Below are 57671 nucleotides of genomic sequence, written 5' to 3'. Positions count from 1 at the left end.
GGGTACGGTTGGCGAAAACAAGGGCATCCTCTGGTTCATCAGCGAGGGCCAGGACTCAATCAAGGGCGTTGAAAACAAACCCAACAACTTTCACTACCGATCGGGAAAAAAACAGCTGACCGGGGGTGAGAAAGACGACCGCTTCGTGTTCGAGGGTGCAGGGGATCTGCTTGTACAGGATGTCGAGGTTTCCGAGTATTCAACACTGAAAGGCGGCGCAGGCAACGACACGCTTGTTCTGGCTGGAAGCAATTACACCCGCCGCACCGATAGAAAAGGCTATGACGTCGATCTGCTGGCCCAAACCCTGCAGGTAATCGCAACCGATCCTTCTGCCGAAGAGGGTGAAAAATGTACTCTCCACAGCCTTCTGGAAAGTATCGAGAATGTTGAAACGGTCAGCGGGGCCATCAGTGTTGTGACCGGTTCGGCTCAACGCAACATCATTAATTCGCGCGGCCAGGACACCATCAATGCGGGGCCCGGAAATGATCAAATCCATCTGACGTATCCCGGAGCAACAGCCTCGGGTGAGGCTGGTATTGACGAATACATCATTGACCACAAACCAGGCCGTATTGCCATCATCGAAGACGGCACAGAAGAAAGTATTGTTTTGCTCAACTGGAAATACGAACTGATCGAAAGCTGGGCAATCGAGAATGGCGCGCTGATCATCAGTTCCCGGTTCGCATTCGCGGACGACCCGAAAAGTGTCGTGATCATTCAAGGCCTGTATAAGAAAGACGCAAACAACTTCGTATTGCAGAATAATAAATTCACGTTCATGACCGGCGACGGCTACTCGTTAAAACTGCCTGACGCCCCCGACCTGCCTGACAGCATCGAAAATGGCCACAACCTCGAAATCGAAGTCGTCGTTGTAAAAAAAGGAACACCCGAAAGACCCCTTATCCTCCACACTCCCGAGTGCGTGATCGATCATCAGCGTGATGCGAGTTACTACCTGCCAAGGTCCAGGAAAAACACGACACTCCGGTTGGTGAAACGTGCTGAAGCGGTGGTTCGTCTGCATCTTGATTACGACATCAGCGAACTGACAAAGGTTGAAGCGCACTTTACCTCGGGAGAGAAGAAGTCAAATGGAGAACTTTTTGCGGGATGCGACCTGATTTATCACTTCGGCCAAAACACACTGAAATTTGGCTTGTTCGCCTATGCGGAAGGTGGATCTGACCCCAGAAACATGATCAGGATCTTGCGAACCATGGCCGCACGTCCCAACTACCGGGTCGTGCTCATTTTTAAAGGTGGCGTCACGGTCAATTTGCAACTGACACCGGAAACCGATGTTTGCCCCCTTGAAAGCCATAATCCGAATGATGTTGATACTTGGACGACGCAGCTCTCACTACCACTGCCACGGCGCACAGATCAGATTCCTTTTGAGTTACCTGAAACCAAACCCTTCAAATTCGACAGGGCGGGATGCGGTTCGCTTTTTTCCTATCCAGAGCAAACCTCGATCCAGAATCTTGAAGGTACTGGTTCCACCTACCTGATTCACCTGGTTGCCGATATAGCGATCAGATTGTCTACCCCGGGAGCACTCGCAAACGCCCCTGCCAGACTGCCTTACTCTTCCACCTGGGACCTCGACGCGACGAAACTCGGCAAGGTCGAGATCAGGCTGGAAAATAACCAGCTGCACATCGGCACCTGCATTATTCATTTGCCCGAGTACGAAAGCGAAGACCTGATCGATCAGGTCCGTGTCATTACCGAGAAAGGGGTTGTCCATACCGTCGATCTTTCTTTCGACAGGGTTTACCTGGATGGTCTGGATGCCCGCTTCTTTGAAGACCCCGACTCGGCAAAAGACTTGCCCGAGGCCCTTGCAGCAATGGCCAATCAAGAGATCAAAGTGAGAAACATCGTGCTCGCCGACAATCGTCCCGAGGCGCTGAGTTACAACTTTCCCACGCATGGCTGGATCCTGCGCAGAGACAAATCTCGCGTTGAATACTCAGCACTGCAAGTGGTCAATCGGTGCAGCCATCAAGACCTCACCCTCCTTGCACAGCCGCCGTTGATGACTGTTCCCTCTGCTTGACGCGCCACACACCCGTCAAAAACCGATAACCACGTGCGCACTCCGAAGTGCAGTAACCGAACATCTCCACTGGGATGCGGACGAGTGCGCCTGAAAAATGCGCTGAGGCACTTACGTGCCCGCGCATCATCACTCAACGAGTAACTTCACATGGCCAAACCACCCAAAAAAGTTCCTGTGACAGTGGCAGCAGATACCCCTGTTACAACCAGACCTGCACAGCCAGGCTCGGGTACTCGCGTCACTGCAAACCTGCCTGACCCAGCGCTGCCTGGCGTCGACTCGACCACGGGACCTCCCGGTATCGCCACCACTCGCCCGCCCGCCGTCATCGTCAGTGATATGCCCGATACCTACCGTGCCGCCCGCAGTGCAATCGCCTGGCCACAGGATCGATTGCACGAGCTGATACCAAGCGGAGAAAACACGGGTCTGTTCACCGGCCCGGATCAACGAACCTACGCGCAAATCGGCAACGAAGGCCGGTTTGTCGTCGAACGGGATCTGCAAGGCAACTATTACGTTCCGCTGACCTTTGCACCGGGTCTTCCCGGCCCGGTACTGACCAGGATTGAGGGCCAGGCCAGCTGGCACATCCAGCGCCCCGGCTGGAAATCAACACGGTCTCGCCCCGACACCCCTGCCACGCCACCGTCCCTCTCCTACCTTGCGCCCGATGACGCAAAAACACTGACCAGAGCAGAACTCTCAACGGGGGGACTTCGATACAACAAACTCAAACATACCTTCGTCGATACCGCAGACGGCACAGTCATGGTTCGGAAAAACCAGCAAGGTGAATATCAACTGACCTCGGCAACAAGCAGAGACTTGCCCGATGTATTTTTTCAACAGATTCCCGGAACGGTGCTCTGGCGCCGCAAGCATCCGCACTTGCCAACCCCCAACCATCCCGCTGCAGGCAGGTCGCGGCCAATGGCCGAAGCAGACGAACCGCAACCCGGCCCAAGCAAACGCGCGCGGGTCAACGTCCCCGAACAACCACTAGCACCAATAACCTTCGACGCCAGCACTCCAGCCGAGCAAACACCGTTTTTCTGGCTACCCTGGGGCCATCTGAACAAACCAGCGCAGGTGGAGTCGGTGCAGCTCGGCTGGTTTCACTATCCGGTGGTGCCGAAGGGTTCCACCCCTAACCCCAAAATCTACTTTGTGCAACATCCTGACTTTGTGCCAACACACTTCGATGCGTTTGAACAAATGCTCCGTACGGCGCCCTCGATGCAGCCTGTTGCAACATTTCGCATCGGTAACGATCCGGGAGAAATACACCCTGGAAAACGTTTCTTCGATGAACCGATCTCGCAGTCGGTAGCCAGGACATTCCCTGATTTCTCTGATGACACGGCACGGGCCGTCGCCAGAAGGCTGTTCGAACTCGCGGACAACACACCGATGATTACCGGCACCGGGCTGGTCAACATTCAGGCAGTCCTGCATCAGTGGAAACAACGGCCATTTCCCACCGCACCTGCGTATGCCGACCCGCTGAACATGCTGGCAGTGGCACCCGCCATCGATTTCAACGGAAAAAAACTCATCCGCATACCCTCCCAGGTCGACGGCGAACTGCAACGACTCAGCTTCGATCCCAAGCATTTTCCCGTCGAGTGGAACCACTACAAAACCTACCCGACCGACCTGAACCTCAGACGCCTGCTTGGCGCTCTGTTGGTTCGCAGCGGCTATGACATATTTCCCCTGACATACGAACACCGCATGCCAACGCTGGTATTCAGGCGCGGAACCAGTGACCGGATTTATTTTATGAAACTGGGTGTGGTGGATCATGTCGGCCTGTCCCACACCCCGGGCAATGAACTGGCAGAACCCAGCCTGCCGGCCAGGATAGGCAACGAGGCGTTTCACGCCCTGGCCACCGCGAACATGGAAAACAAAGTGGTCTGGCTCATCGGGGGCGTATTGAAGGTTGAGTCGACTCCGGATTCGGTGTTCGTGCTCAGGGAGCGCTGAGATCCCGCTACGACTCGCACCGGCCCTGCCGGCGCGAGTCGGCATGACTTTCGAACGCCTCGAAACACCCTGCAGCACTTACCCTCATCGCCATACATATATACCGCACGCCGTGGCGAGTTTTTGCCGAACATCACGCCTTTGAAGCCAATGGGTCGGGCAAACACGATGCCGCGCAATTGCACATCGAATCCGCTTCCCGAATATCCGGCCGCATCACTGATCAGCGATTCATCGGAGCAAGTCCATGGCAAAACCAACCAGGAAAATTCCTCGCACGGCGTCACCGGAGGCGTCCAGCCGAGCAACCAATCCTTTACCTGTTCTACTGGCAGCACTTCCCGGTGAACCGGGTCATTCCACTCCCCACACTGAAGCCACTTCATCACACGCGTTGCCAGAAGCGCCCGCCGACCGCCCCAGCGTCATCGTCGGTCGTCCGTTCACCCGGCATCGCCAATTGAGCGAAGCGCGAACCTCCGACTGGGTGAGGCAGCAATCCATCGAAACCGGACCGTCTGCGCTGGCCGGTGCTTCCAGCAGCGAAAGACCAGCACATCCGGTCTATATCAACCCCGAGTCGGCAACCCGACTGAAGCTGCAACCAGGCTCTGAAGAGGGGTTTCGCTACGACAAACGCAAGAAACCCTACGTCGAAATGCTCGGCGGCATGGTCATGGTGAGCAAAACTGCGGAAGGCTGGCGACAGACACATGCCGGGGAATCAACCCCGACGGGACAAAGAGTGGAACAGATTCCGGGGACAAAACTCTGGCGTGAAATCGACACGCCGCAGCAAGGCGACCCAGCCGTAATCAATCCACTGTCCACCGAAATGCCCGATGCAGCACCCGGCCCGAGCAAGCGCCAACGCCTGGACGAACAGAGCCATGTTGCGGCCGGTACCAGCACGCTGGTCGAACATCTGTTAGCCCAGCCGGGCGTCGCCCTGGATCTTTCCGCCGGTCAGTGGAGAAACTGGGGCAAGTCCACAAAACCCGATTCAGGCGAGTCGATAGAGATCGACGGTCAACACTTTCGGATCGTCACGCAAGGTGTCAGTGCCGATACCGAACTGGTCTATTTGCAACACCCGGGATTTGCACCGGACCGCTATGACGCGTTCGAAAACATGCTGCGTCATGAGCCGTCGCGCCAACCGAAATGGGCACTGAAACGCGAAGGCCAATGGAAGGTTCTGGACAACGCTCCACCGTTCGAAATGTCCGCCACCCAATATGTTTCCGCCGCCTGCAACTATTTGTCCGAGCAGTCGAACAGCAACCTCGCGCGGGCGGTATTCGATCGGCTTTCACTGCCTCAGGGCATCAACGCCCATGGACTTTCGGTGATGGCACTGACCTTCCGCCACTGGCTGGACAGGGTGAATCACGAGCCCCCGCTACACGGACTGGCGGACCCTTTGATGATGCTGCCAAAACTGCCGACATCGCCCGGCCATCTGGCAGGCGGCCGCTTGCTCACACTGCCTGCGCACAACTCAGCCGTATTACAGCGCCTGGATTTCGACCCACAACGGTTTCCTCAGGAGTGGGCCCGCTATGCAGCAGCGCCGACGCCAGGAAACCTGCGCGGATTGATGGCGACCATCCTGCAACACAATGGCTACAGCATTAATCCGACCACGCACCGACTCAGTGAAGGTGCATTGCTTTTTTACCGCCCAGGCGTTTCCGCTCTATTCGTGTTGAAGCTGCCACCCATCGCTGGCAATCAGGTTACTCGCACCACACCCGCAGGCACCGAACTCCTCAACCCCGCCCACCTGACGAGGCTCAGCGTGTCGCAAAAACAGATGCTGGAGAGCCAGTTGGCTCATACCGAAGTCATCCATCTTTTGGGGGGGATACAACCCATATCCGCTGAGCACCCGACGCTGTTCATTGTGAGAGAGGGCTGAGCCGCTGCTGAACGCCTGAACGGTACGTCCGCAAGTCCGGACACCTGCACACCCACAATCCAAATCAAGAGATTCAGTTAATGGTCAAACCACCAAAGCGTGTGGCCGGTGTTATTGCGCCTGACACACGTCCAAATGCCGCTGGCATTGTCCCCAGAATCCCCGGCGAAACCACGCAATCCTCTGCAGACCTGCCGAGCAATTCCGGGCGTCAACCGCCGGTGCGGGTCCACGAGGCATCCGCCGACTACCCCGTTTCGGTAGCGGCCGCTCTGCGCGCCATCAGCTGGCCTGCCGATCAAGTGCACCTGCTACAACGGCTGGATCCCGACAGCGGATTGCTCACCAGCCCGGAAGGAAAGCTGTACGCCCATGTTGAAAATGCAGGGCATCTGCTGGTCGAAATCCATCACGATGGCCGCTACCGGATTCCCTTCAACTTCACTCCGCATCTGGCGGGTCCTTTCCTGATCAAAACCGAGCGCCAGCCAGTCTGGAACTTCGAACGACCCAGTTGGCTGGCGCACAACCCAGACAATGACGGGCCAACTGCAGCCGCTGAACATATCCCCGGGGAACAGCCGATCTACCTCGCCCCCGATGCCGCCGCCCTGCTCTCCCCCCGCCTGCAAACACCGGACGGCGTTCGCTACGACAAGCATCGAAAAACCTATGTCGATATCGCCGAAGGAACCGTCCTGGTTCGCAGAAACGAACAAGGCGAATACAAACTGGCTTCAGCAACAACGATCAATGTGCCGGATATAGCGTTCGAGCAGATTCCCGGGCAATTCGTCTGGCGCCGTAAATTGCAGACGACTACAGATACACAACAAGCTCCACAAGCAGGCAGTTCCCGTGCCCTGCCCCGGTCAGAAAAGCCCGGCCCGAGCCAAAGTAAACGCCCTCGACTGCCAGAAGACAGTGATCCTCTCAATCCCTTCGTACTCATGGGCATCAGTGAATTATGGAAAGGCTGGGGAACCACGATAAAACCGTCAGCCGGCGACTCCATCGAAATCGGCGGCAAGCACTTTGCGATACTTGACCAGCCGAGCCACGCCATTGACGCCTTTGCCTTCATCAAGCCGCCACAGTTTTCTGCTACTCGTTTCGATGCTTTCGAACAGTTGCTGCTGACCAATCCTGAGTTGCAACCCAGGGCGGCGGTGAAGAGGGAGGGCGATACGGGGCATGGCAGTCAGGCATGGAGAATCGTGGAGAGTCGGCCATTTGAGAAAAGCCTGACTCAATATGTCAGCGATCAGTTCCCCTATCTTTCCGATCACTCTGCAAGTAAAGCTGCACGGGAGATGTTCAATCGAGCCAGTCACTCCGAGAAAATAACAGGGTCCGGGATCAGTGCATTGTTCGAGACGTTCAAGTACTGGGAAAATCGCTCTATTTTCACGGGCGATAACAGAGTCGCTCGTCAAGACTTGAGCGACCCGCTGATGCTCCTCTCGCCGCTTGCGACTGACGTAAATGGCAACATGCGTATGCCGCTACCTTCCGCTGAAGGTCTGCGAAGAATCGACTTCAACCCGAAACTGTTCTCCGGCTCGCAACACCAAAGGGGTCGCCGAACAACGCGAACACTTTTCAAAGATCTTCTTAGCGCACACGGCTACTCCATTGCCCATGATTTCGGCGCCAACCAGGGGAATGCCTTATTGATCAAGCGAACGGGGGTTGATCCTGTTTTCATCCTGTTCATGGACAGGATTCAAAACAACACTGTTTTTCTCCCTGATCCAGTTGCCTGGCTCAAGAAAAGAGTCTTTGTCGACAACTTGGACGTGCAGGTCAAAGACGAGTTGATGGGGCATTTGCACACCAACAGAATCGTTTTTTTGCTGGGCACCAACGAGCCTCTCCCCACTCACGAACATAACCTTATTGTCACCCGACACAGCTGAATGAGCTCCGGAGTTCTCTGCAGCGCAGGCGGGCAGATTACTCAGGCATAAAAAAGCCCGCAGTGTGAGCGGGCGAAAGACCAAAGAAGCTATATGCGCAGTCGCTTCCCGGTGGGGGGCAGCTGCTTGGGGGTCAGCTGCCCCGGTACGTGGAATAGCTGTAAGGCGAAATCAGCAATGGCACGTGGTAGTGATCCTGTTCGGCAGAGATGCCGAAGCGCAGCACAACCACGTCCAGAAATGCCGGCTCCGGCAACTGAACGCCGCGGGCGCGGTAGTAATCGCCAGCGTGGAACTGAACCTGATAAACCCCGGTACGATAATCATCGCCTTGCAGCAGCGGCGCATCGACCCGGCCATCGCTGTTGGTGAGCGCACTGGCGACCAATTCCAGGTGCGAACCTTCAACGCGGTACAGCTCGACCTTGATCGAACTGCCCGGGCAACCGTGTGCAGCGTCCAAAACGTGTGTTGTCAAACGTCCCATTGATTCTGCGCGCCTGCCTGCGTGGAAGCAGTCAGACCTCGCGCCTCCCGAAGTCAGATAAAAAGGAGACCGCACCGATTCGGAGCACGAAAAGCTGCGGCGAGCGACTGATTAAGACACTTTTCAAAAAAATTGTACACAATAAAAACGACATTTTTCACACCACCCCCGCCAATCGGGGCTTTCCCCGCATTCTGCCAGCAACACGCCTATACATTGCACCTCCTATCCATTAACTGACTGGTCAGGCAGGTTTCTTGCAGGCTCACGCCAATACCAGCAAAAGATGACAGTCGGCGAAAAATGCGAAAATTCAGGCTTACAAATTGCGAATAAAGTTGTATACAATCAGCCCATCGCTGTGACGCCAGCCTGCCAGGCCGCCACACCCATCTGTCAACGAATAAGAAGGAAGACTGCAGTGAGCGCTGACTACCCACGCGACCTGATCGGTTACGGCAGTAACCCTCCTCACCCACACTGGCCGGGCAATGCCCGCATCGCTCTGTCGTTCGTACTCAATTACGAAGAAGGCGGCGAGCGCAATATCCTGCACGGCGACAAAGAATCCGAAGCCTTCCTCTCCGAAATGGTTGCCGCTCAGCCGCTGCAAGGCGCGCGTAACATGAGCATGGAATCGCTTTACGAGTATGGCAGCCGCGCCGGCGTCTGGCGGATTCTGAAATTGTTCAAGGAATTCGACATTCCGTTGACCATCTTCGCCGTGGCCATGGCCGCTCAGCGCCACCCGGATGTGATCCGTGCGATGGTCGAGGCCCGTCACGAGATCTGCAGCCACGGCTACCGCTGGATCGACTATCAGTACATGGACGAAGCGCAGGAACGCGAGCACATGCTCGAAGCGATCCGCGTCCTCACCGAAATCACCGGCGAGCGCCCACTGGGCTGGTACACCGGCCGCACTGGCCCGAACACCCGTCGCCTGGTCATGGAAGAAGGTGGTTTCCTCTACGACTGCGACACCTACGACGATGACCTGCCGTATTGGGAACCGAACAACCCGACCGGCAAGCCGCATCTGGTAATCCCGTACACCCTCGACACCAACGACATGCGCTTCACCCAGGTGCAAGGTTTCAACAAGGGTGACGACTTCTTCGAATACCTCAAAGACGCGTTCGACGTGCTTTACGCCGAAGGTGCCGAAGCGCCGAAGATGCTCTCGATCGGTCTGCACTGCCGCCTGATCGGTCGTCCGGGTCGCATCGCTTCGCTCAAACGCTTTATCGAATACGCCAAAAGTCATGAACAGGTGTGGTTCAGCCGTCGCGTCGACATCGCGCGTCACTGGCACGAAACCCACCCGTACCAAGAGGCCGCGAAATGAGCCGCTTTCAAACCCTGCAACCGTCGACCCTGAGCCGTGACGCTTTCGTCAAAGCCTTTGCCGACATCTATGAACATTCGCCATGGGTGGCCGAGAAGGCCTACGACCTGGGTGCGGACGCTTCGATCGACGAGATCGAAACCCTGCACCAGCGCATGAGCGACATCCTGTTGAGCGCCGATCACGCAAGCCAGCTTGCGCTGATCAACGCTCACCCGGACCTGGCTGGCAAAGCTGCCGTCCAGGGCCAACTGACCGAAGCCAGCACCAATGAACAGGCTGGCGCCGGTATTCACCAATGCACGGCCGAAGAGTTCCAGCGCTTCACCGAGCTGAACGACGCCTACAAAGCCAAGTTCAAGTTTCCCTTCATCATGGCGGTAAAAGGCAGCAACCGGCATCAGATCCTCGCGGCGTTCGAAACGCGTATTCACAACTCGCAAGACACCGAGTTCAAATGCGCGCTGGCGGAGATCAACAAGATCGCCCTGTTCCGTTTACTGACTCTTTAGCAAGCCTGACCCGAGTACATCAAACGCGGAGAGTACCCAGGGTCTTGCAAGCATCCCCAGCCACTTTTTTAAAGGCAGACAAGAAGAATGAAAGCTTACGCCGTACCTTTCGAAAAATTCGTCAACCTGGCCGATGCCCGTCTGGGCACCAAGATCATTTCGGTCACCGATGACTGGTTCGCAGACGCCAATCGTCTGTTCCAACCGACCCCGGCCGTATGGAAGGAGGGCGTGTTCGATGACAACGGCAAGTGGATGGATGGCTGGGAATCGCGCCGCAAGCGCTTCGAAGGCTTCGACAGCGCTGTGATCCGTCTGGGCGTACCGGGCTCGATCAAAGGCGTGGACATCGACACTTCATTCTTCACCGGCAACTTCCCGCCATCGGCCTCTCTGGAAGCGTGCTTCCTGGCGTCGGGCGAGCCTGATGAAAACACCCAGTGGACTGAAGTGCTGTCGGCCGTCGAGCTGCAGGGCAACAGCCACCACTACCACGAAATCAGCAACGACCAAGCGTTCAGCCACCTGCGCTTCAACATCTACCCGGACGGCGGTGTTGCCCGTCTGCGCGTGTACGGCATCCCGTTCCGCGACTGGTCCGCTGTGGGTGACAACGAGCAAGTCGATCTGGCAGCAGCCCTGAATGGTGGCCGCGCCCTCGCCTGCTCCGACGAACACTTCGGCCGCATGAGCAACATCCTCAACCCGGGCCGTGGCATCAACATGGGCGACGGCTGGGAAACTGCACGCCGTCGCACGCCAGGCAATGACTGGGTCATCGTCGCGCTGGGTCACCCGGGCGAGATCGAGAAGATCGTCGTCGACACCCTGCACTTCAAAGGCAACTACCCGGACACTTGCTCGATCCAGGGCGCGTTCGTGAAAGGTGGTACTGACAGCCAGATAGAAACCCAGTCGCTGTTCTGGCGTGAACTGCTGCCAAGCCAGAAGCTGGAAATGCACGCCGAACACACCTTCGTCGAGCAGATCAAGGCGCTGGGCCCGATCACCCACATCCGCCTGAACGTGTTCCCGGATGGTGGTGTGAGCCGCCTGCGCGTTCTCGGCAAGGTCGCGAAGTAATGTTGAGCCTGTAGGAGCTGCCGCAGGCTGCGATCTTTTGATCTTAAAAACCAAGTCAAAAGATCGCAGGCTTCGCCAGCTCCTACAGGGAAATGCAGTAAATCGATAACGAATTCGGATAAGAAGAACAGCATGCGCACACTACAGATTGAACCGCTGAGCAAAGAAGCCTTCGCCCCTTTCGGTGACGTGATCGAAACCGACGGCAGCGATCACTTCATGATCAACAACGGTTCGACCATGCGCTTCCATAAACTGGCGACGGTCGAAACCGCTCAGCCTGAGGACAACGCGATCATCAGCATCTTCCGCGCCGACGCGCAGGACATGCCGCTGACCGTTTGCATGCTGGAACGCCATCCGCTGGGCAGCCAGGCTTTCATTCCGCTGCTCGGCAACCCCTTTCTGATCGTGGTCGCGCCAGTTGGCGATGAACCTGTATCAGGCTTGGTCCGCGCCTTCGTCACCAACGGCAGGCAGGGCATTAATTACCATCGCGGCGTTTGGCACCATCCGGTGCTGACGATCGAAAAGCGGGATGACTTCCTGGTGGTTGATCGCAGTGGCACAGGCAATAACTGCGATGAGCATTTTTTCAAAGAGGATGAGCGTTTGATCCTCGCCCCCCACCAATAAGAGAAGGTCTGATCACTCGACAACAAGAGTGACAGGCGAGAGGTAAAGACTGTGGAAGCACATCTGTTGGAATGGCTGAACCTGAGCGTGCGCTGGGTTCACATGATTACTGGCGTGGCCTGGATCGGCGCGTCGTTCTACTTTGTCTGGCTGGAGAACAACCTCAACCGCGTCAACCCGAAAACCGGTCTGGCCGGTGACCTGTGGGCGATCCACGGTGGCGGTATCTATCACCTGGAAAAATACAAACTGGCCCCGCCGGCGATGCCGGAGAACCTGCACTGGTTCAAATGGGAAGCCTACTTCACCTGGATGTCGGGTATCGCGCTGCTGTGCGTGGTGTTCTACTCCAATCCAACGCTCTACCTGCTGGCTCCGGGCAGCACACTGAGCGGCCCTGAAGGCGTGGCCATCGGTATCGGCTCGCTGTTCCTCGGCTGGTTCATCTACTCCTTCCTGTGCGACTCGGCACTGGGCAAACGCCCTGCTCTGCTCGGCTTCATTCTGTTCGTGCTGATCATCGGCGCAGCGTATGGCTTCAGCAAAGTGTTCAGCGGTCGTGGTGCGTACCTGCACGTCGGCGCGATCATCGGCACCATCATGGTCGGTAACGTGTTCCGCATCATCATGCCGGCACAGCGTGCACTGGTTGCCGCAATTGCCGAGAACCGCACGCCGGATCCGGCGCTGCCAGCCAAAGGCTTGCTGCGTTCGCGTCACAACAACTACTTCACCCTGCCGGTGCTGTTCATCATGATCAGCAACCACTTCCCGAGCACCTATGGCAGCCAGTACAACTGGTTGATCCTGGCCGGGATCGCGGTGTTGGCGGTGTTGGTGCGTCACTACTTCAACACCCGTCACGACAGCCACAAGTTTGCCTGGACTCTGCCGGTTGCAGCGGTGGGCATGATCACCCTGGCCTACGTCACCGGCCCAACGCCGATGTCGACCGCACCGGAAGTGGCCAAGGCACCCGCGAAAATCGAGTACCAACCGCTGCCGGAAACGGCACTGGGCGGTGGCGCGAAACCGGCTGAAGCGGCGGCGCCTGCTGCACCCGCAGCCCCTGCAGCAGCACCGGCGCAAGCCTCCAACGCAGGTCCGGCCTTCGACAAAGTGCACAACGTGATTCAGGAACGTTGCGCGGTTTGCCATTCGGCCAAACCAACCAGCCCGCTGTTCAGTGCGGCGCCTGCCGGTGTGATGTTCGACACCCCAGAGCAGATCCGTCAGAACGCGGCACGCATCCAGGCGCAAGCCATCACCACGCAGATCATGCCACTGGGCAACATCACGCAGATGACCCAGCAGGAACGTGACCTGATCGGTGCATGGATCGCCCAGGGAGCACAGACCAACTAAGCAACAAAGCTTCGCGAGCAAGCTCGCTCCCACAGAGATCGCGCATTTCCTGTGGGAGCGAGCCTGCTCGCGAATCGCCTTAACGCGGTTTTACCTGATGCAAAGAAACAGCTGTGAGCAACCCGGCAGCTGTTCAATCACAAGAATAAAAAGATCCGAGGTGTTGCATGTCCGAGCTGTCCAAAGCGCGCATCCCCGACGCACCCGCCATTCAGCGATTGCCCCTTTTGCAACTGATCCTGGTCGGTTTGCAACATGTTCTGCTGATGTACGGTGGTGCCATCGCGGTGCCGCTGATCATTGGACAGGCCGCTGGCCTGAGTCGTGAAGAAATTGCCTTCCTGATCAACGCCGACCTGCTGGTCGCCGGTATCGCCACCATCGTGCAATCCATGGGCATAGGCCCGATGGGCATTCGCATGCCGGTGATGATGGGCGCCAGTTTTGCTGCAGTCGGCAGCATGGTCGCCATGGCCGGCATGCCCGGTATCGGTCTGCAAGGCATCTTCGGTGCGACGATCGCTGCCGGTTTCTTCGGCATGCTGATCGCGCCGTTCATGTCCAAGGTCGTGCGCTTTTTCCCGCCGCTGGTGACCGGCACGGTCATCACCTCGATCGGTTTGTCGCTGTTCCCCGTGGCCGTGAACTGGGCCGGTGGCGGCGCCGCTGCTGCGCAATTCGGCTCACCGATTTATCTGGCCATCGCCGCTCTGGTGTTGGGCACCATTCTGTTGATTCACCGCTTCATGCGCGGTTTCTGGGTCAACATTTCCGTCCTGATCGGCATGTGCTTCGGCTACCTGCTGTGCGGCGCGATCGGCATGGTCGACCTGAGCGGCATGGCCAACGCGCCATGGGTTCAGTTCGTCACTCCACTGCATTTCGGCATGCCGAAATTCGAACTCGCACCGATCCTGTCGATGTGTCTGGTGGTCGTGATCATCTTCGTAGAATCCACCGGGATGTTCCTCGCGCTGGGTAAGATCACCGGCCAGGAAGTCTGCCCACGCATGCTGCGTCGCGGCTTGCTGTGTGATGCCGGCGCCTCGTTTGTCGCTGGTTTCTTCAACACGTTTACCCACTCCTCGTTCGCGCAGAACATCGGTTTGGTGCAGATGACCGGTGTACGTTGCCGCTCGGTGACCATCGTTGCCGGTGGCTTGCTGATCGTGTTGAGCCTGTTGCCGAAAGCGGCATTCCTTGTTGCCTCTATTCCCCCAGCGGTTTTGGGCGGCGCAGCGATTGCGATGTTCGGCATGGTCGCCGCGACCGGGATCAAGATTCTCCAGGAAGCCGACATCGGTGACCGGCGCAACCAGTTGCTGGTCGCGGTGAGCATCGGCATGGGCCTGATCCCGGTGGTGCGTCCGGAGTTCTTCGCGCATCTGCCGCTGTGGATGAGCCCGATTACCCACAGCGGTATCGCCATGGCCACGCTCAGCGCGCTGACGCTGAACCTGCTGTTCAACATTCTCGGCGGCAAAGAGCGCGCAGCGATCAACGACTGCCACGCGCACCAGCACTAAAGCAACACCGATATCCCCCTGTAGGAGTGAGCCTGCTCGCGATAGCGTTTTTTCAGTCAACAGATGTGTTGAATTTCATTCCGCTATCGCGAGCAGGCTCACTCCTACAAGGGTCAACAGCTCTGCGCCTCAAACAATAAAAACAAGAGGGAGCAACAGATGATTCGCACGCAAACCAACGTTCTGTTGAGTGGCGGCCTGCTGGCCGCGAGTCAGGCCATGGCCGGCGATTTACTGCTGTGGCAGACCAACAGCCTGAGCTATCTGTACGGCAAGAATTTCGCAATCAACCCATCGATCCAGCAGACGCTGACCTTCGAGCACGCCGACAAATGGAAGTACGGCGACAACTTCCTGTTCGTCGACAAGATCTTCTACAACGGCAAGGAAGACGCGAACAAAGGCCCGCACGCCTTCTACGGTGAATTCACCCCGCGCTTCTCGTTCGGCAAGATCTTCGACCAGAAGCTCGAGTTCGGCCCGATCAAAGACGTCCTGCTGGCTATGACATACGAATATGGCGAAGGCGACAGCGAGGCCTACCTGATTGGCCCAGGCTTCGACCTCAAAGTGCCCGGCTTCAACTACGTCACCCTGAACATCTTCCGCCGCCAGACCGAAGGCCCGCGTCCCGGCGATGGCGTCTGGCAGATCACCCCCGGCTGGTCCTACAGCTTTCCCCTGGGCAATTCCGATGTGCTGATCGACGGCTACCTCGATTGGGTAGTCGACAACGATGAGAACTCACGCGGCACCTACCACGCCAACCTGCACATCAATCCGCAGATCAAATATGACCTGGGCAAAGCTTTGGGCTGGAGCCAGAAGCAACTGTATGTCGGCACCGAATACAGCTATTGGAAAAATAAATATGGCGTCGAAAACACGCACAACTTCGACACCAATCAGAACACCGCCAGCCTGCTGGTAAAGGTGCATTTCTAAGATGGCCCGCAACCGTGCCCCATACCTGTCGTCGGTGCTCTGTTGCGGGGCACTTGAGAGCTGGCCGAGGAGTCAGTATTCTCCGCGGCCTCCTGAATTCGGTCTAAAAAAAAGCCCGGATTTAATTCCTGACCGAAAAGCCAACATATCCCGGCCCCGGTCAGTACCGAGGCATCCCGAAAACACACTCAATCGACTGTTTTTCAGCAGCCGAGCGGGTGTTTTTTTGCTTTTCGAAAGCCTTGGCTCAGCTCTTGCTAACAGCAACGAAGCTGACCGATCGGATGAGTTTTTGCAGCAACGAAAAAAGGCGCCACACCAGAGCGCCGATCTTAAAAAAATAACGTGGAACACCTACTTTGGGAGCAACCGAATGAAACGTATGTGCACCAGCCTGATGCTCGCGGGATCGATGTTGGCCGGCGGCCAGGCCATGGCCGAAGGCCTGCTGCAGTGGCAGAACAACAGCCTGACCTACCTCTATGGCAAGGACTTCCAGGTCAACCCGCGCATCCAGCAGACCGTCACCTTCGAGCACGCCGATGCGTGGAAGTACGGGGACAACTTCTTCTTCCTCGACAAGATCTTCTACAACGGTGGCAAGGACTTCAGCAACGGTCCGAACACCTACTACGGCGAGTTCAGCCCGCGCATCTCGCTGGGCAAAGTGCTCGACCAGAAGATCGAGTTCGGCCCGATCAAAGACGTCCTGGTGGCGATGACTTACGAGTTCGGCGAAGGCGACACCGAGTCGTACCTGATCGGTCCAGGCTTCGACCTGGCGATCCCGGGCTTCGACTACTTCCAGTTGAACTTCTACCAGCGCCACACCCAAGGTGCTCGCGCCGGTGACAATGTCTGGCAGATCACTCCGGTCTGGTCCTACACCATCCCGGTCGGCAAGTCGGACATCCTGATCGACGGCTTCATGGACTGGGTCACCGACAACGACTCCAACTCCAAAGGCGATTACCACGCCAACCTGCACTTCAACCCGCAGGTCAAATACGACTTGGGCAAGGCGTTGAGTTTCGGCGAGAAGCAGTTGTATGTCGGTGTGGAATACGACTACTGGAAAGACAAGTACGGCATCGACGATACCGGCGCGTTCAAGACCAATCAGAGCACCACGAGCTTCCTGGTGAAGTTCCACTTCTGATTGATATCGCTGCAGGCAGGTTTATCACGACAACAGTGAAACTCCTGCCTGCACCGTCCAACCTTAAGATCATCCCTTTGACGGATAGCTTTGCGCCTTTGCTTCTCTCAGTTCTCGCGGGTACGGTGGCGGTGGTGAAACACCGAGGGCGACAGATAAAGTTTTAACGAAGAAAGTTAATACTCCCGCGTCCTGCATCAGAATGCTGGCTCTTATGCTTGGGTCTTCCTTGAGTTTACCCTCCAGACCAGACAAACCCTTTGATCCAAAAAAGTATTTAATGTCTGGTAGTCGAAGGCGATCAATGGCACGAGAAACAATCACACCATCAAACTCGCCACTTATCAGGTCTTCTCCGAAATAGGCAGTGGCATCCGGTGCAATCATCGGATACCCCCTCGTGTAGGGCATCACTTCGTGAGCGCCAAGACCTATTGCCGCAGCGTGAATAAAAGCAATATCAAGTGTGCCCTCGCTATTCAGTTCATCTTCAGTGATCACCATACGCTCCATGGGATCTTTGGGAACAATACGAACGCCGGCATAAAGCCTCTCGGCATCACGTCCCTCACCCGTCGCACGTTTGACATAAGGTCGAGTAACAAAAAGAACATTCCCCGGGAGCAAGGAGTAAAACGTCAGCATTTCCTTCATTTTTCCCAGTGTGTCAACTAACGTGGAACGATCTGCCTGCGGCCCAAAAGTGTTATCAACATAGTACGCCGCCAAAGGATCAATCCCCCCCCCACCCTCAGCCCCAAGTGCAGACTCCACAACACCAACAGCGGCAATTGCGGCATTCAGCCCACCTTGTACAGTTTCAACTATTCTTTCTCCGGCACTACCCTCTTGCTCATCGAGATAAGTTATCGGGCCATACCTCGATCGAAACCTTGATTCGCTCCACTGCAATCCTTGATGGTCAACCTTTGATACCGGTCCATTCCCACAAAAAATAAAAAAATTCAAACCGTCTACATCACCCGCAGGATCAGCACTTAGCCATCGCTGTAACCAAGGCGCGTAATACCGATAACCGTAATAAACAAGTCCAGTCGCATCACGCTCCTTCCCCGAATAACGCACCGTTTTGTATTTGGCCTTGATCTCACTAGTGCCCGCCCATATAGCCGTTCCGCCATAAGCGTAATAGACCTCCCGACTCAGCAACGCACCCCGCTCATCCAGGTCCAGAGTGCTCGAGTTCAAATGGTCGCTCAGACTAAACCTCAACTGGTCGCTACCAGTATCCCGAGGCGACCGGGTTACCCAGTGCAATGCACGAACCTTGCATCGTCCAGCTTCAACACTTACGACGTGCCGTTCCTCTCCAGTGGCCATGTCATGATGGACTTCCAGCCCCGGCAGATAGCGAACTTCAGAGCGCAGCGTGCGACGAGCGGATTGCGTCGATCGGACTTTGCGCAAGCGCTGACCCGGGCGTTCGTAGCGATAACTTTCAGTGTCATCCGGACCGTCGACACGACTGACCATCGTCACGCTGCTTAACTGGTTGCGAACGTCCCACGTCATTTGCTGGCCGCGTGAAAGCTCCAACTGGTTGCCGTTTGCATCAAAGCCGCCAGTCAGATTGCTTTCTTCTGCAACGCTGCGATTGCTGTGCAACGAAGTGAACATCTCGAAGGTTTCCGCACCAGAGTGATGTCGTGTTTGAAGATTGCCGGCGGCGTCGTAGTTGAAGATTTGCGTGTAGTTGCGTAACTGATTGGGGTCCAGCGGCATGGTTTGCCAGATCGGCAGCGCCGGGCCGTAGCTCGGTTGGCTGACTTCACTGCCGATCGCTTTGATCAGTTGATAAAGGCTGTCATAGGTATATCGGCAAAGCGGATCGATACGCTCCTGGTTGAAGTGCCGGGTGAGTTGAGCCTTGTCTTCGATTACGGTGACGTTGCCGACAGGATCGTATTCATAATTAAAATCCTGCAGCGTTTGGCCATTAGCATCGCTGGATTGCAATTGCAGCAAACGCCCATCGTCAGCAGCGAAGCGAGCCGTGTTCAAGAGGCTGTTGCCTGCTCGTTCGCTAACGTTGTTGCCTAGCGCGTCGTAGTGGATTTCGCTGACCAGCAAACTTGGTACGTCGCCAGAATCGGCAAGCTTGAGTCGGGTGTCACTCAACTGACCCGCCCTGTTGTAATTGAAAAGTCTGATGTTGCCCTTGGCGTCGGTCTGACTGTGCAGCTCCCCCAACGGACTGTAGCGGTGCGCAGTCTCAAAAACCTCATCTTCCAGGTTAGCGTGAGTACTTTCGTCAAGCCAGTCAGGCTCCTGCAGATCGCGCAGAAAACGCGTCTGCTCTGACAACGGCAAACCCGTCACACCGTACTCGTCGAGGCCGCGACTGCCGGCAGGATGGTCGTGTCGGATGAGCTGACCGCATTGGTTGTGATCGGCAAACTCGCCAACCGCACTGCCATAGATAAATCGGTCGCAAACCTTAGGTGACTCGTGCATCAGATGTTCCGAGACAATTGTCGGACGCTGAAGCTCATCGTATTGAGTATGCCGCTGGCTACCACGACCATCCCAGAATGAACGCGTCTCACCTGTCTCATTCAACAAGCTCAACTGCCAGCCAGCGTCGACGCTATCAATCAGCAGAGGCCGGCCTTGCAAATCAAAGGTGTTTTCAAGGTTCGGTTTCGGCGCTGCTTCCCGCAATCGCGGGTCCCAACAAGCCGCAAGCCTACCGACCGCATCAAATCGATTTTGCGTAATCCGAGCCTCAACGGCCGGATTCAACGGACTCCGGCAATAGCCAATATTGCGCACAGCAAAACCGCGCGAATCCACTACCGACAGTGACGGTGTGTGAGCATCAGTCCATTGTGCGGTCGTCATTGGCAAACCCTCTGGGCAAGGGCTTCAACTTATAGAGGTAAACGCACACACGTCTACTGTCAAACCTGACAGGTCAAGCGACTTCAGGTATCGAGACCCCGAGAAACCGGCACAACTCCTCGCGCTTGGCCAACGCATCGCGCCGCCCCAGATCAATCAACTCGCTGCAATACCCCGCCTCGAACAGCAGATAACTCAACACCCCAGCCCCACTGGTCTTGGTCGCCCCCGGCCCACGCAGAAACAGACGCAACGCCGCCGGCAATTCCTGGCGATGCCGCGCCGCGATCTCATCGATCGGCTGACTCGGCGAAATCACCAGCACCTCCACCGGCGCCACACCGAGCTCGCGGGTCGGTGTGCCGGCAGGCATCAAGTGGCTGAACTGGTTGAGACGCTGCAGCAACTCGATGTCGCTCTCGAGACTGTCAATGAACGTGCTGTTGAGCATGTGCCCGCCAATCTGCGCCAGCGTCGGCTGTTGCCCCGTATAAGCGCGTTCCAGCGGCTGCTGCGGATCAAACCCGCGCGGGTTGCCACTGACACCGACCACCAGCACTCGGCTCGCGCCCAGGTGCAGTGCCGGGCTGATCGGTGCGGATTGCCGCACCGCGCCGTCGCCAAAATATTCATCGCCGAGTTTGACCGGCGCGAACAGCAACGGGATCGCCGAACTGGCAAGCAGGTGCTCCACCGTCAGTTCCGTCGGCACGCCAATGCGACGATGGCGTAACCACGCATCGATCTTGCCGCCGCCCTGATAGAACGTCACCGCTTGCCCGGATTCGTAGCCGAACGCCGTCACCGCCACCGCATGCAATTGCTTGCGCGCAATCGATTCGGCGATGCCAGGCATGTGCAGTTTTTCATTGAGCAGTTCGCGCAGCGGCGAACTGTTGAGCAGCGCCACCGGCAATTGCCGACCGAGGCCGAGCAGGCTGTGACTGACAAAGCGGCTGGCCTGACGGATAACCCCGGGCCAGTCACTGCGCAGCACGCGATGGCTGCGAAAGCCTTGCCAGAACAAGGTGAGACGCTCGATGGCGGCGCGAAAGTCTGTAGCGCCACTGGCGAGGCTGACGGCGTTGATCGCCCCGGCCGAGGTGCCAACGATCACCGGAAACGGATTGTCGGCGCCCAACGGCAGCAATTCGGCAATCGCCGCCAGCACCCCCACCTGATACGCCGCCCGAGCCCCGCCGCCGGAAAGAATCAAACCTGTGACCGGTTCAGATGGGCTCATCGCAACACTCCATGGTGCTCAAAAGGATGGGGAAATCAACCGCGTTTGGCGTACAGCTTCGGCTCGCCCGGTGGCCGGCTCTTGAAGCGTCGATGCGCCCACAGATACTGTTCGGGGCAGGCACGCAAAGCGCTCTCGACCCACTGATTGATGCGGATGCAGTCGGCTTCTTCGGTTTCGCCGGGGAAATCTTCCAGCGGCGGATGAATCACCAACCGATAACCGCTGCCGTCGGCGAGACGCTCCTGGGTGAACGGCACGACCAGCGCCTTGCCCAGACGCGCAAATTTCGTCGTCGCTGTCACAGTCGCCGCCTGAATGCCGAACAGCGGCACGAAGATACTCTGCTTGGCGCCATAGTCCTGATCCGGCGCATACCAGATCGCGCGACCGGAGCGCAGCAGTTTGAGCATGCCGCGCACGTCGTCACGCTCCACCGCCAGCGAGTCGAGGTTGTGCCGTTCGCGACCGCGACGCTGGACGAAGTCGAACAGCGGGTTTTTGTGTTCGCGGTACATGCCATCAATCGTGTGCTGCTGACCGAGCAATGCCGCGCCGATTTCCAGCGTGGTGAAATGCGCGGCCATCAGAATCACGCCTTTGCCTTCACGCTGGGCCTTTTGCAAATGCTCCAGACCTTCAACGTGGGCCAGCTTGGCCAGACGCTCGCGCGACCACCACCAGCTCATGGCCATTTCAAAAAAGGCGATACCGGTGGAGGCGAAATTTTCCTTGAGCAGGCGTTTGCGCTCAGCGGCGGATTTTTCCGGGAAACACAGTTCAAGATTGCGCTTGGCGATGCGCCGCCGGTCGCCGGCCACGCGATACATCAGCGCGCCCAAAACTCGACCGATGGTCAGCAAGACCGGATACGGCAACTGGACGATCAGCCACAAAAGCCCCAGACCGCACCAGAGCGGCCAGAAGCGTGGCGATAAAAAGGCTGTTCGAAAACGCGGGCGATCCATTAAAGCTTCCGTAAATGCAGTGGCCGCGCATTCTACATCGTTCGACCCGGCTTGCGGCCTGCGGGCGTTCTCGTTATAAGTCTCGGCACTTTTAGTGACAAGCCGTTGTATGCCGACATGAGCCAAACCGAACCGTTAGACCAAGATCCCGTATTCCAGCTCAAGGGCAGCATGCTGGCCATTACTGTGCTGGAACTGGCCCGTAACGACCTCGAAAGCCTCGATCGGCAATTGGCCGCCAAAGTTGCCCAGGCGCCGAACTTCTTCAGCAACGCGCCGCTGGTTCTGGCGCTGGACAAACTGCCGCCAAGCGAAGGCGCCGTCGATCTGCCAGGCCTGATGCGCGTGTGCCGTCAACATGGCCTGCGCACCCTGGCGATTCGCGCCAGCCGCATCGAAGACATCGCCGCCGCCATCGCCATCGACATTCCGGTGTTGCCGCCGTCGGGCGCCCGTGAACGACCGCTGGAAACACCCGAAGCCGAAGTCAAAAAGAAGCCGGAAAAACCGCCGGAGCCAACGGTCAAACCGACCCGCGTCATCACCACGCCAGTACGTGGTGGCCAACAGATATATGCCCAGGGTGGCGATTTGGTCGTGGTGTCCTCGGTCAGTCCGGGGGCGGAACTTCTCGCCGATGGCAACATCCATGTATACGGCCCGATGCGCGGTCGGGCGCTGGCCGGCGTGAAGGGTGACACCAAGGCACGGATTTTCTGTCAGCAATTGAGCGCTGAACTGATCTCCATCGCCGGTCATTACAAGGTTTCCGAAGATTTGCGTCGCGACCCTATGTGGGGCTCGGGCGTACAGGTCAGCCTGTCGGGCGACGTGTTGAACATCATTCGGCTTTAACGGATACTGCCGCATTTTCCAAGCATCTCTAAAACGTAGCGAAAACGGCTCAAACGAAGTAGGAAAAAGGCTCAATGCCGAATTCCAGCCAAGGCTGTCCGACTGCAGTAGTTTTCAAGAGATGTTTTTCAGGGGCTAAAAAGTCCTTCTTCCTTAGGGGTGAAACACCTTGGCCAAGATTCTCGTGGTTACATCCGGCAAGGGTGGTGTGGGTAAGACCACCACCAGCGCCGCTATCGGTACCGGCCTCGCTCTGCGCGGCCACAAAACAGTGATCGTCGACTTCGACGTGGGCTTGCGTAACCTTGACCTGATCATGGGTTGCGAGCGCCGCGTAGTGTATGACTTCGTCAATGTGGTCAACGGCGAAGCCAACCTGCAACAAGCGCTGATCAAAGACAAGCGCCTGGAAAACCTCTACGTACTGGCCGCCAGTCAGACCCGCGACAAAGACGCGCTGACTGTCGAAGGCGTGGAAAAAGTCCTGATGGAGCTCAAGGAACAATTCGAGTTCGTCGTCTGCGACTCCCCGGCGGGCATCGAGAAAGGTGCTCACCTGGCCATGTACTTCGCTGATGAAGCGATCGTCGTGACCAACCCGGAAGTGTCCTCGGTACGAGATTCGGACCGCATGCTCGGCCTGCTGGCCAGCAAATCGCGCCGCGCCGAACGTGGCGAAGACCCGATCAAGGAACACTTGCTGATCACTCGCTACCATCCAGAGCGTGTTGAAAAGGGCGAAATGCTGGGCGTTGAAGACGTCAAGGAAATCCTCTCGGTCACCCTGCTCGGCGTGATCCCGGAATCCCAGGCGGTGCTCAAGGCATCCAACCAGGGCGTCCCGGTGATTCTCGACGACCAGAGCGATGCCGGTCAGGCCTACAGCGATACCGTCGACCGTTTGCTGGGCAAAGAAAAAGCCCACCGTTTCCTCGATGTCGAGAAGAAGGGATTCTTCGAGCGCCTGTTTGGAGGTAGGTAATGAACCTTTTTGACTTCTTTCGTGCCAACAAAAAGCCAAGTACCGCCTCGGTAGCGAAAGAGCGTCTACAGATCATCGTGGCGCATGAGCGCGGCCAGCGCAGCACGCCGGATTACTTGCCAGCCTTGCAGAAGGAACTGGTCGACGTGATCCGCAAGTACGTCAACATCGGCAACGACGACGTACATGTTGCACTGGAAAGCCAGGGCAGTTGCTCGATTCTGGAACTCAACATCACCCTGCCTGATCGCTGAGTCGATCCGGCAGGTACGACGGCGGTTCAGGGCCATCCCCATGCGGGATGGCCCTGAACCGCCGTTGGCATTTGTTACGAGGCTGTTTTAATGCCGCTGTCCAACATCCGCATCATCCATCAGGACGCCGCCGTACTGGTGGTCGACAAACCGACGTTGCTGCTCTCGGTGCCCGGTCGCGCCGACGACAACAAGGATTGCCTGATTACCCGCCTGCAGGAAAACGGCTACCCGGAAGCGCGCATCGTCCATCGCCTGGACTGGGAAACCTCCGGCATCATTTTGCTGGCGCGTGATGCCGATACGCATCGCGAACTGTCGCGGCAGTTTCATGACCGCGAAACTGAAAAGGCCTACACCGCACTGGCCTGGGGTCAGCCGGAACTGGACAGTGGCAGCATCGATTTGCCCTTGCGTTACGACCCGCCGACCAAACCGCGCCATGTCGTCGACCACGAATTCGGCAAACACGCGCTGACCTTCTGGCGTGTGCTGGAGCGTTGCGGTGACTGGTGTCGCGTTGAGCTGACGCCGATTACGGGCCGTTCGCACCAGTTGCGCGTGCACATGCTGTCGATCGGGCATCCGCTGCTCGGTGATGGCCTCTACGCCCACGAGCAGGCTCTGGCCGCCTGGCCGCGCCTGTGCCTGCACGCGAGCATGCTCAGCTTCACCCACCCGCAAACCGGCGAACGCCTGCGCTTCGAGTGCCCTGCACCGTTCTGACCACATCACCGTCCCCTGTAGGAGTGAGCCTGCTCGCGATAGCGCTCTGTCAGTCAATCAATAATGATCTGACACACCGCTATCGCGAGCAGGCTCACTCCTACAAGGGCTCCGGTTCGGATTCAATTGTCCGGCCGATGCGTTAAACTCCCGCCCATTGCTGTCTGGAGTTTCTTATGCGCGAAGAGTTGAACCAAGGCCTGATCGACTTTCTCAAGGCCTCCCCTACCCCGTTCCACGCCACCGCCAGTCTGGTGCAGCGTCTGGAGGCTGCCGGTTTCGTGCGCCTCGACGAGCGCGAGCCATGGACCACCGAGCCGAACGGCCGCTATTACGTCACCCGTAACGACTCCTCGATCGTCGCGATCAAAATGGGCCGCACCTCGCCACTGCACGGCGGTATCCGCCTGGTTGGCGCGCACACCGACAGCCCGTGCCTGCGGGTCAAACCGCAGCCGGAACTGCAGCGTCAGGGCTTCTGGCAACTCGGCGTCGAAGTCTACGGCGGCGCGCTGCTGGCGCCGTGGTTCGACCGCGACCTGTCGCTGGCCGGCCGCGTGACCTTCCGCCGCGACGGCAAAGTCGAAAGCCAGTTGATCGACTTCAAGGCGCCAATCGCGATCATTCCCAACCTGGCCATTCACCTCAACCGTGAAGCCAATCAGGGCTGGGCGATCAACGCGCAGACCGAACTGCCACCGATCCTCGCGCAATTCGCCGGTGACGAGCGCGTCGACTTCCGCGCCGTGCTCACCGATCAACTGGCCCGCGAACATGGCTTGAACGCCGACGTCGTGCTCGATTACGAGTTGAGTTTCTACGACACGCAAAGCGCTGCAGTGATCGGCCTCAACGGCGACTTCATTGCCGGCGCGCGCCTCGATAACCTGCTGTCGTGCTACGCCGGCCTGCAAGCCTTGCTGACCGCCGAAACCGACGAAACCTGCGTGCTGGTGTGCAACGACCACGAAGAAGTCGGCTCTTGCTCGGCCTGCGGCGCCGATGGCCCGATGCTCGAACAGACCCTGCGTCGTCTGCTGCCGGAAGGTGACGAGTTCGTCCGCACCATCCAGAAATCCCTGCTGGTCTCGGCCGACAACGCCCACGGCGTGCACCCCAACTACGCAGAAAAGCACGACGCCAACCACGGCCCGAAACTCAACGCCGGCCCGGTGATCAAGGTCAACAGCAACCAGCGCTACGCCACCAACAGCGAAACCGCCGGGTTCTTCCGCCATCTGTGCATGGCCGAAGAAGTGCCGGTACAGAGCTTTGTGGTGCGCAGCGACATGGGCTGTGGCTCGACCATCGGCCCGATCACCGCCAGCCACCTCGGTGTGCGCACTGTTGACATCGGCCTGCCGACCTTCGCCATGCACTCGATCCGCGAACTGTGCGGCAGCCATGACCTGGCGCACCTGGTCAAAGTACTCAGCGCGTTCTACGCCTGCCGCGAATTGCCCTAAAAGCTTCGCGAGCAGGTCGAATCGTCACACCGTCGCTCCCACAGTTTGAAATGCATTCCAATGTGGGAGCGAGCCTGCTCGCGAAAGCGTCAGTTCAGGCAGCACAAATTTCATTTTGAAACCGGCTCAACTCTGATACACATCAGAACAGCTCAAGCAAAACCGACCTAGACTTACATCATTCATTTCGACAAGGCAGTCTCCATGATCTCGATGTCTTCGTTCCACGCCATGCTCATTCCGATTCTGAGCGGAATGATCCTGCTGGCCATCGGCTTCAACTTCCGTGACAAGAATGCCGGCGTGTTCGCCATGTGGATCGGCATGCTCACGATCCTCGCCACTGTGGTCTACAAGATCCTCGCCAAACTCAACGAATAAATCCGCGCCCGGCTCGCATTGCTTTAGTGGGCCTCGTACACTCCAGCGAATCCGCCCCTTGCGAGGTTGACCGCCTAGTGTTCGCTCGTCTTTTTGCTTTGCCCAGTCTGTTCCTTGTCTGCCTGATGACACTGCTGCCGCTGGCGCCCGCCCACGCGGTCGGTTTGCCGGGCCTGCTCAACACCAACAAAGCGCAGCCCGAAGCCCAGGAACCGCTCGGCCAGTCCCTTGACGAAGTCATCAAATCGCTGGAAAACGACAAGCAACGCGCACAGTTACTGACCGATCTGAAGAAGCTGCGCGACGCCACCAAAAAGGCTCAGGCCAGCCCCGAAGAGGGCGTGCTCGGCTTGATCGGCGGCACCCTCGCCAACTTCGAAAAACAATTCACCGGCGCTGACAGCCCGCTCAACCGCTGGGGCAACGAGTTCGACCTGGCCAAGGACGAACTGAGCGCGATGATGCTGCCGGCCAACGAGTGGCTGCCGATCATCTTCGGCTTCGCCATGATTCTGATGGTCTGGAGCCTGCTCGCCGCCGCACTGATCTGGCTCGGTCACCGGGTGCGCATGCGCTTCGGCCTCACAGAAGAACTGCCGCAACACCCCAAAGCCCTCGACATGCTGCGCTTTGCCTTGCGCAAGCTTGGGCCGTGGCTGATCGCGTTGGTGATGACCGTCTACATGAGCTACGCCTTGCCGTCGTCGCTGGGTAAAAGCCTGGCGATGGTGCTGGCCTATGCGCTGGTGGTCGGCACCTGTTTCTCGGCGATCTGCGTGATCGCGTTTTCCCTGCTCGACGGCCCGCACCGCCATCGCGCGCTGTACATCCTGCGTCATCAGGCCTTCCGGCCCTTGTGGCTGATCGGCAGCTTCGCCGCGTTCGGTGAAGCGCTGAATGATCCGCGTCTGGTCGAAAGTCTGGGCGTGCATCTGGCACACACCGCCGCGACCGTCGCCAATGTGCTCGCGGCAATCTCGACCGGCCTGTTCATCCTGCGTTTCCGCCGACCGATTGCGCACCTGATCCGCAACCAGCCGCTGTCACGACGCCTGACCCGCCGCGCCCTCAGCGATACCATCGAAATCCTCGGCACCTTCTGGTACGTGCCGGCGCTGGTGCTGGTCGGCATCTCGCTGTTCGCCACCTTCGTCTCCGCTGGCGACACCAGCACCGCACTGCGCCAGTCGCTGATCTGCACCGTGCTGCTGGTGTTGTGCATGGTGATCAACGGCCTCGTGCGCCGTCATTCCTTGAAACCGCAACGCGGGCCGAAACGTCACGCGCTGTATTCCGAGCGTCTGAAAAGCTTCTTCTACACCCTCGCGCATCTGCTGGTCTGGCTGGTCTTTATCGAACTCGGCCTGCGCGTCTGGGGCCAGTCGTTGATCGGTTTCGCCGAAGGTGAGGGGCATGACGTCAGCGTCAAACTGTTCAGCCTGATCGGCACACTGATTTTCTCCTGGCTGATCTGGATCCTCGCCGACACGGCCGTGCATCACGCCCTCACCCGCTCGCGCAAAGGTCTGGCGAATGCCCGCGCGCAAACGATGATGCCGCTGATCCGCAACGTGCTGTTCGTGGCGATCTTCATCATTGCGCTGATCGTCGCGCTGGCCAACATGGGCATGAACGTTACGCCACTGCTGGCCGGTGCCGGTGTGATCGGTCTGGCCATCGGTTTCGGCGCGCAGTCACTGGTCGCGGACCTGATCACCGGCCTGTTCATCATCATTGAAGACTCGCTGGCCATCGATGACTACGTCGACGTCGGCGGCCACCTCGGCACTGTTGAAGGCCTGACCATCCGCACCGTGCGCCTGCGCGACATCGACGGCATCGTTCACACCATCCCGTTCAGCGAAATCAAAAGCATCAAGAACTACTCGCGGGAATTTGGCTACGCGATCTTCCGCGTGGCGGTGCCGTACAACATGGAAATCGACGACGCGATCAAACTGATGCGCGAAGTCGGGCAAAAGATGCGCACCGATCCGTTGCAGCGACGCAACATCTGGTCGCCGCTGGAGATCCAGGGCGTCGAGAGTTTCGAGTCCGGCAGCGCGATCCTGCGCGCGCGGTTCAAGACGGCGCCGATCAAGCAGTGGGAAGTTTCCCGAGCCTTCAACCTGTCGCTCAAACGTCACCTGGATGAGGCAGGACTGGATCTGGCGACGCCGCGGATGAGCGTGCAGGTGATTACACCGGGTGCGGAGTATAAAAAGGACAACTGAACCCGAATGTGCCCCCCTATTGGCAGGCAGTGCCAATAGGGTGGGTATTTTTATTGATCTTTGAAACCGGGTTTACCGTTAGCGGAGCGCCATTTTTTTTACCTCCAAGACACCATTTCCAGGCCCATCCTTGCCTTCCTATGGGTAGTAAATCAAATCGTGACCAGAAGGATGTTCAACTAGCCTGGAGAACTCAAGAATGGCAGTAATTTGCTGTTTCTCTGTAGCAAACCCGGAATTATATATTTTCTTGACAAACTCAAGAAAGTCTTCCTCTCTCATATCCTGTATCGATTTCATTTAAAACGCCTTTATGAACTTCGACGCGTGCTTTAGGAAATAGAGTTTTATTGATCTTTGAAACCAGATTTTCCATTGGCTTTGCGCCAATTCTTTATTTCCAAGACCACACGCTCCGGGCCTTCTTTTCCTGGCTCCGGGTAGTAAAGCAAATCAGACCCCGCAGGATGTTCGCTCAGCCTCTCATACTCCATCACAGCTGCAATTTGCTGTTTCTCAGTCGCATATTCGGACTGATATATTTTCCATACAAAATCCAAGAACTCCTTCTCGGACATATCACTAATCGAATTAGCCACTACACACCTCCTTTATGAACTTCAACATGTTGTCTTGGAGTCAGCACGAGCAAATTATCCATATCATACAACCCCCCATCATTTGACAACGCAACGTTGTGATGCAACTCAAATTTCACTCTTTTTCCAACACGATTATCTCTTTTTACAAACGGCGATCGCCCGTTGCTCATTTCTTTTAAGCTACCTGGATCAAACCAGATCGCTATTTCGGTATCAGCAACCAAAGTCTTCCAAAACGTCTCTCTAAAAATCCTGAAACTCTTGAACTGCTTGCCTCGCAACTGATCAGCAATCTGCGAAGGAATCGCCGCCCCCTCACCTTGCGCAGCCGCCTCCAGCCATCGACCCCCAACCGGCTCTCCATAGCCGCTGGCAACCCCCGGATCATTCCGACGGTCCCGGAACATGACGTACTGCGGTGGCAGTCCCGATTCCGGCGGGAAAACCAGAATGAAGTCGTCGAAGTGAATGTTGCCCGGGACAGGATAGGTATCGATCCGTCCTTCAATCGGGACGAGATTGCCGCCGAAGTATCGCGGTGGAGCTGATTCTTCGACGGGCAACTGCGTTGAACTGTCAGTCGGCGTTACTGAAGGCGTCCAGACCACGGTTGTTGGCGGAAGGTCAGTAAGCGTGGTGCCGTAGGTGTTTTCCCCGGGGTTATAACCGGCTGCAATCACCCGTACGCCGGAAGGAAGTCTTTTACCGCCGACCGGAACAACGAGGAGTTCCGCCAGATTGCCTGTCAATGGCCGGGAACTTAAACGTACGGGTAAATCCAGCAACGCCCTTTCGCTTGCCAGCCTGTGCAGATCCGGTAAAGGCCCGGGAAGCAGGTCCGACAACGGATGGCTGAGCACGAAGCGCTCGGGCAACTCACCATTGCCCAGCGTCGGTGAGTAGATGAACGCACTCACACCCACCATCAGACCCGACGCCGTGCCTGCTGCGAGACCCGACAGGCCGGCAACCGCCGAGCGAATGACGGCAGCTAGCCCCGCCAACAGATTGTCCGCAATCGCAACCGCACCGCCGGATGTCGCAAATACCAGTTGGGCGTGGCTGACATTGCCCTGAAGGCGTAAAAGGCTGCCATGACCGCGGCTACGTTGCTGCTCCTCAAGCAGGCGATTGGCCTCTTCGATGGCATCCCGCCGACGCTGCTCCTCAGCGGCCCTGCGTGCTTCGGCTTCAGCCTCAAACGCCGTCTGTTCCTCGGCACGCTTGCGCTCCAGTGACTCAGCCGCCAAGCGAGCCTGTTCTTCTTCAAGTCGCCTGAGTTCATTGACGGCGGCCTGCCGCGCCAGTTCTTCCGCCAGCCGTCGAGCATGCTCTTGAGCGACGCGGGCCTGTTCCTGTGCAACCTGCCTGGCGTGTTCCGCCGCCAACCGCGCCTGCTCCTGGGCGATCCGCTCGGCTTCCTGCGCTTGCACCACAGCAATCATGCCTTTGACCGTGGCCGACTGGCTGTTCAACAAGTTGATGCCTTCGACCAGCAACTTGGCATTGAACAAGGCGCTATAGGCCTGCCGAACGCTGACACCGCTGCCTCGCCGATTTACCTGTGGTAACCGGCCACCGTTAAAAAAAGTTTCAATTTGGGCATGACTGAAACGTTGAATGGCAACGTCTCTCGCCACGAAAAACGCATTGAATTTTCGTGTCGTCAGCGACTCCCTGAATCGCATCTCCCGCGCCAGCGCATCCAAAGGAGGCAATGCACTTTGATCACCTGCTGCCCGCACTTCTGCCAGTTCATGTTCAATGACCTGGGCAATATTCCTGAAAGTATCTTTATAGATGCTTTCCATATCGAGTATTTCACCCAAAGGCGCAAAGTTGATGTTTGGCCCCGAACCGTCTCCTGCCCCTAAATAATGTAAATATTCATCTTGTTTATCCGGACGCACCACACTTAGCGGAAGTGTTATTCCATTACGCTGCATTTATAAATCCTCCATGGACAATAGTTTTGTCGCGCTGGCCTGTCACCTTCAAACAGCCAATAACGTGACCGGTACCTAGAGAAATTTATGGAAATAAATGTTGCGCAGTGCGGTACATATTTATCGTGCGCGGTTTTTTCTGTCACGCCGGACGGAACTGACAATGCAGTAGGAAGTTTCTCTACTACTCTTTTTCTTCAGCAACTTTGGAAGGTAGCGCAGCGCTTCAATCACCCAAGAGCACTTACCTGCTGTGCGTTTGTCACAGACAGGGAAGCCAAGAACAATAAACAAGGAGAAACCCGATGCAGCTGACACGCATTGCCCAGGCCGTTTTCATTACCCTGCTCGCTGGTCACGCCGGTGCTGCCACGCTGGACAGCACCCGCGAACAAATCGCCGCACAAACCAAACAGCTTGAACCGGAACTGCTGGAAACCCGCCGCGACATCCACGCTCATCCAGAACTCGGCAACACTGAAAAACGCACCGCCGAACTGGTCGCCAAACAACTCAAAGCCATGGGCCTGGACGTCAAAACCGGCGTCGCCCGCACCGGCGTAGTGGCCGTGCTCAAAGGCGCCCTGCCCGGCCCGACCGTAGCCCTGCGTGCCGACATGGACGCGCTGCCGGTCAAGGAAGTCGCCGACCTGCCGTTCGCCTCGAAAGCCAAAGGCACCTACCTCGACAAAGAAGTCGACGTCATGCATGCCTGCGGCCACGACGCCCACACCGCAATCCTGCTGAGCACGGCGAAAATTCTTACAGGCATGCGCGACACCCTGCCCGGCACCGTGGTGTTCTACTTCCAGCCCGCCGAAGAAGGCCCAAGCGACTTCATCCCCGACGGCAAAAACACTTGGGGCGCAAAAATGATGGTCGAGGAAGGCGTGATGAAATCACCAAAACCCGATGCGGTCTTCGGCCTGCACGTCTGGGCCGGTGTCCCCGCCGGCCAGATCGCCTACCGCCCAGGCGCCACCCTGGCCAGCTCCGACGACCTGCGCATCAGAATCCTCGGCAAACAGACCCACGCCGGTCGCCCATGGGACGGCATCGACCCGATCACCGTCGGCGCGCAAACCATCGTCGGCCTGCAAACCGTGGTCAGCCGCCGCACCGATATCTCGTCTTATCCGTCAGTGGTCAGCATCGGCACCATCAACGGCGGGACGCGCTACAACATCATTCCCGAATCCGTCGACATGACCGGCACGATCCGCTCCTACGACTACGGCATCCGCCAGAAACTGCACGCCGACGTCCGCCAGACCGTGGAAAAAATCGCCGAAAGCGGCGGCGCCAAAGCCGACGTGACCATCATCGAAAAATACGACCCGACCATCAACAACCCGGCACTGACGGAAAAAATGCTGCCGACGTTGAAGTGGGCGGCCAAGGATGATGTGGTGAATGCACCGCTGGTGGGTGGCGCGGAAGACTTCTCGTTTTTTGCCAAAGAAGTGCCGGGGCTGTTTGTGTTTCTCGGCGTGACGCCGCGGGATCAAGACATGAGCAAGGCAGCGCCGAATCACAACCCGGGGTTCTTTGTCGATGAGTCGGCGTTGGTGGTAGGAGTGAGGACATTGGCTTCGTTGGCGACGGATTATTTGTATGCCAATGCGGAGGCAGGCAAATAGGGATGAGGTGACTGTGGGGGCGCTTTCGCGAGCAGGCTCGCTCCCACATTTGGACCATGTGCAGCCTGCCAGAAATGGGGCAGCTGTCAGGCCGCCATCGCGAGCAGGCTCACTCCTACAGTTGGATCGCCTGTAATCCGCGAAAATCAGGTCGGCTGTCAGGCCGCCATCGCTGGCAAGCCAGCTCCCACAGGAATTGAGTCCAACCGGTAAACCTATATCGCCTCTGCTTCTCACCACTCAACACAATGAGCGCAAGCTCGAGTACCGCTTTTGATCTTGATCCACGGGCGACGTCGGAAGGCTGAGTGGAGGGATTGATCCGGGCGTGGGAGCGCAGCGACCGTTTGGCGCAGCCAAACACAGCGAGAGGAGGTGCAGCGAAGCAAACCGTAGGCGCTGCGCCCGGATCGATCCCGGAGCGAAGGAACCCCGAGCCCCAGCGAGCGGGCCGCACGTAGGAGCAAGCCTTTTGGGTTACCTTTTCGGCGTTTGGAAAAGGTGACCCGCCGTAAGGGCGGAACCCTAAGCAGCCGTTACCGCAGCAACGGATATACACCTAAAACCCAAGAACCTGGTCGGCCCACAGGCCGCCAAGGCCAAAACGATCAAACCACATCAACCCCAACGTGAATCGCATCATGCCGCCAAAACTCCAGATCACAATCAATCAACCGCTCATGCTGATCGTAATTGACCCGAGCAATCCGCAACCCCGGACTCCCCACCGACACCCGCAAAGCCGCCGCCGCATCCACCGACAGTGACGTCGGCACAATCTCGAAGCGCACCCGCCCATAGTGCAAATCGTAATGCCGCGCATACAACTCGGTGATCGACTGATTCAAATCAAACTCAAGAATCCCCGGAAAAAACTGCGGATTCAAATAGTGCTCCACATACAACACCAACCGCCCATCAATGCGCCGCGACCGACAAATCTGAATCACGCTCGACAACGCCGGCAACTGCAACCACGCACACACCGCCGCCGATGCCGGCTGCAACCGTGCCGAAATCACCTCGGTCGACGGCACCCGCCCCTGCGCACTGACCATCGCGTGAAAGTGACTGCGCTGCATCAGGTTATAGGCCAGACGCGGCGGCGAGACGAACCAGCCACGGCGCTCCTCACGATAAATTTGCCCCTGCGCCTCCAGTTGCAGCAACGCCTCACGCACGGTAATCCGCGTCGTACCGAACAACTCACTGAGCTTGCGCTCGGCCGGCAACTTGCTGCCCGCCGCCAGCAACCCGTGATCGAGTTGCTCCTGCAACACCTGGCCAATCGCTGTCACCGCTTTTGTTGCCTCATCGCGCATCAACGTTACCTATCTGGACTAGACCAGCACTGTTTCGGGGCAAAACTGCACGGCGATCAAGCCGTTTCCTGATGTTGCAAGCCTAGGCAGTGCAGATGACCAAGAGATGACAAAACTACCGAACGGTCGTCTTCACGACTTGCAATACATCGGCCAAGTCCCTTGCTCTCCGGGCCTTTGGGCATGGTCTACGCTTATCTGGCAGCCGCCAATACCGGGCAAATAAAAGGCCTGACACAAGGCCACCGACATCAAAGTGTCATCCAGCCCCCTTAAATTGGCTCAGGTATTGCTGACCTAGACCAACACACACCGCAATCGCAGCGTTGAACACGACCAAGGAGCTTCGGAATGAAACAGCTTTTCCTGGCAACACTGTTAGGCTCGACCATTGCAATGTGCACCTCCGCCATGGCGGCCGGCACCGATCTGAAAACCCTCGAAGCCGCTGCGAAAGCGGAAGGCGCCGTCAACAGCGTCGGCATGCCCGATGACTGGGCCAACTGGAAAGGCACCTGGGAAGACCTGGCCAAGACCTACGGCCTGAAACACATCGACACCGACATGAGCTCGGCCCAGGAAATCGCCAAGTTCGCCGCCGAAAAAGACAACGCCACTGCCGATATCGGCGACGTCGGTGCCGCCTTCGGTCCGATCGCGGTCAAGCAAGGCGTGGTGCAACCGTACAAGCCAAGCACCTGGGATCAAGTTCCGGACTGGGCCAAGGACAAGGATGGCAACTGGGCGCTGGCCTACACCGGCACCATCGCCTTCATCGTCAACAAAAAGCTGCTGCACGGCTCCGAAGTACCGACCAAGTGGGCTGACCTCAAGGGCGGCAAATACAAAGTTTCGATCGGTGACGTGAGCACCGCCGCCCAAGCCGCCAACGGCGTTCTCGCTGCGGCACTGGCCAACGGTGGCGACGAGAAAAACATCAAGCCTGCGCTGCTGCTGTTCGCCGACATCGCCAAACAGGGTCGCCTGTCGATGGCCAACCCGACCATCGCCACCATGGAAAAAGGCGAGATCGAAGTCGGCGTGGTCTGGGACTTCAACGGCCTGAGCTACAAAGCCAAGATGGCCAACCCGGATGATTACGTAGTGCTGATCCCGTCCGACGGTTCGGTGATTTCCGGCTACACCACCATCATCAACAAATACGCGAAAAACCCGAACGCCGCCAAGCTGACCCGCGAATACATCTTCAGCGACGCCGGCCAGACCAACCTCGCTCGTGGCAACGCCCGCCCGATCCGCGCCGAGCACCTGCAACTGCCGGAAGACGTGAAGGCCAAACTGCTGCCGAACGAGCAGTACAAAAAGGTCACCCCGATCAAAGACGCCGATGCGTGGGAAAAGACCTCCAAAGCCCTGCCACAGGCGTGGAACGAAGAAGTCATCGTCGAGATGAAGTGATGGCTTGACCCACTGTTTGATCCGACAAAGATCTCTGTGGGAGCGAGCTTGCTCGCGAAAGCGGTTATTCATTCAACATTGATGTTGGCTGACATGACGCCTTCGCGAGCAAGCTCGCTCCCACAAGGGATTGAGTTGAATTCGTAATATTTGAATTTCGCGGAGTTTTTGCCCCTATGAAGCACAACGTCATCCTTGTCGTGCTCGACGGCCTCAACTACGAGGTCGCACGTCACGCCATGGGGCATCTGCAGGCTTATGTTGGCGCAGGACGCGCCGCGCTCTATCAGTTGGAGTGCGAACTGCCGGCCCTGTCCCGACCGCTTTATGAATGCATCCTCACCGGCGTGCCGCCGATCGACAGCGGCATCGTCCACAACAACGTCTCGCGCTTGTCCAACCAGCGCAGCATTTACCACTACGCGCGCGACGCCGGTCTGAAAACCGCTGCGGCGGCGTATCACTGGGTCAGCGAGTTGTACAACCGCTCGCCCTTCGTCGCCGCCCGCGACCGCCACACCGACAATCTGTCGCTGCCGATCCAGCACGGGCATTTCTACTGGAGCGATCACTACCCGGATTCGCACCTGTTCGCCGACGCCGAAAACCTGCGCCTGCGCCACGCTCCGAACTTCCTGTTGATCCACCCGATGAACATCGACGACGCCGGGCACAAGCACGGCCTCGACAGCTCGCAATACCGCAACAGCGCCCGCTCGGCCGACATCATCCTCGCCGACTACTTGCAGAGCTGGCTCGACGCGGGCTATCAGGTATTGGTGACCGCCGATCACGGCATGAACAACGATCGCTCGCACAACGGCCTGTTGCCGGAAGAACGCCAGGTGCCGCTGTTTGTCCTCGGTGACGCGTTCAGCCTCGACGCTGGCGCCGCACCCAAGCAGACCGAAATCTGCGGCACCGTCTGCGAACTGCTCGGCGTGCCCCACGACAAACCTGTGTGCCGGGGGTTGCTCAAGTGAACTCGATGACTCGCGGCAAATGGCTGGCGGCGCTGTGCCTGGTGCCCTTCGCGCTGTTCTTTATCGTCTTTGAAATCGCCCCGCTGGTCTGGGTGATGATCAACAGCTTGCAATCGGAAGAGTTCGGCTGGGGTTTGGCCAACTTCAGCAAGATCTTCAGCTCGAAGTTCTATTTGCAGGCGATCCAGTACAGCCTCGAAATCAGTTTCTGGTCGAGCGTGTTCGGCATCGTCATCGCCGTTCTCGGTGCCTACTCCCTGCGCCAGGTCGATTCGAAACTGCGCAACTTCGTGAATGCCTTCGCCAACATGACCAGCAACTTCGCCGGTGTGCCTTTGGCGTTCGCGTTCATCATCCTGCTCGGTTTCAACGGCAGCATCACCATCATGTTGAAGCAGTCGGGGATCATTCAGGACTTCAACCTGTACTCGAAAACCGGCCTGATCATTCTCTATACCTACTTCCAGATTCCCCTCGGCGTGCTGCTGCTCTACCCAGCCTTCGACGCCTTGCGTGAAGACTGGCGCGAGTCCGCCGCGCTGCTTGGCGCCAACGGCTGGCAGTTCTGGCGGCACATCGGTTTGCCAGTGCTGACCCCGGCACTGCTCGGTACATTCGTGATTCTGCTGGCCAACGCCCTCGGTGCCTACGCCACGGTGTATGCGTTGACCACCGGCAACTTCAACGTGCTGCCGATCCGGATTGCGGCGATGGTCTCCGGTGACATTTCCCTTGATCCGAATCTGGCCAGCGCCCTGGCCGTGGTGTTGGTGGCGCTGATGACCATCGTCACCGTCGTGCATCAACTGCTGTTGAAGAGGAGCTACCATGTCTCGCGCTGAATCCGGTCCGGCCGGCCTCTACCACCGCGTCGTGGTCTACCTGCTGTTTGCCATCCTCTTGCTGCCGCTGGCGGGCACGCTGGTTTACTCAATCGCCAGCAGTTGGTCGGCGACCATTCTGCCCAGCGGTTTTACCTTCAAGTGGTACCTCCAGTTGTGGAGCGATCCGCGTTTCCTGCACGCATTTGGCCAGTCGTTGCTGGTCTGCGTTGGCGCGCTGGTGCTGTCGGTGGTGCTGATTTTGCCGCTGCTGTTCGTGGTGCATTACCACTTTCCGAAACTCGATGCGCTGATGAACATCCTCATCCTGCTGCCCTTCGCGGTGCCGCCGGTGGTGTCGTCGGTGGGACTGTTGCAACTTTACGGTTCCGGGCCGATGGCCATGGTCGGTACACCGTGGATCCTGATTGGCTGCTACTTCACCGTGGCACTGCCGTTCATGTACCGGGCAATCACCAACAACCTGCAAGCGATCAACCTGCGCGACCTGATGGACGCCGCACAACTGCTCGGCGCGAGCACCTTTCAGGCGGCGTTTCTGGTGGTGTTGCCGAACCTGCGCAAAGGCCTGATGGTCGCGTTGCTGCTGTCGTTCTCGTTCCTGTTCGGTGAGTTCGTGTTTGCCAACATTCTGGTCGGCACGCGCTACGAAACCCTGCAGGTGTACCTGAACAACATGCGTAACAGCAGCGGCCACTTCACCAGTGCCCTGGTTATCTCGTATTTCTTTTTCGTGCTGGTCCTGACCTGGATCGCCAACATCTTGAACAAGGACAAAAGCGAATGAGCTATGTCAGCGTCCAACACCTGCAGAAAAACTACGCTGGCACGACCGTGTTCAGCGACATCAATTGCGAGATCAACAAGGGCGAGTTCGTCACCCTGCTCGGCCCGTCCGGTTGCGGCAAGTCCACCCTGCTGCGTTGCATCGCCGGCCTGACGCCGGTCGATGGCGGCAAGATTCTGCTCGATGGCGTCGATATCGTGCCGTTGAGTCCGCAGAAACGCGGGATCGGCATGGTGTTCCAGAGCTATGCGCTGTTCCCCAACATGACCGTCGAGCAGAACGTTGCCTTCGGTTTGCGCATGCAGAAAGTCAACGCCGACGACAGCCATAAACGCGTTTCGGAAGTGTTGAAACTGGTTGAACTGAACGACTTCGCCAGTCGCTATCCGCATCAGTTGTCCGGCGGCCAATGTCAGCGTGTGGCCCTCGCCCGTTCGCTGGTGACGCGTCCGCGCTTGCTGCTGCTGGATGAGCCGCTGTCGGCCCTTGATGCACGAATTCGTAAACACTTGCGTGAACAAATCCGGCAGATTCAACGCGAACTCGGCCTGACGACGATTTTCGTTACCCACGATCAGGAAGAAGCGCTGACCATGTCTGACCGGATTTTCCTGATGAATCAGGGAAAAATCGTCCAGAGCGGCGATGCCGAAACCCTCTACACCGCGCCGGTCGATGTGTTCGCCGCCGGCTTCATCGGCAACTACAACCTGCTCGATGCCGACGACGCATCAAAGCTGTTGCAACGGCCGATCAACCACCGCATCGCCATTCGCCCGGAAGCCATCGAACTGAGCCTTGACGGCGAACTCGACGCGCAGATCCGCAGCCACAGCCTGCTCGGCAATGTCATCCGCTACCGCATCGAAGCGCGCGGTGTCGAACTGGTGGTGGATGTGCTCAACCGCTCGGCGGCCGATCTGCATCCCGACGGTCAGCGACTGGCACTTTCAATCGATCCAACGGCCCTGTGTGAGGTAGCCTGATGACTTTGCTGACGTTGAAGAGAGAACTGCACTGATGGCTCTGGCAATTTTTGATCTGGACGAAACATTGATCCACGGCGACTGCGCCACCCTCTGGAGCGAGCAGATGGGGCGCCTGGGCTGGGTCGATCCCGAGTCGTTCATGCGCAAGAACAACGAACTGATGGACGCCTACAGCCATGGCAAATTGCGCATGGAAGACTACATGGAGTTCAGCCTTGAACCGCTCATCGGGCGCACGCCGGAAGAAGTCGAGCACTTGGTCGGGCCATGGGTTGAAGACTTTATCGAACCGATCATCTTCAGCGACGCGACCAAAACCATCGCCGCCCACCGCAAGGCCGGCGACCGCATTCTGGTGATCTCGGCGTCGGGCACGCATCTGGTCAGACCGATTGCCGATCGACTGGGCATCGATGAAATTCTGGGGATCGAACTGGAAGTCGCCCATGGCGTTTACAGCGGCCATACCGTCGGCACCCTGACCTACCGCGAAGGCAAGATCACACGCCTGCTGGAATGGCTGGATGCCGAAGAGGAGAACCTTGAGGGCGCGAGTTTCTATTCCGACTCGCGCAATGATCTGCCGCTGTTGCTGAAGGTGGATTTCCCACACGTGGTGAATCCGGACCCAGTGCTGCTGGAGCATGCGGAACAATCCGGTTGGCCGGTCCATCTCTGGAAATAACGGAGATCAAATGTAGGAGTGAGCCTTCTCGCGATGACGATCTGTCAGCCAACATCAATGCTGACTGACAGATCGTCATCGCGAGCAGGCTCACTCCTACAGGGTTTTGCGTTGTCAGGTAAGGCTTTCGTCAATCACCAATACCAACTTGCCTGAAACGGTATTGCTCGCCAGCTCCACAAACGCCGCCTCAGCGTCTTTGACCGGAAACGCCTTGGCCAACTGCGGACTCAAGCGCCCTTCCGCAAACAACGGCCACACCTGCTGACCCAGATCACTCAACAGATCCGCCTTGAACTGATCGTCGCGACTGCGCAACGTCGAGCCCAACAGTTGCACTCGCTTGGCCAAGACCTGCGCCAGATCCAGTTTGGCCTCACGGCCGCCCATCAAACCGATCAACACCCAGCGCCCATCGAGCGCCATCAGCTTCAGGTTCAGCGCCGAATAATTACCGCCGACCGGATCGAGAATCACATTGAACGGCCCGAAATCACGCAGGCTCTCCAGATCATCAGTGCGCACCACCCCGCCCTGCGCACCGAGTGCTTCGCAGTAAGCCAGACGCTCGGCCGAACCGACGCTGACCCAGCACGGATTGCCGAACGCCTTGCACAACTGAATGGCGGCTGAACCGATTCCACTTGCGCCGGCATGCAGGAGAACTTTCTCACCCGGTTTGAGCGCCGCAAGTTGAAACACATTCAGCCAGACTGTTGCATAAACCTCAGGCAATGCGGCGGCCTCGACCAGCGACACGCCTTCGGGAACCGGCAGCACGTGCCGCCCGTCGACGACCACCTCTTCGGCCATCCCGCCCCCGGCCAACAAGGCGCAAACCCGATCACCGACCTGCCACGCACTCCCCGCGCCGACCTCGCTGATGATCCCGGAGCACTCAAGACCGAGCACTTGGCTGGCCCCTGGTGGCGGCGGATAGAGCCCCGCTTTCTGTAATAAATCGGCGCGATTGAGGCCCGCTGCCGCCACTCGGATGCGGACTTGTCCTACATCGCACGTAGGACTCGGCTCTTCAACCCATGCCACTTGACCGTCAACGCCTTGCAATGCCTTCACAGTGCCTCCATAGTGAGTCTGGACTGAGCCCGAAGCTGTAGCGCCGGGCTTTTTGCATTATGCGACCGGCTCTCGTAGAACCGGCGACTTCAAAGACGGCCTAATATGCGTTATCAATTGTCCCCGCGTCGAATCAGCATGAAGCATTTGCTCCCCAGCACCGCCCTCGCTCTTTTCATCGGTATCGGTTTGTTGCCGGTGTCGGGCACCACATTCGCAGCCAACAGCTGGGACAAGTTGCAGCCTGATCGCGATGAAGTCATCGCCAGCCTGAACGTCGTCGAGTTGCTCAAGCGTCACCACTACAGCAAGCCGCCGCTCGACGATGCGCGCTCGGTGATCATCTACGACAGCTACCTCAAGCTGCTGGATCCGTCGCGCAGCTACTTCATGGCCAGCGACATCACCGAATTCGACAAGTGGAAGACCCAGTTCGACGACTTCCTTAAAAGCGGCGACCTCAACGCCGGGTTCACCATCTACAAGCGCTATCTGGACCGCGTCAAGGCGCGTCTGGACTTCGCCCTTGCCGAGCTGAACAAAGGCGTCGACAAGATGGACTTCACTACCAAGGAAACCTTGCTGATCGACCGCAAGGACGCTCCTTGGCTCAAATCCACCGCTGAACTCGACGATCTGTGGCGCAAACGCGTCAAGGACGAAGTGCTGCGGATGAAGATCGCCGGCAAAGAGCCGAAGCAGATCCAGGAAACCCTGACCAAGCGCTACAAGAACCAGTTGGCGCGTCTGGACCAGACCCGTCCGGAAGACATCTTCCAGGCGTACATCAACACCTTCGCCATGTCGTACGATCCGCACACCAACTATCTGTCGCCGGATAACGCGGAAAACTTCGACATCAACATGAGCCTGTCCCTCGAGGGCATCGGTGCCGTGTTGCAGAGCGACAACGACCAGGTCAAAGTCGTGCGCCTGGTTCCGGCAGGCCCGGCTGACAAGACCAAACAGGTTGCCCCGGCCGACAAGATCATTGGTGTTGCCCAAGGCAACAAAGAGATGGTCGATGTGGTTGGCTGGCGTCTGGACGAAGTGGTCAAGCTGATCCGTGGCCCGAAAGGCACGGTAGTGCGTCTGGAAGTGATTCCGGCGAGCAATGCGCCGAACGACCAGACCACCAAGATCGTGCCGATCACCCGTGAAGCGGTGAAGCTTGAAGACCAGGCCGTGAAGAAGTCCGTGCTCAACCTGAAACAGGACGGCAAGGACTACAAACTCGGCGTGATCGAGATTCCAGCCTTCTACCTCGACTTCAAGGCGTTCCGCGCTGGTGATCCGGACTACAAGAGCACCACTCGCGACGTCAAGAAACTGCTGACCGAACTGCAGAAAGACAAAGTCGACGGCGTGGTCATCGACCTGCGCAACAACGGCGGCGGTTCCCTGCAGGAAGCCACCGAGCTGACCAGTCTGTTTATCGACAAGGGTCCGACCGTCCTCGTGCGTAATGCCGATGGCCGTGTCGACGTCCTCGAAGATGAAAACCCGGGCGCGTTCTACAAAGGCCCGATGGCGTTGCTGGTCAACCGCTTGTCCGCCTCGGCTTCGGAGATCTTCGCCGGCGCCATGCAGGACTACCACCGCGCACTGATCATCGGTGGCCAGACCTTCGGTAAAGGCACCGTGCAGACCATTCAGCCGCTGAACCATGGCGAACTGAAGCTGACTCTGGCCAAGTTCTACCGGGTTTCCGGTCAGAGCACCCAGCATCAGGGCGTGTTGCCGGACATCGACTACCCGTCTCTGATCGACACCAAGGAAATCGGCGAGAGCGCTCTGCCGGAAGCCATGCCGTGGGACACCATCCGCGCAGCGATCAAACCGGCGGCCGATCCGTTCAAGCCGTTCCTGGCTCAGCTCAAGTCCGAACATGACACGCGCACCGCCAAGGATGCCGAGTTCGTGTTCATCCGTGACAAGCTGGCTCTGGCGCAGAAACTGATGGAAGAAAAAACCGTCAGCCTCAACGAAGCCGAGCGCCGTGCCCAGCACGCCGATATCGACGCCAAACAGCTGACGATGGAAAACATCCGTCGCAAGGCCAAAGGCGAAGAGCCGCTCAAAGAGCTGAAGAAGGAAGACGAAGACGCCCTTGCGGCCGCTGACCCGGACAAGGTCAAACCGGAAGACGATGCCTACCTGAGCGAAACCGGGCGCGTGCTGCTGGATTATCTGAAGCTGAGCAATCAGGTGGCCAAGAAGTAAGATGATGGCAATTTAGTGATGACGATCCTCGGATCGTCATCAAACAGTCATCATTCTGTCGTGCAATAAAGGACTGGGAGCCATTCTCTTCATCGAGAACGCTCCCAGTCCTTTTTTTATCGCCAGAGATTGCCATGACCACGACCGAACAGCTGAGTGCCTTGAGCTCGATCCTGACTCAAAGCGGTTTACACAGCCTGTTCCAGCCGATCATCAGCCTCTCCGAACGGCGTATTCTTGGCTACGAAGCCCTCACCCGTGGCCCGTCCAACAGCCCTCTTCACTCGCCGATCGCACTGTTCGCCGTGGCCCGTCAGGCCGGGCGTTTGAGCGAGCTGGAAATCGCCTGCCGCCAAAGCGCTTGCCGTCGCTTCAACGAGCAGCAGTTGCCGGGCAAACTGTTTCTCAACGTCTCGCCCGAGTCGTTACTCGAAGCTGCGCACCAACCGGGGCGCACGTTGCAGTTGCTGCAGGATTTCGGCATTCCACCCAGTCAGGTCGTCATCGAGTTGACCGAGCAAACACCGATCGACGATTTTCAGTTACTGCAAACCGCCTTGCATCACTACCGGGCCATGGGTTTTTCCATTGCACTGGATGATCTCGGGGCCGGTTATTCTAGCTTGCGGTTATGGTCGGAACTGCGCCCGGATTATGTGAAGATCGATCGGCACTTCATCGATGGCATTCATCAAGATGCGTTGAAGCGCGAGTTCGTCGGCTCGATCCTGCAAATCGCCAAAGCCTCACGCGCACAAGTCATTGCCGAAGGCATCGAGTTGCCGGAAGAACTCGCGGTGCTGACGGAAATGGGCGTCGATCTGGTGCAGGGCTACCTGCTTGGCCGCCCCCAAGAACACCCACCGCGCGATGCCCGCGCCTTGATGCCCAAACACGACAGCAGCGCCGTTACGCTGAACGACGAAGGCAGCGACCTCAGCGCCCTGCTCAACGACCAACCGGCCGTGCATCGCGACACACCCACCGCCAACGTACTGGAGGCCTTCCGCCGCCAGGCCAACCTCAACTCACTGGCAGTACTCGACGAACAAGGCCAACCTTGCGGCATTGTCCACCGCCACTCGTTGTCGGATGCCCTGCTCAAACCGTTCGCCACCGACCTGTTCGCCCGTAAACCGATCAGCCGCCTGATGAACGACGATTTCCTCGCCGTGGAAATGAGCCAGTCACTGCAACAGGTCAGCCGACTGATCACCAGCCGCGCGCGGCAACGCATTGAAGAGGATTTCATCATCACCCTGAACGGCGGCTACCTCGGCCTTGGCCGGGTGATCGACGTACTCAAACTGATCACCGAACTGAAGATTCAACAGGCGCGTTATGCCAACCCGCTGACCTTGCTGCCGGGTAATGTGCCGATTCAGCAATGCCTGACGCGGTTGCTGCAGCAGGGGCGCGAGTCGGTCATCTGCTATGTCGACATCGACAGTTTCAAACCCTTCAACGATATCTATGGCTACGGGCGTGGTGATGAAGTTTTGCTGTGCCTGGCGCAATGCCTGAACGAGCGGGTAGACCCGAGCCGCGACTTCGTTGGCCATATTGGCGGCGACGACTTCCTGTTGGTCCTCGGCCCGGAAGACTGGCGCAAACGCCTCAATCAATTGCTTGATGACTTTCAGAGCCAATGCCGACGTTTCTACCGGCCCGAACACCTTGAGGCGGGTTGCTTCATCGCACCGAATCGCCAAGGGGTGCGGCAGGAGTTTCCGTTGTTGTCGCTGTCCATTGGCGTCGTGCATCTACATCCCGAAGCCTGCGCACAACTTGATGCCAGTCAGCTTGCGGAGATGGCCTCGCAGGCAAAGCATCATGCGAAGAATGTTCCGGGGTATAGCGTGCATGTGCTCGACGATTTAGCGCCCACACCCCGGACGACGCAACTAGTTAGTTAAGACCACGCGAGGTGCCCCCCCTAATAGCACACAAAGCGAGACTGGAATTTCATTGTCCGGAATCTTTTTTTTCATTTCGATATTTTGTCAAACACCTTAACAAAACCCCCATAAAACATGGCCTATCGGCAACTTCTTGACCGAAATAAGTCGTCATACGATTGAATACGAGGTCAAAATTGTCATTCGTCATCAAAAAATGATGGACTGTTCCGATGAGGGATTCTTGCTCTGTATCTGTGTACTCATAAAACTCAGGCTTTAACAAAGTATCGAACAGCTCCGTCAACTGCTGCGAATCATTGACGTTTTTTTCAGCTATCAATCGCTCTCGATCTATGTCGTGAGTATTTTCAATATCAAAAACAAACAGTAAATTTTTTATATCCACAATCTCATATATTTTTTTCATCAATCAAAATCCGCGTACGAAGTTACGGTGTCGCCATTTGCTCTGAGAATAACTACGGCTTTCTTTTGCTGCCCATAAATCCCGTCTCTCGTATAACCTTCGCCAATGATCTTTCCCATATCCATCGGCCTTCTCGACGTTTGAAGATCGGTCCGCCGGAGTATCAGCTTGGCTCTGTAGATAGCATTTAGCTGGTCTCTATGGCTGAGAAAATGAGTGGCCGCGCTAGGAATTTTAGGTGCTCCATGGTTTGGTCCACCGTAATAAGTCTCTACTATCCCAGTTGTCGGATTTTTCCCTGTCATAATTCGTTCAAATTGAGATCGTAGAGTTGTTTGAGCTCCGTGCTTCTCTAAAAAGTGAGCGCCTTGTGTTGACATCTCCATCTCACCCAAACGCCGATAAGCGTTTGCCTCCGCCAGTTCATCTATCCTCGCCCTCCGCTCCTGCGCCGTCATCTTCGGCAGCGCTGGTTCACCCTCATTAACCTTAGCCCCACCAATCCCACCCGGCACCTCACACCCAGGCTTATTCGGCGGCGGGCAGTTAGAGCTCAACCCTAACGGATCCACCCACCCCGTCGGATTCGGCACGTACTGGTACTGATTCAACCCACCGGCTAACTTGATCGGATCCGGCGTCAGGCACCGCCCCAGCCGGGGGTCGTAATACCGATGCCGGTTGTAATGCAGCCCACTCTCCGCATCGAAGTACTGCCCCTGAAAGCGCAGCGGCTGGTTCAGGTAGTCTTCGCCGGCCAGGGTCAGTGCGGCGACTTTGCCGTAGGCGTCGTATTGCGCGGACCAGACGATGTCGCCGCTGTAGTCGGTGAGTTCTTGCGGGGTGCCGAGGTGGTCGAGTTGGTAGTAGAACGGGCAGGCCTTTTTCGGGCCTTTGCCGTCGAGCAGCGCGAGCGGGCGGAAGGTGCCGGGTTCGTAGACGTAACTGCGGTATTCGCTTTCGCTGCTTTCGGCGACGAGGTGATCGCCCTGCCAGAAGAATTCGGTGGTTTCGCCATTGACGGTTTTGCTGATGCGTCGACCGAAGGCGTCGTACTTGTAAGACGCAGTCTGGCCGTCGGGGCGGGTCAGGCCGATCAGGCGGTGCTGGCAGTCGTAGCGGTATTCGGTGACCAGGGTCTGCGCGCGGCCTCGGCGTTCGCGGATCAGGTTGCCGAAGGCGTCGTAGTCGTAATGACGGTCGCCCTGCATCAGCAGGCGGTTGCCTTGGATCTGGCTGGGGCCGGGGCGGTCCTGCATCAGCAGGTTGCCGGCCGGGTCGTGGGCGAAGCTTTCCGGCAGTTCGTCGCGTGAGTGACGTACGCGGATGAGGCGGTCGAGGGCGTCGTAGCCGTAGGTGCGCTGGCCGTGGCGGCTGTCGGCAATGTGCGCGAGATTGCCATTGGCGCTGTAGGCATAATCGCGGCGGTACAACGCATCGCGCTGATGGCCTACGGCGTGGGCGAGTAAGCGTCCCTGATCGTCGTAGGAGTATTCGCTGAGCAGCAGGCCTTGCTGGCGTTGCCGTTCGCGACCGGAGTGGTAGACGTGGCGGCTCAGCTCCGCGCCATTGAGGTCGATGCCGGTCAGCGCGCCGCCCTTGGCGTGGTGGTAGTCGAGCACACTGTTGTCCGGCAGACGCATGCGCTTGAGCTGACCGCAGGCGTCATAGCGGTAGCGCAGGGTGCCCCAGCCCTGATGCTCGGTGATCAAGCGGTCCTGGCGGTCGTACTCGAAGGCCAGCGGGTGTTGCTGGCCGTCGTCAACCCCAATCAAACGACCGAGTCGGTCGTACTGATAACTGACCTTGATCCCGTCCGGCAGGGTTTTGACCAGCAGGCGCCCGGCTGCATCGCGCTCATAAGCGGTGAGCAAACAAGAGCCGTCATCACCAAACTCGGTCTTTTCCAGCAGATGCCCGTTAAGGTCATAGGCGTATGCGGTGCGGCGACCGTCAAAACCGACTTCCTGACGAATCAGCCCGGTCGGCGTGTAGTCCAGCCGATACTTTTCCCCTGATTCGTTTTCAATCTCGGTGAGCAGCAGTTGCGCATGGTCATAGCGGTACTGCACCCGCGTGCCGTCGGGGTTGATCCGCCGCGAGACCAGATGCAGATCGTCGTCGTATTCGTAGCGGGTGATGCGCCCAAGCTCATCGCGCTCGGCGGTGACCTGACCGTAGGCGCCGTAGCTGTAGGCGCGGGTGCTGCCGCCAGGAAATGTCGTCTGAATCAGTCGGCCAACGGCGTCCCAATGCTGACGGGTGACTGCAGCGTGTTCGTCGGCGGTGGTAGTCCGCCGCCCCAGCGCGTCGTAGGAAAAACGCCGCACGCCGCCGTCGGGCAAGGTTTCTTCGGTCAACTGGCCGAGGCTGTTCCAGACCAAGCGATGGCGGCTGCTGTCCGGATAACGGATCGACAGCAACTGGCCACGGGTGTCGTAGTAGTAATGGGTGACCTGACCATCGGGGTCGACCGCTTCGGTGACATCGCCCTCGGCATTGCGCCGGTAGATCCACACGGCGTCACCGCGCGAACGCCGAAAAAGGAAACCGTTGCGATACTCGTAGGACGTGGGCGCTTCATCCGGTGGAATCAGCGCGATCAGTCGTCCGACCTCGTCGTAGCGGTATTCGGTGACCGCGCCCAAGGCATCCTGCTCGGCGATCAGCCGCCCCGAGGCGTCATAAGCCTTGAGCTGTTCGCCGCCATCCGCCGAGACTTTACGCACCAGCCGCGCACGCTCGTCGTGGACGTACGTTTCTTCGGTGCCGTCGACGTAATGCACTGCGACGCTGCCGTCGTCATTCCAGACGTAACGCGTGTCCATCTGCGAAAACGATGCCCAGTGCCTGACACACCGAGCGGCTTTCCCCGAACGCTCCCACTCCCAGAAGAAGCTCGCGCCGCCGGCCAGTTGCCGCTGCAGAATCACGTGAGCGTCGTCGTAGTCGTAGCGCTCGCTGTCACCGACGGCGTTGCTCGCTTCGATCAGGTGCTGATAGGCGTCGTAGCGGTAACTGACCAGCGCCTGTTCGGTGCCCCAGGCACCGTCGCGAAACACCTGATAATCAACACCCAGCAACTGCGCCCGGTCATAGCGCAACAGCAGCGAACGCCCGGCGCCATTGTCCAGGCGCTGCACCCGGTCAGACCGATCGCGCTGCACCGTCAGACGATTGCCATAGGCATCGCTGATCGCTGTCAGCCGTCCCGCGCGAAAGTGATAGAACCGCGCCGTGTCCCCGGCCAGCGCGAGGATCAGTTCTTCCGGTTCATCACCGAGAAAAATCGCCGCCCGCGACAGGCTGTTGTGAATAGCCGGTCGTGCAGCACTGGGCAACGGAAAACGGGTACGCCGGTTTTCGTGATCGACCCAGACCACAAAGTCGCCTTCAAACGCCAGCCGATGCGCCAGCGAATGGCTCCAGCCAAACCCCAACCCAACATCGATTTCGGCGGCACTGGAGCGGTACAACCGCGTGAACTCAAACGGCAACACGCCATCGAGCACCGCATCGCTCAAGGTCAGCAGTTCCTCACCGGTGACCATCGACACCGGACAACCGTTGGTGCAGGTGAAGGGCACGCAATCAGCGCTGTCGCCGTTAGGGTTTTTCGCCTGATCCGGCGAGTCGTCGTGATGCTCGTCTTTCTTCAACAAGGTGTTGCGCTGCGCATTCCAGCGCAATTGCATCGGGCCCTTTTTCACCCCGGCGGCGATGCCTCGGACGGCAACGCTTTTGTATTGATCGACGTATTTGACGAACCCTTCGACGATGCCGAACATCGCCTTCACCAAACGCTTCACCGCCGACAGCAATTGCACGGCGCGATCCGCCAGACGCAGCGTCAGATAAGCGATGCCTGCGCCACCACTGACGAACGTCAAGACGACGCTGATCAGCACATCGATGAGCAACTGCACCATCATCATCGACGCCGCTTCAGCAGTTTTGCCGGCGATTTCACTGGGTGGCAGCATCTCCAGCCAAAGGCTGGCAGTGCGCAGCAATAGACACAGCGCCGCCTCGTCACTGACCAGCAGTTGCAGCTTCTCCATGACCTCGGGCGCGGTTTTCGCCAGCTCGATCAGATCCGCCGCACCACTGCCCAAGCGCTCAGCAAACTGGCCGGGATCCTGGAGAATGTCCGAGAGCAGGCTGATGCTGTCCCACACCCCCTCGATCGCCGCCCAACTCCCGGCCAGCATGCCGTTGCCTGCCGCCGTCGCCACCGACTGCGACCACTGCGGCTTGAACCCCTGCCATTCACTGCGCAGCCAGCCATCCAGCTCAGCGGTCAGGCCGTCATAAGCTTTGAAAAGGTCCTCGACCTGACCCGAAGTGACAGCGCTGTGCACCTGCACCCGGTAGAACTTGCCAGGTATTCCTTTGAATGAGCCCTTGCCTTGCGCATCAAGGGTGATGGGGGTGGTTGCGCCACCGTCCATGGCGATCACATCGACCACGATGTTGCCGAGCGGAATGTCGTAGACCGACTCGAATTTGCTCTCGATCAGCATCGGGCCACTCTTCGGGCACTGGACGACGCCGGAGAAAAACGCGTTGTCGGTGCTGCTGACGACAGTGCTATCGGAGCCGAAGCGAATGATCCGCTCCATGCCCACCAGTGACGGCAGATCCGCCGCGTGGCTGACCTCGTCCGCCGCGCGACTGGCCCAATGCTTGAGCTGTTCGCGGTAAAGGCTGAGGGTGGCGGGAAAGCTGTCGAGTGCTTGCTCGATGCGGGTGACGGCTTCCATCAGCGCACGCGGATGTGCGAAGTGGACTGAATAAGCGGATCAAACATGAGCGTTCCCTCGCGCAAAAATTAGGCGCGGGAACTGTGCGGGGGATCAATCAGGAAAGAAGTCAGGCAAGTAGGCGATGACTGTAGGACTTGTCTGTAAAAAATCGCTCATAGATAAACAAGCGTGCAAAAACGCAAGCGCGGCGTGAGGAAAACCTCACGCCGCGTTTACTTGAGCAGACATAAATGGATTTACAGTGTTGAGTCGCGAGCACTCAACTCTTTCAATTTGAGCTCCGCCAACGGATGCCCGGCTTTGGCAGCCATGCCCCACCAGCGTGCGGCTTCGACAGGGTCCGGCGGCTTGCTCGGCGTTCCGGCCAAACTGATCACGCCGACCTGGTAAGCCGCTTTACCATCGCCTGCGAGGGCCGCCAAGCGCAACAGGCGCACACCTTCTTCACGCGCGCCCAAGCCGACACCGCGAAAGGTCAGGATGTGCCCATAGAAGCTCTGCGCACCGACATCGCCAAGGTTGGCCATGCGCGCAAACTGCCCTTCGAGCCAGCGCCAGCCACGCGGTTGTCGAACGAACCATGACCAGTGAAACAGCCTACGGGCCAGCCAGTAACTGGCCCGCGCCTTGAGTCGTAAAAACACTCAGGCCTCCGCCGATTCCGGGTACTCGTATTCAAAAACGCGGACGACTTCCGAAGCATGCCAAGAGGCTGCTGCAACACCATCGGACGGCCCGGAAAAGCGCCCAAGACGTTCAACGCATTCAAAGAAACCTGTGCGCGGCAGGCGACTGGCGCCCTGGCTGATCACCAGCGAACTGCGCAACGGTTGTTCGGCCTTGGCATCCAGCGCGGCCAGATGTTCAAGCGCGGCCGTCAGGGTTTGCATGGCCGGTGTCGGCAATTGCAACCGCTCGAGCAAGGCCCGATAAGTCAGCAGATGGCGCTGGCGACGCGCCTGATCAAGTTCCCCGAGCAATCCGTCCCAATGTTGACGACTGATGCGTACGCTCACGATTCATCCCTCCACCCTGGCACCGTCAATTCCCAGGCCAGGCTGCGGCGAATCGCGGCGTCGGGCTGACGCTCGCCACTTTCGATCATGGCCAGATATGACGGGCTGATGCCTACCGTGCGGGCCAGCGCCTCAATGGCGATGCCCTTCCCTTCGCGCAAACTGCGTAGTTGATCCAGACCTGGAAGAATCGCGTCTGGTGAGGCCGCGAGCGGCTTGGCTGCCGGACGCGACGGTGTTTCGTTGATGCCTGCTGCTTTTAGTAGAGCCTGATACTGAGCCCACGGCAGAACCGCGTATTCGGGTTCGCCATCGCGTGCAATTATCTGAATATCCATGACTACCCCGTAGGACAACAACACTTAGCGAGTCGGCACTTTTCCCTAGAAGTGTAATCCTAACAGCGGCCAAGGTCGCGGGGGGTATCTATCTGTAGGAGGAGATCGAGAATCAGTTTTTTTTCGGTCCCTGAAGTTGCAGCTGTTCAGGGGTGTCGGGCAGCCGTTCGACCACGGCGAGTTTTTCCGGTTGCTGGCGGTTACGCCACAGGCGAAACGCATTGAGTTCATCGTCGAGGGTTTTCATCAGCCAGGCGAGGACGGCGATGTCGTCGAGCATGCCAAATACGGGAATGAAATCCGGAATCGCGTCCACCGGGCTGAGGAAGTACATCAAACCCGCCACCACCGACACCAGGGCTTTGCCACTGATAGCGCGGTACTCGCCGCGCCAGTAGGCCAGGCACAATGCCTGAAGCAAGCGTAAATCGTCCTTGAGTTTACCGAGACGATTGCCCTGCGCGGCGCCTTTGCTGGCAACCGCAAACAGTAAGGTCGGTAAACGGCCACGCGCCAGCAGACGGCCGGCCAAGGGCAGGAATCGAGCGAAATTCCACGGAGCTTTCATCTATTCCTCCCGTTGAAATGTTATCCACACAAATTGTGGATAACCTTGTGAACAGAGCTGCATTTCAGCGCTGAAAGCCCCGTTTCATAAGGGCTGCGCTCAGATCGGGCGTTTTTTACTCACATAAAAAACCCCAATATTTCATTGACTTGGCTGCTCAGGGCGGCTAGCGATGGCAGTCTCATTGGCTATGACTCTCCCGACCGCCATCGGTTCGCTCTGTTTACCCTTGCCAGACTCCAGATGCAACAACGCCCCGCATAAGCGAGGCGTTGTTGTTGAAGCCTTTGCCGATTACTTGGCAGCAGCGGCTTCTTTGGCTGGATCCTTGATGGCCAGCAGTTCCAGGTCGAAGACCAGAACCGAGTTGGCCGGGATTGCCGGGCTTGGCGACTGAGCGCCGTAAGCCAGATCGCTAGGGATGTACAGTTTGTACTTCTCGCCAACGTGCATCAGTTGCAGACCTTCAACCCAACCCGGAATCACGCCGCTCACCGGCAGATCGATCGGGCTGCCGCGCTCGACGGAGCTGTCGAAGACGGTGCCGTTGGTCAGCTTGCCGGTGTAGTGAACGGTCACTACGTCAGTCGGCTTAGGCTGTGGGCCATCAGCTTTCTTGACGACTTCATACTGCAGACCGGAAGCAGTGGTTGTCACACCGGCTTTCTTGCCATTTTCTTCGAGGAATTTCTTGCCGGCGGCTGCCGACTCTTCGCTCATCTTGGCCATACGCTCTTCAGCACGCTTCTGCAGCGCGGCGAAGGCTTCAACCAGTTCTTCATCTTTCAGCTTCTGTTCTTTCTTGCCGACGGCATCTTCGATGCCCTGGGCTACCGCTTTGGAGTCCAGATCATCCATGCCTTCCTGAGCCAGGCTCTTGCCCATGTTCAGGCCGATACCGTAGGAAGCTTTTTGCGCCGGGGTTTTCAGCTCTACGCTGGTCTGCGAATCACAACCCGCGAGGACCAGGCTAACCAGGGCAACCGCCGCCGCCAACCGATGCTGTTTCATGCTATTTCCTTGTTCATGCGCCGAAAGGGCAATCGAGTAAAGCCGCGAGCTTATCAGGCCGCCACGACCAATGGCTACCGGCATGAGAGCAGGAATCTTCCGATAAGTTCAGGGATTAAAACGCATTGGCGCGAAGCGACGATGAAGCTTCTGTCATCTCGTCCCGGCAATTGGTGTCGTTTCTTCTTGCATCATCTGGCGTAATGGCCACTTGCCGCACGGGGCCAGGCTCAGGCATAACAGCGGAACAAATCGACAAGGATGTTTATCTTGCGCCTCTTATTCCGTGTGCTGACCCTGATCGTCGTGCTGCTGGGACTGGTTCTCGCCGTGGTCCTGTATTACGTCGCCAATCCGAAATTGCCCTTCTACACCCCCGCCGAGCAGGTGCATTACCTTGATCAGTGGAGTGACGAAGACCGGCAAACCTACTATTTCACGCCTCAGGGTACGCAGGTCAAAGGCCTGCGCTATGAGTGGTTCCAGGCGCTGGAGCTGCCCTTCTCGGCGCAACGTTTCGCCTCGCCTGATTACCTGGCGCGTTTCGGTTTTCTGATCGACCCGCAGCAGAAAGCCACGACGAACAACCCCGGCAACCTCCCCGTCGGTTTTGCCCGACATCAGAATCCCGGCAGCACCGAGCAATATCTGGACATCACTTGCGCCGCTTGCCACACCGGCGAATTGCGCTTCCAAGGTCAGGCCGTGCGAATTGACGGGGGTACCGCGCAACATGTGCTGCCGTCCAGTGTGCCGACTTTGCGCGGCGGCAGTTTCGGACAGGCATTGGTGGCAAGTCTGACCGCGACTTACTACAACCCATGGAAATTCGAACGTTTCGCCAGAACCGTGCTGGGCGACGAATACGACGCGCGTCACGAGCAATTGCGCAAAGACTTCAAAACCTCACTGAATACATTCCTCAAAGTCGCCTGGAACGATACCCATCGCGGCCTCTACCCGACCGAAGAAGGCCCCGGCCGCGCCGATGCCTTCGGACGCATTGCCAACGCGACGTTTGGCGATGCGATTTCCCCCGCCAACTACCGCGTGGCCAATGCCCCGGTGGATTATCCGCAGCTCTGGGATATGTGGTCATTCGACTGGGTACAGTGGAACGGCTCGGCACAGCAGCCGATGGCGCGCAATATCGGTGAAGCGTTGGGCGTCGGCGCCACCCTGAATTTTTTCGATGACAACGGCCAGCCACTGCAAGGCGAAGCACGCTATGCCTCAAGTGTGCGCGTGCGTGATCTGCACAAGATCGAAGAAACCCTGCAAAAGCTCAAGCCCCCCACTTGGCCAGAGGATCTGTTTGGCGCCATCGACAAACCCCTGGCAGCCAAGGGGCGCACGCTGTTTACCGAGAATTGCGCCGGTTGCCATGTCCCGCGCCAGACCCAGGAAGGTGAGCGCTGGGTGCAGCTTTTGCACATGCTGCCGGTCGCTGTCATCGGCACCGACCCGACCGCCGCCAACAATATCGCCAGCCACCGTTTCGACCTGACCGCTCTGCAGTGGGATCTGAAAGAGCTGGAACAAATGGACGTCAAACTGCATCCGACACCCAAGGCGCCACTGGACCTGAGCCAAATGTCGGTGGCCAAAGGCCTGGCTTACGTCACCGCCTTCGTCGAAGAACGCGCCTACCGCGAAGCCCACGTCACGCCACAGGAGAAGCCCCGACTGGACGGCTTTGGCCTGCCCATCGGCGTGCGCGAAAAACTCGCCTACAAGGCGCGCCCGCTGGCGGGTGTCTGGGCCACCGCGCCGTTTCTGCACAACGGCTCGGTGCCGAGTATTTATCAGTTGTTGTCGCCGCAGGATGAACGCGTCACGACCTTTTTCAAAGGCACCTTCGAATACGATCCGCGACATTTGGGGTATCGCACCGAAGCGTTTACCAATGGCTTCCTGTTCGACACGCGCATCACCGGCAACCACAACAGCGGCCATGAATTCCGTGCCGGCGAACGCGGCAATGGCGTTATTGGCCGACTGTTGCTGCCCGAAGAACGCTGGGCGTTGCTCGAGTACCTGAAAGTCCTCGGCGGCCCAATGGAGGCGCAACTGCCATGATCATGCCGACCTTTAAAAAGGAACTGCCGTTGCTGGCCCGGGTGTGGTTGTGGCTGGGACGTTTGCTCGGCAAGACGTTGCTGGTATTACTCGCCATTGCCTTGCTCGGCTGGGCCATTGCCACGGCATGGTTTACCTGGCATTACCGCGGCCCGGTGTCGGCGCTGGAGCAGGTTCCGCCCGGCGAAGCGGCGATGACCCAGGACGTGATCCAGACCGCCGTGCGCATCGTCGATCAGCATCGCGAAGGCACCCGTTATTTGCGCGATGCCCATGCCAAGGCCCATGGCTGCGTGAAAGCGCAGGTGCAGGTGCTGCCGGAACTGGCGCAGCCACTGCGACAGGGCGTGTTCAGTGAGCCCGGAAAAACCTGGCAAGCGATGATTCGCCTGTCCAATGGCAATGCCTATCCACAGTTCGACAGCCTGCGCGACGCCCGGGGGATGGCGATCAAGCTGCTGGACGTTTCGGGAAAACAGCTGCTCGGCAACCGCCAGTCACAGCCTGAGCAGGATTTTGTGATGTTTAGCCACCCGAACTTTTTTGTCAGTGACGTCGCCGAGTATCGTCAGAATGTGTCGGCGCAGGCTGACGGCAAAAAGGTCATGGCATTTTTTCCGGGATGGGACCCGCGCACATGGCAGGTCCGCCATTTGTTTATTGCACTGGCAACCCTGTCACCGCCGCCGGACAGTCCGACCGCGACCACTTATTTTTCGGTATCGCCGTACAAATTTGGTGAAGCCAATGCAAAGTTTCGGGTGGCGCCGGCCCCGGAAAACTGCCCGGACTACACGCTGCCAAAACAGAATCATGATTTGCCGAATTTCCTGCGCAGCGCATTAAACCAGCAACTGTCGACGGACCGGATACCGGCGTGTTTCGTCCTGCAGATCCAGCGTCAGGATGCCAACAGGTACATGCCGATCGAAGACACCAGCATCGAATGGCGCGAGCAGGATTCGCCGTTTGAAACCGTGGCGCGAATCACTCTGCCACCGCAGGACTTCGATACACCGGCCCTGAATCTGACGTGTGACAATCTTTCGTTCAATCCGTGGTTCGGGATTGAGGCGCATCGGCCGATTGGCGGGATCAACCGCTTGCGTAAAGCGGTGTATGAGGCGGTGAGCGACTATCGGCACAGCCAGAATGCCGCGCAGTAGAACGGTGTCAAAGCACCTTTGAGGACATGGGATCAATAAATCCCGGACAACAAAAAGCCCGCACAAGGCGGGCTTTCTGTGAAATCTGGCGTTCAGTGTTCCAGATTCCGAATATGGCGCAGCGGACGGGACTCGAACCCGCGACCCCCGGCGTGACAGGCCGGTATTCTAACCGACTGAACTACCGCTGCGCGAAACGCTTGAAACGAATGGTGGGTGATGACGGGATCGAACCGCCGACATTCTGCTTGTAAGGCAGACGCTCTCCCAGCTGAGCTAATCACCCTTCGCTTCGTTACGGGACGCATTATGCCACAAGTTTTCGTAAAGTGTTGATTTAATTGAAGTTTTTTTCAAATAAATCCGAAAACCAGTAAAACGACACATCCCGCGGGTACAACCTTGGAGCAGAAAAAAACCCGCCTTGGCGGGTTTTTCCGTGGTGACCTGGCGTTCAGTGGTCCAGGTTACCGAATATGGCGCAGCGGACGGGACTCGAACCCGCGACCCCCGGCGTGACAGGCCGGTATTCTAACCGACTGAACTACCGCTGCGCTAAACACTTGAAACGAATGGTGGGTGATGACGGGATCGAACCGCCGACATTCTGCTTGTAAGGCAGACGCTCTCCCAGCTGAGCTAATCACCCTTCGCTTCGGTGTGGCGCGCATTCTACGGAGCGACCCAACCTCTGGCAAGCACTTTTTTAAATAATTTTCTCAGGCCTTCCAAAGGCTTAGAGAAGGGTTGGCCTATGGGACGGCGAAGACAATAATGCCCCCCTTTGTATAAAGGAGAGACTCACCCCATGTGGTTCAAAAACCTGCTTATCTATCGCCTGACCCAAGACCTGCCTGTCGATGCCGAGGCGCTGGAAACTGCACTGGCCACCAAACTGGCGCGTCCATGTGCAAGCCAGGAGTTGACCACCTACGGTTTCGTC

General features: G+C 58.0%; 47 protein-coding genes and 4 tRNA genes (2 of these 51 cut by a window edge). 31 read left to right on the top strand and 20 right to left on the bottom strand.

Translation table 11 applies throughout. The features are described 5' to 3' along the window. The 4 genes from H8F23_RS28870 to H8F23_RS11935 all read left to right on the top strand — a co-directional run. Window positions 1-2074, top strand: partial view of a calcium-binding protein gene (locus H8F23_RS28870; RefSeq protein WP_228759201.1) — the 3' portion only. The gene continues 1472 nt to the left of window position 1, outside the view; only the last 2074 of its 3546 coding nucleotides appear in the window; the start codon falls outside the window, past its left edge; its stop codon occupies window positions 2072-2074. A gap of 150 nt (window positions 2075-2224) precedes the next feature. Further along, entirely contained in the window at window positions 2225-4069 is a 1845-nt protein-coding gene (locus H8F23_RS11945; RefSeq protein ID WP_194934502.1) for a hypothetical protein, read from the top strand. Window positions 4070-4316: 247 nt separating this feature from the next. Further along, complete coding sequence (locus tag H8F23_RS11940) at window positions 4317-5990, top strand: hypothetical protein (protein ID WP_194934501.1); 1674 nt, start codon at window positions 4317-4319, stop codon at window positions 5988-5990. 80 nt (window positions 5991-6070) lie between these two features. Beyond that, window positions 6071-7909: a hypothetical protein gene (locus H8F23_RS11935; protein WP_194934500.1), complete on the top strand. Its 1839-nt coding sequence runs from the start codon at window positions 6071-6073 to the stop codon at window positions 7907-7909. Between the two features lie 133 nt (window positions 7910-8042). Here H8F23_RS11935 and uraH read toward each other — a convergent pair whose 3' ends face one another. After that, entirely contained in the window at window positions 8043-8396 is a 354-nt protein-coding gene (gene uraH / locus H8F23_RS11930) for a hydroxyisourate hydrolase (protein WP_011333195.1), read from the bottom strand. Between the two features lie 421 nt (window positions 8397-8817). On the opposite strand from uraH, the gene puuE reads away from it, so the two are divergent. From puuE to H8F23_RS11890, 8 genes are all read left to right on the top strand, one after another. Then, window positions 8818-9744 (top strand): allantoinase PuuE, encoded by a 927-nt coding sequence (gene puuE, locus H8F23_RS11925; protein WP_194934499.1) that lies wholly within the window; start codon window positions 8818-8820, stop codon window positions 9742-9744. Then, window positions 9741-10256, top strand: a complete 516-nt coding sequence (uraD, locus tag H8F23_RS11920) for a 2-oxo-4-hydroxy-4-carboxy-5-ureidoimidazoline decarboxylase (protein ID WP_122594936.1) — start codon at window positions 9741-9743, stop codon at window positions 10254-10256. Before puuE ends, uraD begins: the two co-directional genes overlap by 4 nt. 87 nt (window positions 10257-10343) lie before the next feature. Then, window positions 10344-11339 carry an allantoicase gene (gene alc, locus H8F23_RS11915; protein WP_007913974.1) on the top strand — a complete coding sequence of 332 codons (996 nt, stop codon included), beginning with the start codon at window positions 10344-10346 and terminating at the stop codon, window positions 11337-11339. 132 nt (window positions 11340-11471) lie between these two features. Then, window positions 11472-11975, top strand: coding sequence for an ureidoglycolate lyase (locus tag H8F23_RS11910; RefSeq protein ID WP_108226901.1), 504 nt, complete (start codon window positions 11472-11474; stop codon window positions 11973-11975). 51 nt (window positions 11976-12026) lie between these two features. Next, complete coding sequence (locus tag H8F23_RS11905; RefSeq protein WP_194934498.1) at window positions 12027-13340, top strand: urate hydroxylase PuuD; 1314 nt, start codon at window positions 12027-12029, stop codon at window positions 13338-13340. 167 nt (window positions 13341-13507) lie between these two features. Then, window positions 13508-14866 (top strand): nucleobase:cation symporter-2 family protein, encoded by a 1359-nt coding sequence (locus H8F23_RS11900; RefSeq protein WP_160056976.1) that lies wholly within the window; start codon window positions 13508-13510, stop codon window positions 14864-14866. A 159-nt stretch (window positions 14867-15025) separates the two neighbouring features. Continuing rightward, entirely contained in the window at window positions 15026-15811 is a 786-nt protein-coding gene (locus H8F23_RS11895) for an outer membrane protein OmpK (protein WP_064118622.1), read from the top strand. 373 nt (window positions 15812-16184) lie between these two features. Continuing rightward, window positions 16185-16970: an outer membrane protein OmpK gene (locus H8F23_RS11890; protein WP_007913962.1), complete on the top strand. Its 786-nt coding sequence runs from the start codon at window positions 16185-16187 to the stop codon at window positions 16968-16970. 69 nt (window positions 16971-17039) lie between these two features. Here the strand turns inward: H8F23_RS11890 and H8F23_RS11885 are convergent, their stop codons facing one another. The 3 genes from H8F23_RS11885 to H8F23_RS11875 all read right to left on the bottom strand — a co-directional run bounded on the left by H8F23_RS11885 (window position 17040) and on the right by H8F23_RS11875 (window position 22043). After that, window positions 17040-19832 carry an RHS repeat domain-containing protein gene (locus H8F23_RS11885; RefSeq protein WP_194934497.1) on the bottom strand — a complete coding sequence of 931 codons (2793 nt, stop codon included), beginning with the start codon at window positions 19830-19832 and terminating at the stop codon, window positions 17040-17042. Window positions 19833-19905: 73 nt separating this feature from the next. Then, window positions 19906-21075 (bottom strand): patatin-like phospholipase family protein, encoded by a 1170-nt coding sequence (locus H8F23_RS11880; protein ID WP_194934496.1) that lies wholly within the window; start codon window positions 21073-21075, stop codon window positions 19906-19908. Window positions 21076-21110: 35 nt separating this feature from the next. Further along, entirely contained in the window at window positions 21111-22043 is a 933-nt protein-coding gene (locus tag H8F23_RS11875; protein ID WP_093441635.1) for a lipid A biosynthesis lauroyl acyltransferase, read from the bottom strand. 117 nt (window positions 22044-22160) lie between these two features. Between H8F23_RS11875 and minC the strand changes: the two genes are divergently transcribed. The 7 genes from minC (at window position 22161) to H8F23_RS11840 (ending at window position 28941) form a co-directional block, all read left to right on the top strand. After that, window positions 22161-22898: a septum site-determining protein MinC gene (gene minC, locus H8F23_RS11870; protein WP_026000431.1), complete on the top strand. Its 738-nt coding sequence runs from the start codon at window positions 22161-22163 to the stop codon at window positions 22896-22898. A gap of 169 nt (window positions 22899-23067) precedes the next feature. Then, the gene (gene minD / locus H8F23_RS11865) at window positions 23068-23880 is read left to right on the top strand and encodes a septum site-determining protein MinD (RefSeq protein WP_007913953.1); all 813 of its coding nucleotides are present in this window, start codon (window positions 23068-23070) and stop codon (window positions 23878-23880) included. Continuing rightward, window positions 23880-24134 (top strand): cell division topological specificity factor MinE, encoded by a 255-nt coding sequence (minE, locus tag H8F23_RS11860; protein ID WP_003223146.1) that lies wholly within the window; start codon window positions 23880-23882, stop codon window positions 24132-24134. The genes minD and minE overlap by 1 nt, the downstream gene beginning before the upstream one ends. A 90-nt stretch (window positions 24135-24224) precedes the next feature. Further along, window positions 24225-24860 carry an RluA family pseudouridine synthase gene (locus H8F23_RS11855; protein ID WP_007960625.1) on the top strand — a complete coding sequence of 212 codons (636 nt, stop codon included), beginning with the start codon at window positions 24225-24227 and terminating at the stop codon, window positions 24858-24860. A gap of 176 nt (window positions 24861-25036) precedes the next feature. Further along, window positions 25037-26326: a M18 family aminopeptidase gene (locus tag H8F23_RS11850; RefSeq protein ID WP_007919200.1), complete on the top strand. Its 1290-nt coding sequence runs from the start codon at window positions 25037-25039 to the stop codon at window positions 26324-26326. Between the two features lie 204 nt (window positions 26327-26530). Further along, a complete protein-coding gene (locus tag H8F23_RS11845; protein WP_163004785.1) occupies window positions 26531-26707 on the top strand; it encodes a hypothetical protein in 177 nt (58 codons plus the stop codon). A 77-nt stretch (window positions 26708-26784) separates the two neighbouring features. Then, window positions 26785-28941: a mechanosensitive ion channel family protein gene (locus H8F23_RS11840; RefSeq protein WP_194934495.1), complete on the top strand. Its 2157-nt coding sequence runs from the start codon at window positions 26785-26787 to the stop codon at window positions 28939-28941. Between the two features lie 138 nt (window positions 28942-29079). On the opposite strand, the gene H8F23_RS29135 is transcribed toward H8F23_RS11840, so the two are convergent. From H8F23_RS29135 to H8F23_RS11825, 3 genes are all read right to left on the bottom strand, one after another. After that, complete coding sequence (locus H8F23_RS29135) at window positions 29080-29223, bottom strand: bacteriocin immunity protein (RefSeq protein ID WP_324187884.1); 144 nt, start codon at window positions 29221-29223, stop codon at window positions 29080-29082. Window positions 29224-29288: 65 nt separating this feature from the next. Next, the gene (locus H8F23_RS11830; RefSeq protein ID WP_249384290.1) at window positions 29289-29540 is read right to left on the bottom strand and encodes a bacteriocin immunity protein; all 252 of its coding nucleotides are present in this window, start codon (window positions 29538-29540) and stop codon (window positions 29289-29291) included. Beyond that, a complete protein-coding gene (locus tag H8F23_RS11825; protein WP_194934494.1) occupies window positions 29540-31489 on the bottom strand; it encodes an S-type pyocin domain-containing protein in 1950 nt (649 codons plus the stop codon). Before H8F23_RS11825 ends, H8F23_RS11830 begins: the two co-directional genes overlap by 1 nt. 305 nt (window positions 31490-31794) lie before the next feature. Between H8F23_RS11825 and H8F23_RS11820 the strand changes: the two genes are divergently transcribed. Next, on the top strand, window positions 31795-33129 hold the full coding sequence (locus H8F23_RS11820) for an amidohydrolase (protein WP_194934493.1): 1335 nt from the start codon (window positions 31795-31797) through the stop codon (window positions 33127-33129). A 608-nt stretch (window positions 33130-33737) separates the two neighbouring features. On the opposite strand, the gene H8F23_RS11815 is transcribed toward H8F23_RS11820, so the two are convergent. Further along, window positions 33738-34451 (bottom strand): UTRA domain-containing protein, encoded by a 714-nt coding sequence (locus H8F23_RS11815; protein ID WP_064121017.1) that lies wholly within the window; start codon window positions 34449-34451, stop codon window positions 33738-33740. A gap of 351 nt (window positions 34452-34802) precedes the next feature. Here H8F23_RS11815 and H8F23_RS11810 point away from each other — a divergent pair, with 351 nt between their 5' ends. The 6 genes from H8F23_RS11810 to H8F23_RS11785 all read left to right on the top strand — a co-directional run bounded on the left by H8F23_RS11810 (window position 34803) and on the right by H8F23_RS11785 (window position 40156). Continuing rightward, window positions 34803-35870, top strand: coding sequence for an ABC transporter substrate-binding protein (locus H8F23_RS11810; RefSeq protein WP_093441622.1), 1068 nt, complete (start codon window positions 34803-34805; stop codon window positions 35868-35870). A 176-nt stretch (window positions 35871-36046) separates the two neighbouring features. Beyond that, window positions 36047-36853: an alkaline phosphatase family protein gene (locus H8F23_RS11805; protein ID WP_194934492.1), complete on the top strand. Its 807-nt coding sequence runs from the start codon at window positions 36047-36049 to the stop codon at window positions 36851-36853. 5 nt (window positions 36854-36858) lie between these two features. Beyond that, window positions 36859-37695, top strand: coding sequence for an ABC transporter permease (locus H8F23_RS11800; RefSeq protein WP_194934491.1), 837 nt, complete (start codon window positions 36859-36861; stop codon window positions 37693-37695). Then, entirely contained in the window at window positions 37682-38482 is an 801-nt protein-coding gene (locus H8F23_RS11795; protein ID WP_194934490.1) for an ABC transporter permease, read from the top strand. The genes H8F23_RS11800 and H8F23_RS11795 overlap by 14 nt, the downstream gene beginning before the upstream one ends. Further along, window positions 38479-39468, top strand: coding sequence for an ABC transporter ATP-binding protein (locus H8F23_RS11790; RefSeq protein ID WP_099758418.1), 990 nt, complete (start codon window positions 38479-38481; stop codon window positions 39466-39468). The genes H8F23_RS11795 and H8F23_RS11790 overlap by 4 nt, the downstream gene beginning before the upstream one ends. A gap of 34 nt (window positions 39469-39502) precedes the next feature. Beyond that, window positions 39503-40156: an HAD family hydrolase gene (locus H8F23_RS11785; RefSeq protein ID WP_194934489.1), complete on the top strand. Its 654-nt coding sequence runs from the start codon at window positions 39503-39505 to the stop codon at window positions 40154-40156. A 114-nt stretch (window positions 40157-40270) separates the two neighbouring features. Here H8F23_RS11785 and H8F23_RS11780 read toward each other — a convergent pair whose 3' ends face one another. Beyond that, on the bottom strand, window positions 40271-41233 hold the full coding sequence (locus H8F23_RS11780; protein WP_194934488.1) for a zinc-binding dehydrogenase: 963 nt from the start codon (window positions 41231-41233) through the stop codon (window positions 40271-40273). Between the two features lie 138 nt (window positions 41234-41371). On the opposite strand from H8F23_RS11780, the gene H8F23_RS11775 reads away from it, so the two are divergent. Next, window positions 41372-43456, top strand: a complete 2085-nt coding sequence (locus H8F23_RS11775) for a carboxy terminal-processing peptidase (protein WP_175559678.1) — start codon at window positions 41372-41374, stop codon at window positions 43454-43456. 134 nt (window positions 43457-43590) lie between these two features. After that, window positions 43591-45372, top strand: coding sequence for a bifunctional diguanylate cyclase/phosphodiesterase (locus tag H8F23_RS11770; RefSeq protein WP_194934487.1), 1782 nt, complete (start codon window positions 43591-43593; stop codon window positions 45370-45372). A gap of 49 nt (window positions 45373-45421) precedes the next feature. Here the strand turns inward: H8F23_RS11770 and H8F23_RS11765 are convergent, their stop codons facing one another. The 7 genes from H8F23_RS11765 to H8F23_RS11735 all read right to left on the bottom strand — a co-directional run bounded on the left by H8F23_RS11765 (window position 45422) and on the right by H8F23_RS11735 (window position 53483). Next, window positions 45422-45784, bottom strand: coding sequence for a hypothetical protein (locus tag H8F23_RS11765; RefSeq protein ID WP_194934486.1), 363 nt, complete (start codon window positions 45782-45784; stop codon window positions 45422-45424). Next, window positions 45784-50547 carry an RHS repeat-associated core domain-containing protein gene (locus H8F23_RS11760; RefSeq protein ID WP_194934485.1) on the bottom strand — a complete coding sequence of 1588 codons (4764 nt, stop codon included), beginning with the start codon at window positions 50545-50547 and terminating at the stop codon, window positions 45784-45786. Before H8F23_RS11760 ends, H8F23_RS11765 begins: the two co-directional genes overlap by 1 nt. Window positions 50548-50786: 239 nt before the next feature. Beyond that, window positions 50787-51194 (bottom strand): SEL1-like repeat protein, encoded by a 408-nt coding sequence (locus tag H8F23_RS11755; RefSeq protein ID WP_194934484.1) that lies wholly within the window; start codon window positions 51192-51194, stop codon window positions 50787-50789. After that, the gene (locus tag H8F23_RS11750; protein WP_003223109.1) at window positions 51195-51566 is read right to left on the bottom strand and encodes a hypothetical protein; all 372 of its coding nucleotides are present in this window, start codon (window positions 51564-51566) and stop codon (window positions 51195-51197) included. Further along, window positions 51563-51904, bottom strand: a complete 342-nt coding sequence (locus H8F23_RS11745) for a helix-turn-helix domain-containing protein (RefSeq protein WP_186624399.1) — start codon at window positions 51902-51904, stop codon at window positions 51563-51565. Before H8F23_RS11745 ends, H8F23_RS11750 begins: the two co-directional genes overlap by 4 nt. Window positions 51905-52016: 112 nt before the next feature. Further along, window positions 52017-52472 (bottom strand): YkvA family protein, encoded by a 456-nt coding sequence (locus H8F23_RS11740; protein WP_194934483.1) that lies wholly within the window; start codon window positions 52470-52472, stop codon window positions 52017-52019. A gap of 294 nt (window positions 52473-52766) precedes the next feature. Continuing rightward, window positions 52767-53483 carry an FKBP-type peptidyl-prolyl cis-trans isomerase gene (locus tag H8F23_RS11735; RefSeq protein ID WP_007919751.1) on the bottom strand — a complete coding sequence of 239 codons (717 nt, stop codon included), beginning with the start codon at window positions 53481-53483 and terminating at the stop codon, window positions 52767-52769. Between the two features lie 270 nt (window positions 53484-53753). Between H8F23_RS11735 and H8F23_RS11730 the strand changes: the two genes are divergently transcribed. Both H8F23_RS11730 and H8F23_RS11725 read left to right on the top strand, forming a co-directional pair. Next, window positions 53754-55562 (top strand): di-heme-cytochrome C peroxidase, encoded by a 1809-nt coding sequence (locus H8F23_RS11730; protein WP_194934482.1) that lies wholly within the window; start codon window positions 53754-53756, stop codon window positions 55560-55562. Beyond that, a complete protein-coding gene (locus H8F23_RS11725) occupies window positions 55559-56728 on the top strand; it encodes a catalase family protein (RefSeq protein WP_194934481.1) in 1170 nt (389 codons plus the stop codon). The genes H8F23_RS11730 and H8F23_RS11725 overlap by 4 nt, the downstream gene beginning before the upstream one ends. A 114-nt stretch (window positions 56729-56842) precedes the next feature. On the opposite strand, the gene H8F23_RS11720 is transcribed toward H8F23_RS11725, so the two are convergent. The 4 genes from H8F23_RS11720 to H8F23_RS11705 all read right to left on the bottom strand — a co-directional run bounded on the left by H8F23_RS11720 (window position 56843) and on the right by H8F23_RS11705 (window position 57377). Then, window positions 56843-56919, bottom strand: a tRNA-Asp gene (locus H8F23_RS11720). Window positions 56920-56938: 19 nt separating this feature from the next. Then, window positions 56939-57014 (bottom strand) — tRNA-Val (locus tag H8F23_RS11715). 191 nt (window positions 57015-57205) lie between these two features. Further along, window positions 57206-57282: transfer RNA gene (locus tag H8F23_RS11710), tRNA-Asp, on the bottom strand. Window positions 57283-57301: 19 nt separating this feature from the next. After that, window positions 57302-57377 (bottom strand) — tRNA-Val (locus tag H8F23_RS11705). Between the two features lie 159 nt (window positions 57378-57536). On the opposite strand from H8F23_RS11705, the gene rdgC reads away from it, so the two are divergent. Beyond that, window positions 57537-57671, top strand: the start of a protein-coding gene (gene rdgC / locus H8F23_RS11700) for a recombination-associated protein RdgC (RefSeq protein WP_064390914.1). Its footprint extends 786 nt past the window's final position; 135 of the gene's 921 nt are visible here — the first part of the coding sequence; the start codon lies at window positions 57537-57539; the stop codon falls past the right edge of the window.

It is taken from the genome of Pseudomonas neuropathica (genome assembly GCF_015461835.1).
GTDB lineage: Bacteria > Pseudomonadota > Gammaproteobacteria > Pseudomonadales > Pseudomonadaceae > Aquipseudomonas > Aquipseudomonas neuropathica.
This window is presented reverse-complemented; position numbering and strand designations above follow the sequence as displayed.

Bases quoted from the DNA above. Each gene is read 5' to 3' on its own strand.
- H8F23_RS11945 (WP_194934502.1), top strand. From the start codon at position 2,225: ATGGCCAAACCACCCAAAAAAGTTCCTGTGACAGTGGCAGCAGATACC.
- H8F23_RS11940 (WP_194934501.1), top strand. From the start codon at position 4,317: ATGGCAAAACCAACCAGGAAAATTCCTCGCACGGCGTCACCGGAGGCG.
- H8F23_RS11935 (WP_194934500.1), top strand. From the start codon at position 6,071: ATGGTCAAACCACCAAAGCGTGTGGCCGGTGTTATTGCGCCTGACACA.
- uraH (WP_011333195.1), bottom strand. From the start codon at position 8,396: ATGGGACGTTTGACAACACACGTTTTGGACGCTGCACACGGTTGCCCG.
- uraD (WP_122594936.1), top strand. From the start codon at position 9,741: ATGAGCCGCTTTCAAACCCTGCAACCGTCGACCCTGAGCCGTGACGCT.
- alc (WP_007913974.1), top strand. From the start codon at position 10,344: ATGAAAGCTTACGCCGTACCTTTCGAAAAATTCGTCAACCTGGCCGAT.
- H8F23_RS11910 (WP_108226901.1), top strand. From the start codon at position 11,472: ATGCGCACACTACAGATTGAACCGCTGAGCAAAGAAGCCTTCGCCCCT.
- H8F23_RS11900 (WP_160056976.1), top strand. From the start codon at position 13,508: ATGTCCGAGCTGTCCAAAGCGCGCATCCCCGACGCACCCGCCATTCAG.
- H8F23_RS11895 (WP_064118622.1), top strand. From the start codon at position 15,026: ATGATTCGCACGCAAACCAACGTTCTGTTGAGTGGCGGCCTGCTGGCC.
- H8F23_RS11890 (WP_007913962.1), top strand. From the start codon at position 16,185: ATGAAACGTATGTGCACCAGCCTGATGCTCGCGGGATCGATGTTGGCC.
- H8F23_RS11885 (WP_194934497.1), bottom strand. From the start codon at position 19,832: ATGACGACCGCACAATGGACTGATGCTCACACACCGTCACTGTCGGTA.
- H8F23_RS11880 (WP_194934496.1), bottom strand. From the start codon at position 21,075: ATGAGCCCATCTGAACCGGTCACAGGTTTGATTCTTTCCGGCGGCGGG.
- H8F23_RS11875 (WP_093441635.1), bottom strand. From the start codon at position 22,043: ATGGATCGCCCGCGTTTTCGAACAGCCTTTTTATCGCCACGCTTCTGG.
- minC (WP_026000431.1), top strand. From the start codon at position 22,161: ATGAGCCAAACCGAACCGTTAGACCAAGATCCCGTATTCCAGCTCAAG.
- minE (WP_003223146.1), top strand. From the start codon at position 23,880: ATGAACCTTTTTGACTTCTTTCGTGCCAACAAAAAGCCAAGTACCGCC.
- H8F23_RS11855 (WP_007960625.1), top strand. From the start codon at position 24,225: ATGCCGCTGTCCAACATCCGCATCATCCATCAGGACGCCGCCGTACTG.
- H8F23_RS11850 (WP_007919200.1), top strand. From the start codon at position 25,037: ATGCGCGAAGAGTTGAACCAAGGCCTGATCGACTTTCTCAAGGCCTCC.
- H8F23_RS11845 (WP_163004785.1), top strand. From the start codon at position 26,531: ATGATCTCGATGTCTTCGTTCCACGCCATGCTCATTCCGATTCTGAGC.
- H8F23_RS29135 (WP_324187884.1), bottom strand. From the start codon at position 29,223: ATGAGAGAGGAAGACTTTCTTGAGTTTGTCAAGAAAATATATAATTCC.
- H8F23_RS11825 (WP_194934494.1), bottom strand. From the start codon at position 31,489: ATGCAGCGTAATGGAATAACACTTCCGCTAAGTGTGGTGCGTCCGGAT.
- H8F23_RS11820 (WP_194934493.1), top strand. From the start codon at position 31,795: ATGCAGCTGACACGCATTGCCCAGGCCGTTTTCATTACCCTGCTCGCT.
- H8F23_RS11815 (WP_064121017.1), bottom strand. From the start codon at position 34,451: ATGCGCGATGAGGCAACAAAAGCGGTGACAGCGATTGGCCAGGTGTTG.
- H8F23_RS11810 (WP_093441622.1), top strand. From the start codon at position 34,803: ATGAAACAGCTTTTCCTGGCAACACTGTTAGGCTCGACCATTGCAATG.
- H8F23_RS11805 (WP_194934492.1), top strand. From the start codon at position 36,047: ATGAAGCACAACGTCATCCTTGTCGTGCTCGACGGCCTCAACTACGAG.
- H8F23_RS11800 (WP_194934491.1), top strand. From the start codon at position 36,859: ATGACTCGCGGCAAATGGCTGGCGGCGCTGTGCCTGGTGCCCTTCGCG.
- H8F23_RS11795 (WP_194934490.1), top strand. From the start codon at position 37,682: ATGTCTCGCGCTGAATCCGGTCCGGCCGGCCTCTACCACCGCGTCGTG.
- H8F23_RS11790 (WP_099758418.1), top strand. From the start codon at position 38,479: ATGAGCTATGTCAGCGTCCAACACCTGCAGAAAAACTACGCTGGCACG.
- H8F23_RS11785 (WP_194934489.1), top strand. From the start codon at position 39,503: ATGGCTCTGGCAATTTTTGATCTGGACGAAACATTGATCCACGGCGAC.
- H8F23_RS11775 (WP_175559678.1), top strand. From the start codon at position 41,372: ATGAAGCATTTGCTCCCCAGCACCGCCCTCGCTCTTTTCATCGGTATC.
- H8F23_RS11770 (WP_194934487.1), top strand. From the start codon at position 43,591: ATGACCACGACCGAACAGCTGAGTGCCTTGAGCTCGATCCTGACTCAA.
- H8F23_RS11765 (WP_194934486.1), bottom strand. From the start codon at position 45,784: ATGAAAAAAATATATGAGATTGTGGATATAAAAAATTTACTGTTTGTT.
- H8F23_RS11760 (WP_194934485.1), bottom strand. From the start codon at position 50,547: ATGGAAGCCGTCACCCGCATCGAGCAAGCACTCGACAGCTTTCCCGCC.
- H8F23_RS11745 (WP_186624399.1), bottom strand. From the start codon at position 51,904: ATGGATATTCAGATAATTGCACGCGATGGCGAACCCGAATACGCGGTT.
- H8F23_RS11740 (WP_194934483.1), bottom strand. From the start codon at position 52,472: ATGAAAGCTCCGTGGAATTTCGCTCGATTCCTGCCCTTGGCCGGCCGT.
- H8F23_RS11735 (WP_007919751.1), bottom strand. From the start codon at position 53,483: ATGAAACAGCATCGGTTGGCGGCGGCGGTTGCCCTGGTTAGCCTGGTC.
- H8F23_RS11725 (WP_194934481.1), top strand. From the start codon at position 55,559: ATGATCATGCCGACCTTTAAAAAGGAACTGCCGTTGCTGGCCCGGGTG.